General features: G+C 55.6%; 39 protein-coding genes, 1 tRNA gene and 1 pseudogene (2 of these 41 running past the window's edge). 17 read left to right on the top strand and 24 right to left on the bottom strand.

Features of this window, described 5'->3' with window-relative positions; all coding sequences use genetic code 11:
- From FEK66_RS02360 to cueR, 6 genes are all read left to right on the top strand, one after another.
- A protein-coding gene (locus FEK66_RS02360) for an APC family permease (protein ID WP_130206329.1) crosses the window boundary here: on the top strand, window positions 1–296 show its 3' portion. 997 nt of this gene lie to the left of the window's left edge; 296 of the gene's 1,293 nt are visible here — the last part of the coding sequence; its start codon lies off the left edge, out of view; the stop codon is at window positions 294–296.
- Between the two features lie 342 nt (window positions 297–638).
- A complete protein-coding gene (locus tag FEK66_RS02365; RefSeq protein WP_135490905.1) occupies window positions 639–1,994 on the top strand; it encodes a TolC family outer membrane protein in 1,356 nt (451 codons plus the stop codon).
- A 108-nt stretch (window positions 1,995–2,102) separates the two neighbouring features.
- Window positions 2,103–23,771 (top strand): Ig-like domain-containing protein, encoded by a 21,669-nt coding sequence (locus FEK66_RS02370; RefSeq protein WP_135494274.1) that lies wholly within the window; start codon window positions 2,103–2,105, stop codon window positions 23,769–23,771.
- Between the two features lie 3 nt (window positions 23,772–23,774).
- Window positions 23,775–25,937: a type I secretion system permease/ATPase gene (locus FEK66_RS02375; RefSeq protein ID WP_138211401.1), complete on the top strand. Its 2,163-nt coding sequence runs from the start codon at window positions 23,775–23,777 to the stop codon at window positions 25,935–25,937.
- The gene (locus tag FEK66_RS02380; protein ID WP_130206337.1) at window positions 25,934–27,109 is read left to right on the top strand and encodes an HlyD family type I secretion periplasmic adaptor subunit; all 1,176 of its coding nucleotides are present in this window, start codon (window positions 25,934–25,936) and stop codon (window positions 27,107–27,109) included. Before FEK66_RS02375 ends, FEK66_RS02380 begins: the two co-directional genes overlap by 4 nt.
- Complete coding sequence (cueR, locus tag FEK66_RS02385) at window positions 27,106–27,513, top strand: Cu(I)-responsive transcriptional regulator (RefSeq protein WP_001026744.1); 408 nt, start codon at window positions 27,106–27,108, stop codon at window positions 27,511–27,513. The genes FEK66_RS02380 and cueR overlap by 4 nt, the downstream gene beginning before the upstream one ends.
- Here cueR and FEK66_RS02390 read toward each other — a convergent pair whose 3' ends face one another.
- The 3 genes from FEK66_RS02390 to FEK66_RS02400 form a co-directional block, all read right to left on the bottom strand.
- Window positions 27,514–28,737 carry a hypothetical protein gene (locus FEK66_RS02390; protein ID WP_135494272.1) on the bottom strand — a complete coding sequence of 408 codons (1,224 nt, stop codon included), beginning with the start codon at window positions 28,735–28,737 and terminating at the stop codon, window positions 27,514–27,516. It abuts the gene before it with no gap.
- Window positions 28,738–28,866: 129 nt separating this feature from the next.
- Window positions 28,867–29,325, bottom strand: a complete 459-nt coding sequence (locus tag FEK66_RS02395) for an NfeD family protein (protein WP_130206345.1) — start codon at window positions 29,323–29,325, stop codon at window positions 28,867–28,869.
- On the bottom strand, window positions 29,322–30,239 hold the full coding sequence (locus FEK66_RS02400; RefSeq protein ID WP_000904498.1) for an SPFH domain-containing protein: 918 nt from the start codon (window positions 30,237–30,239) through the stop codon (window positions 29,322–29,324). The genes FEK66_RS02395 and FEK66_RS02400 overlap by 4 nt, the downstream gene beginning before the upstream one ends.
- Before the next feature lie 145 nt (window positions 30,240–30,384).
- Here FEK66_RS02400 and fetA point away from each other — a divergent pair, with 145 nt between their 5' ends.
- The gene (fetA, locus tag FEK66_RS02405) at window positions 30,385–31,062 is read left to right on the top strand and encodes an iron ABC transporter ATP-binding protein FetA (RefSeq protein WP_135406163.1); all 678 of its coding nucleotides are present in this window, start codon (window positions 30,385–30,387) and stop codon (window positions 31,060–31,062) included.
- Window positions 31,049–31,828: an iron export ABC transporter permease subunit FetB gene (fetB, locus tag FEK66_RS02410; protein WP_130206349.1), complete on the top strand. Its 780-nt coding sequence runs from the start codon at window positions 31,049–31,051 to the stop codon at window positions 31,826–31,828. The genes fetA and fetB overlap by 14 nt, the downstream gene beginning before the upstream one ends.
- Window positions 31,829–31,890: 62 nt before the next feature.
- On the opposite strand, the gene cnoX is transcribed toward fetB, so the two are convergent.
- From cnoX to tesA, 3 genes are read right to left on the bottom strand one after another with little or no spacing between them, the layout of a single operon-like run.
- The gene (cnoX, locus tag FEK66_RS02415) at window positions 31,891–32,745 is read right to left on the bottom strand and encodes a chaperedoxin (RefSeq protein WP_001295322.1); all 855 of its coding nucleotides are present in this window, start codon (window positions 32,743–32,745) and stop codon (window positions 31,891–31,893) included.
- Window positions 32,746–32,805: 60 nt separating this feature from the next.
- Complete coding sequence (gene ybbO / locus FEK66_RS02420) at window positions 32,806–33,615, bottom strand: NADP(+)-dependent aldehyde reductase (RefSeq protein WP_130206351.1); 810 nt, start codon at window positions 33,613–33,615, stop codon at window positions 32,806–32,808.
- A complete protein-coding gene (tesA, locus tag FEK66_RS02425) occupies window positions 33,605–34,228 on the bottom strand; it encodes a multifunctional acyl-CoA thioesterase I/protease I/lysophospholipase L1 (RefSeq protein ID WP_167854234.1) in 624 nt (207 codons plus the stop codon). Before tesA ends, ybbO begins: the two co-directional genes overlap by 11 nt.
- Between tesA and ybbA the strand changes: the two genes are divergently transcribed.
- Window positions 34,199–34,885, top strand: a complete 687-nt coding sequence (gene ybbA, locus FEK66_RS02430; RefSeq protein ID WP_032237096.1) for a putative ABC transporter ATP-binding protein YbbA — start codon at window positions 34,199–34,201, stop codon at window positions 34,883–34,885. The genes tesA and ybbA overlap by 30 nt on opposite strands.
- Window positions 34,882–37,296: a putative ABC transporter permease subunit YbbP gene (ybbP, locus tag FEK66_RS02435; RefSeq protein ID WP_135494268.1), complete on the top strand. Its 2,415-nt coding sequence runs from the start codon at window positions 34,882–34,884 to the stop codon at window positions 37,294–37,296. Before ybbA ends, ybbP begins: the two co-directional genes overlap by 4 nt.
- Window positions 37,297–37,639: 343 nt before the next feature.
- Here the strand turns inward: ybbP and mnmH are convergent, their stop codons facing one another.
- Window positions 37,640–38,734: a tRNA 2-selenouridine(34) synthase MnmH gene (gene mnmH / locus FEK66_RS02440; protein ID WP_135494266.1), complete on the bottom strand. Its 1,095-nt coding sequence runs from the start codon at window positions 38,732–38,734 to the stop codon at window positions 37,640–37,642.
- Between the two features lie 68 nt (window positions 38,735–38,802).
- Window positions 38,803–39,729, bottom strand: coding sequence for an HTH-type transcriptional activator AllS (gene allS / locus FEK66_RS02445; protein WP_135494264.1), 927 nt, complete (start codon window positions 39,727–39,729; stop codon window positions 38,803–38,805).
- A gap of 229 nt (window positions 39,730–39,958) precedes the next feature.
- Between allS and allA the strand changes: the two genes are divergently transcribed.
- The 5 genes from allA (at window position 39,959) to FEK66_RS02470 (ending at window position 45,402) form a co-directional block, all read left to right on the top strand.
- Entirely contained in the window at window positions 39,959–40,441 is a 483-nt protein-coding gene (allA, locus tag FEK66_RS02450; RefSeq protein WP_130206359.1) for an ureidoglycolate lyase, read from the top strand.
- Window positions 40,442–40,518: 77 nt separating this feature from the next.
- Complete coding sequence (gene allR, locus FEK66_RS02455) at window positions 40,519–41,334, top strand: HTH-type transcriptional repressor AllR (RefSeq protein ID WP_000141275.1); 816 nt, start codon at window positions 40,519–40,521, stop codon at window positions 41,332–41,334.
- An 89-nt stretch (window positions 41,335–41,423) separates the two neighbouring features.
- Window positions 41,424–43,205 (top strand): glyoxylate carboligase, encoded by a 1,782-nt coding sequence (gcl, locus tag FEK66_RS02460; RefSeq protein ID WP_135494262.1) that lies wholly within the window; start codon window positions 41,424–41,426, stop codon window positions 43,203–43,205.
- A 12-nt stretch (window positions 43,206–43,217) separates the two neighbouring features.
- Window positions 43,218–43,994, top strand: coding sequence for a hydroxypyruvate isomerase (gene hyi / locus FEK66_RS02465; RefSeq protein ID WP_135494260.1), 777 nt, complete (start codon window positions 43,218–43,220; stop codon window positions 43,992–43,994).
- 106 nt (window positions 43,995–44,100) lie between these two features.
- Window positions 44,101–45,402: a uracil/xanthine transporter gene (locus FEK66_RS02470; protein WP_130206365.1), complete on the top strand. Its 1,302-nt coding sequence runs from the start codon at window positions 44,101–44,103 to the stop codon at window positions 45,400–45,402.
- A 36-nt stretch (window positions 45,403–45,438) separates the two neighbouring features.
- Here FEK66_RS02470 and purK read toward each other — a convergent pair whose 3' ends face one another.
- The 5 genes from purK to ppiB form a co-directional block, all read right to left on the bottom strand.
- Complete coding sequence (purK, locus tag FEK66_RS02475; protein ID WP_135494258.1) at window positions 45,439–46,506, bottom strand: 5-(carboxyamino)imidazole ribonucleotide synthase; 1,068 nt, start codon at window positions 46,504–46,506, stop codon at window positions 45,439–45,441.
- Window positions 46,503–47,012, bottom strand: coding sequence for a 5-(carboxyamino)imidazole ribonucleotide mutase (gene purE, locus FEK66_RS02480; protein ID WP_001295318.1), 510 nt, complete (start codon window positions 47,010–47,012; stop codon window positions 46,503–46,505). The genes purK and purE overlap by 4 nt, the downstream gene beginning before the upstream one ends.
- Window positions 47,013–47,107: 95 nt before the next feature.
- Entirely contained in the window at window positions 47,108–47,437 is a 330-nt protein-coding gene (locus tag FEK66_RS02485; RefSeq protein WP_130260270.1) for a hypothetical protein, read from the bottom strand.
- Between the two features lie 111 nt (window positions 47,438–47,548).
- Window positions 47,549–48,271, bottom strand: a complete 723-nt coding sequence (gene lpxH / locus FEK66_RS02490; protein ID WP_130206371.1) for a UDP-2,3-diacylglucosamine diphosphatase — start codon at window positions 48,269–48,271, stop codon at window positions 47,549–47,551.
- Window positions 48,272–48,273: 2 nt separating this feature from the next.
- Window positions 48,274–48,768: a peptidylprolyl isomerase B gene (gene ppiB, locus FEK66_RS02495; RefSeq protein ID WP_000256002.1), complete on the bottom strand. Its 495-nt coding sequence runs from the start codon at window positions 48,766–48,768 to the stop codon at window positions 48,274–48,276.
- A 173-nt stretch (window positions 48,769–48,941) separates the two neighbouring features.
- Between ppiB and cysS the strand changes: the two genes are divergently transcribed.
- Window positions 48,942–50,327 (top strand): cysteine--tRNA ligase, encoded by a 1,386-nt coding sequence (gene cysS / locus FEK66_RS02500; protein ID WP_000912345.1) that lies wholly within the window; start codon window positions 48,942–48,944, stop codon window positions 50,325–50,327.
- A 35-nt stretch (window positions 50,328–50,362) separates the two neighbouring features.
- Here the strand turns inward: cysS and FEK66_RS02505 are convergent, their stop codons facing one another.
- The 4 genes from FEK66_RS02505 to FEK66_RS02520 form a co-directional block, all read right to left on the bottom strand.
- Window positions 50,363–50,884: a metal-dependent hydrolase gene (locus FEK66_RS02505; protein WP_112036600.1), complete on the bottom strand. Its 522-nt coding sequence runs from the start codon at window positions 50,882–50,884 to the stop codon at window positions 50,363–50,365.
- A 107-nt stretch (window positions 50,885–50,991) separates the two neighbouring features.
- On the bottom strand, window positions 50,992–51,204 hold the full coding sequence (gene ybcJ / locus FEK66_RS02510; RefSeq protein WP_000190288.1) for a ribosome-associated protein YbcJ: 213 nt from the start codon (window positions 51,202–51,204) through the stop codon (window positions 50,992–50,994).
- A gap of 1 nt (window position 51,205) precedes the next feature.
- Window positions 51,206–52,072: a bifunctional methylenetetrahydrofolate dehydrogenase/methenyltetrahydrofolate cyclohydrolase FolD gene (gene folD, locus FEK66_RS02515; protein ID WP_064529024.1), complete on the bottom strand. Its 867-nt coding sequence runs from the start codon at window positions 52,070–52,072 to the stop codon at window positions 51,206–51,208.
- A 71-nt stretch (window positions 52,073–52,143) separates the two neighbouring features.
- On the bottom strand, window positions 52,144–52,386 hold the full coding sequence (locus FEK66_RS02520) for a hypothetical protein (protein ID WP_130206377.1): 243 nt from the start codon (window positions 52,384–52,386) through the stop codon (window positions 52,144–52,146).
- A gap of 57 nt (window positions 52,387–52,443) precedes the next feature.
- Here FEK66_RS02520 and FEK66_RS02525 point away from each other — a divergent pair.
- Window positions 52,444–52,520: transfer RNA gene (locus FEK66_RS02525), tRNA-Arg, on the top strand.
- A gap of 15 nt (window positions 52,521–52,535) precedes the next feature.
- On the opposite strand, the gene FEK66_RS02530 is transcribed toward FEK66_RS02525, so the two are convergent.
- From FEK66_RS02530 to FEK66_RS02560, 7 genes and pseudogenes are all read right to left on the bottom strand, one after another.
- On the bottom strand, window positions 52,536–53,693 hold the full coding sequence (locus FEK66_RS02530; protein ID WP_240782931.1) for a site-specific integrase: 1,158 nt from the start codon (window positions 53,691–53,693) through the stop codon (window positions 52,536–52,538).
- Window positions 53,576–53,914 (bottom strand): helix-turn-helix domain-containing protein, encoded by a 339-nt coding sequence (locus FEK66_RS25850; RefSeq protein ID WP_135494254.1) that lies wholly within the window; start codon window positions 53,912–53,914, stop codon window positions 53,576–53,578. The genes FEK66_RS02530 and FEK66_RS25850 overlap by 118 nt, the downstream gene beginning before the upstream one ends.
- Window positions 53,901–54,155 carry a DUF4060 family protein gene (locus FEK66_RS02540; protein ID WP_135494252.1) on the bottom strand — a complete coding sequence of 85 codons (255 nt, stop codon included), beginning with the start codon at window positions 54,153–54,155 and terminating at the stop codon, window positions 53,901–53,903. Before FEK66_RS02540 ends, FEK66_RS25850 begins: the two co-directional genes overlap by 14 nt.
- On the bottom strand, window positions 54,142–54,789 hold the full coding sequence (locus FEK66_RS02545) for a hypothetical protein (RefSeq protein ID WP_135494250.1): 648 nt from the start codon (window positions 54,787–54,789) through the stop codon (window positions 54,142–54,144). Before FEK66_RS02545 ends, FEK66_RS02540 begins: the two co-directional genes overlap by 14 nt.
- Window positions 54,782–55,126: a hypothetical protein gene (locus FEK66_RS02550; RefSeq protein ID WP_135494248.1), complete on the bottom strand. Its 345-nt coding sequence runs from the start codon at window positions 55,124–55,126 to the stop codon at window positions 54,782–54,784. Before FEK66_RS02550 ends, FEK66_RS02545 begins: the two co-directional genes overlap by 8 nt.
- A gap of 34 nt (window positions 55,127–55,160) precedes the next feature.
- Window positions 55,161–56,346, bottom strand: a pseudogene (locus FEK66_RS02555) (RecT family recombinase).
- On the bottom strand, window positions 56,282–57,671 hold the 3' end of the coding sequence (locus tag FEK66_RS02560; protein ID WP_135494246.1) for a RecE family exodeoxyribonuclease. It continues 1,493 nt past the right edge of the window; 1,390 of the gene's 2,883 nt are visible here — the last part of the coding sequence; the start codon falls outside the window, past its right edge — the gene reads right to left on this strand; its stop codon occupies window positions 56,282–56,284. Before FEK66_RS02560 ends, FEK66_RS02555 begins: the two are co-directional and overlap by 65 nt.

Below are 57,671 nucleotides of genomic sequence, written 5' to 3' on the forward strand. Positions count from 1 at the left end.
TGGTGTTGATCATGCTGATGACGGCGGCGTTGAATTTAGGCTCGCTCGCCAGCGTCGCCAGTGCCACTTTTTTGGTCTGTTACCTGGCGGTGTTTATGGTCGCTATCCGCCTGCGTCATGATATCCACGCCTCGTTGCCAATCCTCATCGTTGGCACGCTGGTTATGTTGTTGGTGATCATCGGTTTTATTTACAGCCTGTGGTCCCAGGGCAGCAGTGCGCTGATGTGGATTATAGGCGCACTATTACTAAGCCTTATTGTGGCAATGGTAATGAAACGGAATAAAACGGTATAAACCTTCTTGTGCGCAGTGCTTTCTGCACTGCGCTTTTATTTTTTATCCTTAATTTAATCCCTTGCTTATGCTTTTAATAAATAATTCACACCAAAAAGATATATAGACGATAAAACTGTGATTTCTATCACTTCTTATCGTGGATTATTCTTAACGAGGATGATGGTAAACTAAAAGTCGTAGTGTATTCTTAATAAATAACGTATAAGCTTTTTCACTGCATTTCTTTTAATGGGGGAAGTAAAAACAAAAGAGATGCACAAGTTATTACCCTTCTTAAATAAAATGATGCTGGTTATAAAGATCAGTTAAAATAATGACCTGGAAGGAAGTGACTTATCTATGGCGCGATTACAATTAAAAAACCGTAAAAATAAAGGTCTGATATTTTTAATCAGTTTTATTGTGATGGGTGGAGACGCGCTTGCTGCGCCATTACCGCAATGGGCCAATGCTCCTGCGGTTACGCCGGTTGCCAGTTTATCGTTACAGGAAAGCATATTGCGTGCCTTTGCGCGAAACCCCGACGTCACCCAACAGGCGGCGCAGATAGGTATTGGTGAAGCGCAAATCGATGAAGCCAAAAGCGCCTGGTATCCGCACATCGGTTTAACGGGTAATGCGGGGCCTTCCCGGCAAACGGACTCCAGCGGCAGGCTGGATAACAACGTTTCTTATGGCATAACCCTGACGCAGCTGGTGTATGACTTTGGTAAAACCAGTAACGATATCAAACTGCAAACTGCCGCTCGTGACAGCTACCGCTTTAAATTGATGGCAACCTTAACCGACGTAGCCGAAAAGACGGCGACGACCTATATGGAAGTCAGTCGTTATCAGGCTTTGTGCGACGCAGCGCAACGTAACATTCACTCTCTGGAAAACGTCTACAACATGGCCGCACTACGCGCCAACGCTGGGCTTAATTCATCATCCGATGAGTTACAGGCGCAAACGCGTATAGCGGGAATGCGCTCGACGCTGGAACAATATCAGGCACAGATGACAAGCGCCAAAGCACAGCTGGCGGTGCTCACAGGCGTACAGCCGGAGGCGATAGCTTCGCCGCCAGCCGCATTAGCCGAACAGCCAGTGTCGCTAAAAAATATCGACTATCAGTCCATCCCGCTGGTACTGGCGGCAGAAAACTTACGCCAGTCTGCCCAGTACGGCGTGGAGAAAACCAAATCGCAATACTGGCCTACGCTCAGTATTCAGGGCGGCAAAACGCGCTACCAGACCAGCGACCGCTCGTATTGGGATGATCAGTTACAACTGAACGTCAACGCGCCGCTGTATCAGGGCGGCGCGGTTTCAGCCCAGGTGCAACAGGCCGAAGGGCAACAAAAAATCTCTGCTTCGCAGGTTGAGCAGGCAAAACTAGACGTGCTTCAACGAGCGTCGGTGGCGTATGCCAACTGGACTGGCGCACGGGGTCGTGAAGAGGCTGGGTTAGCGCAATCTGAAAGTGCGCACAAAACGAGAGATGTGTACCAAAATGAATATAAATTGGGTAAACGCAGCCTGAATGATCTATTAACCGTCGAGCAAGATGTCTTTCAGGCGCAATCGGCTGAAATAAATGCCAATTATGATGGCTGGGTCGCCGCAGTGAATTATGCCGCTGCGGTTAATAACCTTATTCCATTAGCGGGAATTAAACAGGGCTTATACAACGACTTACCCGAATTGAAATAATCCTGCCATTATTAATATCAGGTATGCATCGTTGTTGAGTGATTACCTTTGTCTTATTTAGATAAATGGACTCGCTAAGGATGTGCGCCATTTATCAGGAATGCCATTATGAGCCTGATTATTGATGTTATTTCGCGAAAAACATCCGTCAAACAAACGCTGATCAATCCTGGCGACGTTACGGTTGTCATTTATGAGCCCTCTGTGGTGCAGGTTCATGCTCAGGCATCTGCCGTTGCGCGTTATGTTCGTGACGGAAATGACTTGTTGATCTATATGCAGGACGGCACGGTGATCCGCTGCAACGGTTATTTCCTGCAAGCGGCAAATACCAGCGAACAATCCGAACTGGTGTTTGCCGATGGTCAACAGCTGACTCATGTCACCTTTGCCGATACCGCGGCAGGTGGATTAGCGCCTGTGGAGCTGACCGCTCAGACCACCGCAATTGAAAGCATTGCGCCGTACCTTGATATTGTCGGTCAGACGACGGCTTTCCCGTGGGGATGGCTGGCGGGGGCGGCGGTAGGTGGCGGCGCGCTTGGCGCTTTACTGGCAAGCGGTGGCGATGATGGCTCAAAAACTGAAGTGGTTAACAACCCACCGCCAGCCGAACCCGGCAACGCCACGCCATCGTTTTTGGTAACCGATAATCAGGGCGATCAACGCGGTATTCTTTCCGCCAACGATACCACCGATGACACTACGCCAACCTTTAGCGGCAGCGGGCAGGCGGGGGCGACCATCCAGATTAAAGACAGCAATGGTGACACCATCGCCAGTACTCAGGTCGGTAGCGATGGACGCTGGAGCGTCGATTTGCCCACGCAAAGCGCGGGTGAACATACCTGGTCAGTGGTGCAAATCGTCGGTAGCACCATTACCAACGCCGGGTCGATAACGTTAACCATCGACAATAGTCAGGCCGCCATACAGCTCGCCACCACCGCAGGCGATAACATTATTAACGCCAGCGAACAGGCCGCTGGATTTACGCTTTCTGGCACCAGTAGCCATCTGGCACAGGGAACAGAACTCACCGTCACGCTAAACGGCAAAACCTACACCACCACCGTTGGGGCTAACGGTGCCTGGAGCGTACAAGTGCCGACCGCCGATGCGCAAGCGTTAGGCGAAGGGAATCAGGCGGTGCTGGTCAGTGGGAAAGATGCCACGGGCAATACGGTCACTGGCGCGCAACTGTTAACGGTCGATACCCAACCGCCGACACTTGCTATCAACACCATCGCCCAGGACAACATTGTCAGTGCCGCGGAACATAACGCCGCGCTGGTGTTAAGCGGTACATCGAATGCGGAAGCGGGGCAAACCGTAACCCTGAACCTGAACGGCGTCACCCACACAGCAACCGTCGGTAGCGACGGAACCTGGCAAGTGACGCTGCCTGCCGCAGAAGTGCAGGCGCTGGCCGATGGCAACTACGCCGTAAATGCCAGCGTCAGCGACCGGGCAGGAAATACCACCAGCAACAGTGCGAATTTCGCGGTAGACACCAGTGCGCCAGTGGTCAGCGTTAACACCGTTGCGGGCGACGATATTCTTAACACCGCTGAACAGATTGTGGCGCAGATTATTTCCGGTCAGGTCAGTGGGGCTTCTCCGGGGGATATCGTCACCGTGAAGTTAGGTGCCACAGTTCTGACAGGCGTGGTACAGGCAGACGGCAGCTGGAACGTAGCGCTTGATCCGGCGGTGACCCGTACTCTGGCGCGTGGCCCTAACGACATCATCGTCACGGTTACTGATTCCGCTGGAAATACCGGTACAGCGACCCATAACATCACGCTGGCAGGCGTCGCGCCGCAGGTGTCGATAGATGCTATCAGCGGTGATAACGTACTGAATGCGCTGGAATCTCAGCAGCCGCTCACGTTAAGTGGCACCAGCAATTTACCTGACGGCGGCACGGTTAACGTGACGCTGAATAATGTCACGTATAGCGCTCAGGTCAGCGGCGGCGTCTGGTCGCTGAATGTTCCGGTGAGCGATGTCCTGAATCTGGCAAACACCAATTACACCGTTACCGCCAGCGCCACCGATGTGACCGGCAACACCGGCACCGCGCAGAGCAATTTGCTGGTCGATACGGTGCTGCCGCAGGTGATCATCAACACCTTTGCGGGCGACAACATTGTTAACAACGCCGAAGCAGCGGCAGATCAAACCCTCAGTGGGCGCGTCGTGGGTGCGGTGCAGGGTGATACCGTCACTATTGAATTGGGCGGTCATACCTACACGGCGACGGTGGGCAGCAACCTTACCTGGAGCGTGAACGTACCGACGGCGGATTTACAGGCGCTGGGCGATGGGGCGTTAACGATAAATGCCTCTGTGACGAACGGGCATGGCAACACTGGTAATGGTGAGCGTGATATCACCATCAGCGCCACGCTGCCGGGACTGCGTATCAATACTGTCTCCGGCGATGACGTTATTAACGCTCTCGAACAGCAGCAGGATTTGGTCATTTCTGGCAGCAGTAGCCATTTACCTGCGGGCACTACCGTGACGGTAACACTCGGCAACGAAAGCTATCAGGGCGTGACCGACAGCAACGGCAACTGGCAGGTGGGTGTTCCAGCTGCGGACTTGCAGGCGCTCACTGCGGGCACGGTTATTGTTACCGCCAGTGCGGAAGATCCGGCAGGTAACCCGGTTTCTATCAACCATAATGTGCTGGTTGATGCGGGTAGCGTGGCGATTGTTATCAATACCGTCTCCGGCGATGACATTATCAATGCCGCAGAAAAAGGTGCGCCGCTGACGCTGACCGGTACCACTCAAGGAGTAGAGGCCGGGCAAACGGTAGTCGTGAAATTTGCCGGGCAAACCCTGACGACCACTGTTCAGAATGACGGTTCCTGGAGCCTGACCGTTCCCGCCAGCGCGGTAAGCAGTCTGCCCGATGGCGCAGCGGAAATCACCGCGACCGTCACCAACATCAGCGGTAACACTGGCGACACCTCCCGCACCATTACCGTCGACAGTCAGGCGCCAGCCTTAAGTATCGATTCGCTGACCGCCGATAACGTCATCAACGCCGCCGAAAGTGGTCAGGATCTGCAAATCACTGGCACCACTGACGCCCAGCCGGGGCAGACGGTGACCGTCACGCTGAATGGGCAGACGTATCAGGGCGTCGTGCAGGCAGACGGCACCTGGAGTGTGACCGTACCTGCCGCCAACGTTGGCGCACTGGCTGACGGCAACGCCACGGTCACCGCCAGCGTGAACGATGTCGCAGGTAACCCGACCAGCGTCTCACGTGTGGCGCTGGTGGATGCCACGCCGCCCGTGGTGACCATTAATCCGGTGGCGAGCGATAACGTCATCAACACGCCGGAACACACCCAGGCGCAAATCATCAGCGGCACGGTCGCTGGCGCGCAGGCGGGCGATATTGTCACCGTGACGCTGAATAATGTGAATTACACCACGGTGGTGGATGCTTCCGGCAACTGGAGTCTGGGCGTTCCGGCCTCGGTGGTCAGTGGGCTGGCGGACGGCAGTTATCCTGTCAACGTTTCAGTGACTGACCGCGCCGGAAACACGGGCAGCCAGTCACTGACCGTCACGGTCGATACCGCCGCGCCAGTAATTGGTATTAACACCATTGCTGGCGATGATGTGATAAACGCCAGCGAAAAAGGGGCCGATGTCCAGATTACCGGTACCAGCGATCAGCCAGCCAATACCGCCATCACCGTGACGCTGAACGGGCAAAATTACACCACCACGACCGACGCCTCCGGCAACTGGAGCGTAACGGTTCCGGCATCGGCGGTAACCGCACTGGGCCAGGCCAACTACACGGTAACGGCGGCGGTGACCAGCGGTATCGGCAACAGCACCACCGCCAGCCATAACGTGCTGGTCGACAGCGCGCTGCCCGGTGTGACCATTAACCCGGTGGCAACCGACGATATTATTAACGCCGCCGAAGCGGGCGTAGCGCAAACCATCAGCGGGCAGGTTACCGGAGCCGCCGTTGGCGACACGGTAACGATTACGCTGGGCGGCAATACTTACACCACCACCGTCCAGCCGGGATTAAGCTGGAGCGTGAGCGTTCCGGCGGCAGATATTCAGGCGCTGGGTAATGGCGATTTGACGGTGAGCGCCTCGGTCACCAATCAAAACGGCAACACCGGCAGCGGCACGCGGGATATCACCATCGACGCTAATCTGCCCGGTCTGCGGGTCGATACGGTGGCGGGCGATGATGTGGTCAATATCATCGAACACGGGCAGGCGCTGGTTGTCACCGGCAGCAGCTCGGGGCTGGCAGAAGGCACGCCGCTTACCGTTACGATTAATAATGTGGACTACACCACTGCGGTGCAGGCCGATGGTAGCTGGAGCGTGGGCGTCACGGCGGCGCAGGTTAGCGCCTGGCCTGCGGGGACGGTTAATATTGCCGTTTCCGGGGAAAGTAGCGCCGGAAATCCGATAAGCATTACGCATCCGGTAACGGTGGATCTCACTCCGGCGGCTATCACCATCAACACTATCGCCACGGACGATGTGATTAACGCCGCAGAAAAAGGCGCTGATTTAACGCTTTCCGGCACCACCACGAATGTAGAAGCCGGGCAAACGGTCACCGTGACCTTTGGCGGTAAAAACTACACCGCTACCGTGGCGAGCGATGGTAGCTGGACCGCCACCGTTCCCGCCGCCGATCTGGCGTCATTAACCGATGGCAGCGCCTCCGCGCAGGCCAGCGTCAGCAATATCAATGGCAATAGCGCCTCGGCGGTGCATAACTACAGCGTCGACAGCAGCGCGCCGACCATCATTATCAATACCGTTGCCAGCGACAATATCGTTAACGCCAGCGAAGCTGACGCGGGCGTGACGGTGAGCGGCACCACCACTGCCGAGGCAGGGCAGATCGTTACGATAACGCTCAATAGCCCGACCGTGCAGACGTATCAGGCAACGGTACAGGCCGACGGCAGCTGGAGTATTAATATTCCGGCGGCAGATCTTGAGGCATTGACGGATGGCAGCCACACCCTGACGGCGACGGTCAATGACAAAGCGGGCAACCCGGCGAGCACCACGCATAACCTGGCGGTGGATCTCACCGTTCCGGTACTCACCATCAACACCATTGCGGGCGACGATATTATTAACGCCACCGAGCACGGGCAGGCGCTGGTGATTTCCGGTTCCAGCACAGGCGGAGAGGCGGGAGATGTCGTCAGCGTCACGCTAAACAATAAAACTTACACCACCACCCTGGATGCCTCCGGCAACTGGAGCGTCGGCGTTCCGGCGGCGGATGTCACCGCGCTGGGCAGTGGCCCGCAAACCGTGACGGCGACCGTTACCGATGCGGCGGGTAACAGCGACAACGAGACGCACACGGTTACCATTAACCTTACCGCGCCGACCATTGACATCAACACCATTGCCACCGATGACGTGATTAACGCCACCGAAAAAGGCGCGGACCTGCAAATTTCCGGCACCAGCAATCAGCCCGCAGGCACCACAATTACGCTGACGCTTAACGGGCAAAATTACTCCGCCACGACGGACGCCGCAGGCAACTGGATCACCACGGTGCCAGCCTCCGCCGTCGGTGCGCTGGGCGAAGCCAGTTACACGGTGACGGCGAACGTCACCGACATCGCAGGCAACAGCAATTCCGCCAGCCATAACGTGCAGGTTAATACCGCGTTGCCGGGTGTCACCATTAATCCGGTAGCGACTGACGATATTATTAACGCCGCCGAATTGGGCGTGGCGCAGACCATCAGCGGTCAGGTGACGGGCGCGGCGGCGGGCGATACGGTTACCGTGACGCTTGGCGGGAAAACCTACACCGCTACCGTGCAGGGGAATTTAAGCTGGAGCGTGGACGTTCCGGCAGCGGATATTCAGGCCATCGGTAATGGCGACCTCACGGTTAACGCCTCGGTGACCAACGGCGTTGGCAATACCGGCAGCGGTTCGCGCGATATAACTATCGATGCCAACCTGCCAGGTCTGCGCGTTGATACCGTGGCGGGCGATGATGTGGTCAATAGCATCGAGCATGGTCAGGCGCTGGTGATTACTGGTAGCAGCAGCGGGCTGGCGGCGGGCGCGGCACTGACGGTGGTGATTAACACGGTCACTTACGCTGCGACGGTATTAGCCGATGGCACGTGGAGCGTTGGTGTTCCGGCGGCAGATGTGGGCAACTGGCCTGCGGGGACGGTGAATATCACGGTTTCAGGCGCCAGTAGCGCCGGAAACCCGGTCACTATCACCCATCCGGTCACCGTCGATCTGGCGGCGGTGGCGATTTCCATTAACGCCGTTTCCGGCGACGATGTGATTAACGCCGCCGAAAAAGGGGCAGATTTAACCCTTTCCGGCAGCACTTCCGGCGTGGAAGCGGGGCAAACGGTCACTGTTACCTTTGGCGGTAAAACCTACACCGCCACCGTAGCGGGCGATGGTAGCTGGACAACCACCGTACCCGCCGCCGATCTCAGCGCGTTACGCGACGGCGACGCCACCGTGCAGGCCAGCGTCAGCACTATTAACGGCAACACGGCTTCGGCAACTCACGCTTACAGCGTCGATGCCACAGCCCCGACGCTTGCCATTAACACCATCGCCACCGACGATATTCTGAACGCCGCCGAGGCGGGCAATCCGCTAACCATCAGCGGCAGCAGTACCGCCGAAGCGGGGCAGACGGTAACCGTCACGCTTAATGGCGTGACTTACAGCGGCACCGTCCAGGCGGACGGCAGCTGGAGCGTCAGCGTACCGACGGCGGATCTCAGCAATCTGACCGCCAGCCAGTACACGGTCAGCGCCTCGGTAAGCGATAAAGCAGGTAACCCGGCGACCGCGACTCACGGTCTGGCGGTAGATCTCAGCGTTCCAGTGCTGACCATCAACACCGTCTCCGGCGATGACATTATTAACGCCGCCGAACACGGGCAGGCGCTGGTGATCTCCGGTTCCAGCACTGGCGGCGAAGCGGGCGATGTCATCACCGTCACGTTAAACAGTAAAACCTACACCACCACGCTGGACGCTTCCGGCAACTGGAGCGTCGGCGTTCCGGCGGCAGATGTCACTGCGCTGGGCAGCGGCCCGCAAACCATCACCGCCACTATTACCGATGTAGCAGGTAATAGCGATGACGCCAGCCGCACGATCACTGTGAATCTCACCTCGCCAACCATTGGCATCAACACTATCGCCAGCGATGACGTCATTAACGCCACGGAAAAAGGCGCGGATCTGCAAATTACCGGTACCAGTAATCAGCCCGCAGGCACCACCATTACGGTGACGCTGAACGGGCAAAATTACACCGCCACTACAGATGCTTCCGGCAACTGGAGCGCCACGGTGCCAGCCTCAGCGGTTAGCGCGCTGGGTGAGGCCAACTACACGGTAACAGCAAACGTCACCGACACGGCAGGCAACAGCAATTCCGCCAGCCATAACGTGCTGGTCAACAGCGCCTTGCCTGCCGTCACCATTAACGCGGTGGCGACCGATGACATTATCAACGCTGCCGAAGCGGGCAATGCGCAAACCATCAGTGGTCAGGTGACGGGCGCGGCGCAGGGAAATACGGTCACCGTTACGCTGGGTGGCAACACCTACACCGCCACGGTGCAGGCTAATTTAAGCTGGAGTGTCAGCGTTCCGGCGGCGGATATTCAGGCGCTGGGCAACGGTTCTCTGACGGTTAACGCCTCGGTCACCAATGGCGTTGGCAACACGGGCAGCGGCTCGCGAGACATCACTATCGACGCCAATCTGCCTGGCCTGCGTGTCGATACCGTAGCGGGTGATGATGTTATTAACAGCATTGAGCACAGTCAGGCGCTGGTGATTACCGGGAGTAGCACTGGACTGACGGCAGGAACGGCGTTAACGGTTGTGATCAACAACGTCACTTACGCTGCCACGGTTTTAGCCGATGGCACATGGAATCTCGGCGTTCCGGCGGCCGACGTCAGCAACTGGCCTGCGGGTACGGTGGATATTACGGTAAGCGGCACTAACAGCGCCGGAACAACCTCCACCATTACCCATTCGGTTACCGTCGATCTGGCGGCAGTCGCCATCACCATTAACACTCTCTCCGGCGATGATGTGATCAACGCCGTAGAGAAAGGCGAAACGCTGGTCGTAAGCGGCAGCACCAGCGGCGTGGAAGCCGGACAGACGGTGACCGTCACCTTTGGCGGTAAAAATTACACCACCACCGTGGAAGCCAACGGTAGCTGGACGGTGAATGTACCGCCTGCCGATCTCGCTGCGTTGCCAGACGGCGCGGGCAACGTGCAGGCGAACGTCAGCAATATTAACGGCAATAGCGCCCAGGCGACTCATGCTTTCAGCGTCGATGGCACCGCGCCGATCATTACCATCAACACCATCGCCAGCGACGATATTCTTAATGTGAGCGAAGCGGGCGCGGGGATCACCATCAGCGGCACCACCACGGCGCAGGCCGGGCAGACGCTGACCGTCACGCTCAATAACAACACGTACCAGACCACCGTCCAGGCCGATGGCACCTGGAGCGTGAATGTTCCGGCAACGGATTTAAGCGGACTGACCGCCAGCAGTTATACCGTGACCGCGACGGTGAGCGATAAAGCGGGCAACCCGGCAAGCGCCGATCATGCGCTGGCGGTGGACGTTACCGCGCCGGATCTCACCATTAACACCGTTTCGGGCGATGACATTATCAACGCTATCGAACACGGGCAGGCGCTGGTGGTGAGCGGCACTAGCACGGGCGCGGAACCCGGCGATGTGGTCACCGTCACGCTCAACGGCAAAAACTACACCACCACGCTGGACGCTTCCGGTAACTGGAGCGTCGGTATTCCGGCGGCGGATGTCACGGCGCTGGCGACCGGTAGCCAGACCATTACCGCCAGCCTGAGCGATCGCGCGGGCAACAGCGACAGCACGACTCACGATGTGACCGTTGATCTCAGCGGCCCGACGCTGACCATCAACACCGTCTCCGGTGATGACATTATTAATAATGCAGAGAAAACCCAGGATCTAATCATCAGCGGCGGCTCCAGCGGCCTGGCGACGGGCTCCACGGTCACCGTGATGTTGAACGGCCTGGCTTACAGCGCCACCACCGACGGTTCCGGCAACTGGAGCGTTACCGTGCCAGCTTCGGCAGTCGGTGCCTTGGGCGAGGCAGTGTATCAAATTAGCGCCAGCGCCACCGACAGCGCAGGCAACAGCGGCAGTACCACCCATACGGTGAATGTCGAATCACTCCTGCCTGGGGTAATCATTAACACCGTAGCTGGTGATGACATTATCAACGCCGCTGAAATTGCCGTTAACCAGACCATCAGCGGTCAGGTTACGGGGACGGCAGCAGCAGGGGACACGGTCACTATCACGCTCGGCGGTAATCAATACACAGCCACCGTGCAGCCAGATTTAAGCTGGAGCGTCAGCGTACCGACGGCTGATTTGCAGGCGTTAGGTAACGGTGAGCTGACCATCACCGCCTCGGTCACCAACACCACAGGCAATACCGGCACCGCCACACACGACATCGTGATAGACGCCAACCTGCCAGGTCTGCGCGTCGATACCGTAGCAGGCGATGATGTGGTCAATATTATCGAGCACGGTCAGGCGCTGGTGGTAACCGGCAGCAGTACCGGACTGGCGGTGGGAACGCCACTGACAGTGGAAATCAACAACGTCACCTACGGCGCAACGGTACTCGCCGATGGCAGCTGGAGCGTCGGCGTTCCGGCGGGAGATGTCGCAAACTGGCCTGCGGGGACGGTTAATATTGCCGTCTCTGGCACTAATACTGCTGGAACCACAACCAGCATCAGCCATCCAGTTACGGTCGATCTCGCTGCCGTCGCTATCACCATCAATACCCTTTCCGGCGACGATGTAATTAACGCCACCGAGAAAGACAGCGATTTGCAGCTCTCCGGCACCACCTCCGGCGTGGAAGCGGGGCAGACCATCACCGTTATTTTCGGCGGCAAAAGCTACACCACCACGGTTGCCGCGGATAATACCTGGGGGCTGACGATCCCAGCCGCCGATCTCGCAACCTTGCCGGACGGCGCAGCAAACGTACAAGCCAGCGTCAGCAACGTAGCTGGCAACATCGCCCAGGCAACACATGCTTACAGCGTTGATGCCACCGCGCCATCCGTTACTATCAACACCATCGCCTCGGACGATATTCTTAATGCCGCTGAAGCCGGAACGGCGCTGACCATCAGCGGCACCAGTACGGCAGAAGCCGGGCAGACGGTGACCGTGACGCTAAACGGCGTCAGTTACAGCGGGAACGTACAGGCTGACGGTAGCTGGAGCGTCAGCGTACCAACTGGCGATTTAGCCAACCTCACCGCAAGCCCCTATACGGTGAGCGCGGCGGTCAGCGACAAAGCCGGAAATCCGGCCTCGGCAACGCATAATCTGACGGTAGATCTCGTTGCCCCAGTCGTCACCATTAACACGGTGGCGGGCGATGACATCATCAACGCCACGGAACATGCCCAGGCGCAGATTATCAGCGGCTCGGCAACGGGCGCGACGACGGGTAACACGGTTTCCGTGACGATTGGCACGACCACCTACACCACCGTGCTGGACGCCAACGGCAACTGGAGCATCGGTGTGCCTGCCAGCGTGATTTCCGCGCTGGCGCAAGGCGATGTGACCATTACCGCCACGGTTACCGACTCCGCCGGCAACAGCGGCACAGCCTCGCACACTGTCAGCGTGGCGCTCGGCGCACCCGTGCTCGGCATCAACACCATTGCCGTCGATGACATTATCAACGCCACGGAGAAAGGCGCGGATCTGGCGATTTCCGGCAGCAGCAACCAGCCTGCGGGTACGCAGGTAACCGTTACGCTCAACGGGCAAAATTACACCACTACTGCCGATGCCTCAGGTAACTGGAGCGTGACCGTTCCGGCATCCGCCGTGAGCGCGCTCGGTGAAGCGACTTACACGGTAACCGCCGCCGCTACTGACGTTGATGGCAACAGTGGTTCCGCTAGCCATAACGTGCAGGTCAATACTGCGCTGCCGGGCGTCACCATTAACGTTGTGGCGAGCGACGATATCATTAACGCCGCCGAAGCAGGCGCGGGCCAGACCATCAGCGGTCAGGTGATGGGTGCTGCGGCAGGCGACACGGTAACCGTCACGCTCGGCGGGGCGACTTACACCGCCACGGTGCAGGCGAATTTAAGCTGGAGCGTCAATGTTCCGGCCTCCGCGTTACAGGCGCTGGGCAACGGCGAGCTGACCATTTCGGCTTCGGTGACGAACAGCGTAGGCAATACTGGAAATGGCACGCGGGAAATCACCATCGACGCGAATCTTCCCGGTCTGCGGGTCGATACTGTCGCTGGCGATGACGTGGTCAACATTATCGAGCACGGGCAGGCGCTGGTGATTTCTGGCAGCAGCTCCGGTCTGGCGGCGGGCAGCAACGTTACGCTGACCATCAACGGGCAAACCTATGTTGCGGCGGTGCTGGCGGATGGCTCATGGAGCGTCGGCGTTCCGGCGGTGGATGTCAGCGCCTGGCCTGCGGGGACGGTCACAATTACGGCGAGCGGCAACACCACCGCCGGAAACCCGGTCAGCGTTACGCATCCGGTGACTGTCGATCTCTCGGCGATTGCCGTCAGCATCAACGCCATTACCGCCGATGATGTGATTAACACCGCTGAAAAAGGCGCGGCGTTAACGCTCTCCGGCAGCACTTCCGGCGTGGAGGCTGGTCAAACGGTTACCGTCACCTTTGGCGGCAAAACCTACACAGCAAGTGTCGCGGCGAATGGTTCCTGGAGTACCACGGTTCCGGCGGTGGATATGGCAGCCCTGCGTGATGGCGATGCCAGCGCACAGGCCAGCGTCAGCAATGTTAACGGCAACAGCGCCACCACGACCCACGCTTACAGCGTCGATGCCAGCGCGCCAACGGTGACCATCAACACTATCGCGAGCGACGATATTCTTAACGCTACCGAAGCGGGTACGGCGCTGACCATCAACGGCAGCAGCACGGCGGAAGCGGGGCAGACGGTGACCGTCACGCTCAATGGCGCAAACTATACCGGCACTGTACAGACGGACGGCAGCTGGAGCGTCAGCGTGCCGCCAGCCGACTTAAGCGCGCTGACCGCCAGCAACTACACCGTCAGCGCGGCAGTGAGCGACAAGGCCGGAAACCCGGCCTCGGTTAATCACAACCTGACGGTGGATACTTCCGTTCCGGTCGTCACCATCAACACGGTGGCGGGCGATGATGTGATCAACGCGACGGAACACGCCCAGGCGCAGATTATCAGCGGCTCCGCTACTGGCGCGGCAACCGGTAGCACCGTGACGGTGACTATCGGCACAAACACCTTTACCACCGTGCTGGATGCCAGCGGTAACTGGAGCGTCGGTGTCCCGGCCAGCGTCGTCTCGGCACTGGCGAACGGCACGGTGACCATTAACGCCAGCGTCACCGATGCCGCCGGAAACAGCGGCAGCGCCACGCATCAGGTGACGGTCAATACTGGCCTGCCGTCAATTACCTTTAACGCCATCAGCGGCGATAACGTCCTGAACGCCGATGAAAAAGGCCAGCCGTTGACCATTAGCGGTAGCAGTACGGGGCTGGCGACAGGCGCACAGGTTACCGTCACGCTCAACGGTCATAACTACAGCGCCACCACCGACGCAGCAGGCAACTGGACCTTAACCGTTCCGGTCAGCGATCTGGCGGCCTTAGGTCAGGCCAACTATACCGTCAGCGCCAGTGCCACCAGTGCTGCGGGTAACACCGCCAGCAGCCAGGCGAACTTGCTGGTCGACAGCGGCCTGCCGGGCGTCACCATCAATACTGTGGCGGGTGACGATATTATCAACGCCGCCGAAGCAGGGGCCGATCAAACCATCAGCGGAGTGGTGACCCGCGCCGCCGCTGGCGATACGGTCACCGTGACGCTGGGCGGCAACACTTACACCGCTACGGTACAGGGCAACTTAAGCTGGAGCGTCAGCGTTCCGGCAGCCGATCTCCAGGCGCTGGGCAATGGCGATTTGACCATTACCGCCTCGGTGACCAACGCGAATGGCAACACCGGCAGCGGCACGCGGGATATCACCATTGACGCCAACCTGCCGGGGCTGCGCGTGGATACGGTAGCGGGCGATGATATCGTCAACAGTATCGAACACGGGCAGGCGCTGGTAATCACTGGTGGCAGTAGCGGCCTGAATGCAGGCGCAGCGCTGACGGTCACCATCAACGGTGTGGCCTATGCCGCCACGGTACAGGCGGATGGGAGCTGGAGTGTCGGCATTCCGGCGGCAAACGTCAGCGCCTGGCCTGCGGGGCCGTTAACCGTTGACGTGGCAGGACAGAGCAGCGCCGGAAACCCGGTCAGCGTCAGCCATCCGTTCACCGTCGATTTAACGGCGGTGGCAATCAGCATCAATACGGTCGCCAGCGACGACGTGATTAACGCCGCCGAAAAAGGTGCCGACCTGACCCTTTCAGGCAGCACTAGCGGAATTGAAAGCGGGCAAACCGTTACCGTCACCTTTGGCGGCAAAACCTACACCGCAAGCGTCGCCGCTAACGGGAGCTGGAGTGTAACGGTTCCGGCGGCGGATCTGGCATCTCTGCCAGACGGCGCGGCGAACGTGCAGGCCAGCGTCAGCAGCGCGAGCGGCAACAGTGCCTCGGCGACCCATGCGTATAACGTTGACGCCAGTGCGCCGACGCTCACCATTAATACCATCGCCAGCGACGATATTCTTAACGCCACGGAGGCCGGAAGCCCGCTCACCATCAGCGGCACCAGCACCGCCGAAACCGGGCAGACGGTCACCGTCACCCTTAATGGCGCAACCTACAGCGGCAATGTACAGGCGGACGGTAGCTGGAGCGTCAGTGTTCCCACTTCAGCCTTAGGCGCGCTGACCGCAAGCAATTACACCGTCAGCGCTACGGTCAATGACAAAGCGGGTAACCCCGGCAGCGCCAGCCATAATCTGGCGGTAGACACCACCGCGCCCGTTCTCACCATTAACACCGTGGCGGGCGATGACATCATCAACGACGCCGAACACGGGCAGGCGCTGGTGATTTCCGGCACCAGCACGGGCGGGGAAGCGGGCGATGTGGTGAGCGTTGTGCTCAACGGCAAAACCTACACCACCACCCTGGATGCCTCCGGCAACTGGAGCGTCGGCGTCCCGGCGGCGGATGTTACGGCACTCGGTAGCGGTGCGCAGACGATCACCGCCAGCGTCAGCGATCGGGCGGGCAACAGCGATGATGCCAGCCGCACCGTGACCGTCAGTCTCACCGCGCCAGTGATTAGCATCAATACCATCGCGGGTGATGACGTGATCAACGCCACTGAAAAAGGATCGAATCTGGCGCTTTCCGGCACCAGCGATCAACCTGCGGGCACGGCGATCACCGTGACGCTGAACGGACAAAACTACAGCACTACCACCGACGCTTCCGGCAACTGGAGCGTTACCGTGCCCGCCTCGGCGGTCAGTGCGCTGGGCGAAGCCACCTACAGCGTCACGGCGAGCGTCACCAACGCCCAGGGCAACAGCAGCACCGCCAGCCATAACGTGCAGGTCAATACCGCGCTGCCGGGCGTCACCATTAATCCGGTAGCGACGGACGATATTATCAATGCCGCCGAAGCAGGCAGCGCGCAAACTATCAGCGGTCAGGTCACCGGTGCTGCGGCGGGGAGCACCGTCACCGTTGCGCTGGGCGGCAAAACCTACAGCGCCACCGTGCAGCCAGATTTAAGCTGGAGCGTGAGCGTGCCTGCCGCCGACTGGCAGGCGCTGGGTAACGGTGAGTTAACCGTTAACGCCTCGGTCACCAACGCCGTTGGCAACACCGGCAGCGGCACGCGCGATATCACCATTGACGCCAGTCTGCCAGGTCTGCGAGTCGATACCGTTGCAGGCGATGATGTGGTCAATATCATCGAGCACGGTCAGGCGCAGGTGATTACTGGCAGCAGTTCCGGCTTTGCGGCAGGGACTGCATTGACGGTGGTGATTAATAACCAAACTTACGCCGCCACGGTGCTGGCAAACGGCACCTGGAGCGTCGGCGTTCCGGCTGCGGATGTCAGCAACTGGCCTGCGGGAACGCTGAATATTAGCGTTAGCGGCGCGAACAGTGCCGGAACGCAAACCAGCATTACCCATCCGGTCACGGTTGATCTCACCGCCGTCGCCATCAGCATGAACAGCATCACCAGCGATGATGTGATTAACGCCGCCGAAAAAGGTGCGGCGCTAACGCTCTCCGGCAGTACGTCCGGCGTCGAAGCGGGGCAAACCGTTACTGTGACCTTTGGTGGCAAAACCTACACCACCACGGTGGCAGCAAACGGTAGCTGGAGCACCACCGTTCCGGCTGCGGATATGGCGACGTTGCGTGACGGTGATGCCAGCGCTCAGGTGCGGGTGACCAACGTTAATGGCAACAGCGCCACGGCAACACATGAATACAGCGTCGATAGCGCCGCGCCGATCGTCACCATCAACACGATAGCCAGCGATAACATCATCAACGCCAGCGAAGCCGCGGCGGGCGTAACGGTGTCTGGCACCAGTACGGCGGAAACGGGGCAGACGCTGACCGTCACGCTTAACGGCAGTAACTACCAGACCACGGTGCAGGCGGACGGTAGCTGGAGCTTAACGCTGCCTGCCAGCGCCTTAACCACGCTTGCTAATAACGGCTACACCCTGGCCGCCACGGTCAGCGATCTGGCGGGTAACCCCGGCAGCGCCAGCAAAGGCGTGACCGTCGATACCACCGCGCCCGTCATCAGCTTTAACACCGTGGCGGGCGATGATGTGATTAACAACGTCGAACACACTCAGGCGCAGATTATCAGCGGCACCGCCACGGGCGCGGTAGCGGGCGACCGCCTGGTGGTGACCATCGCCGGGCAGCAGTATGTCACCAGCACCGATGCCAGCGGCAACTGGAGCGTCGGCGTGCCTGCCAGCGTGATTTCCGGCCTTGCGGACGGCACGGTGACCATCAGCGCCACCATCACCGATAGCGCAGGTAACAGCAGCACTCAGACGCACAACGTGCAGGTCAATACGGCGGCAGTGTCACTTTCGGTCAGCACCATCAGCGGCGATAACCTTATTAATGCCGCCGAAGCAGGCAGTGCGCTGACCCTGAGCGGCACTGGCACTAATTTTGCGACAGGCACAGTGGTGACCGTGTTGCTTAACGGCAAAGGCTACAGCGCCACTATTCAAAGCAACGGGAGCTGGAGCGTGAACGTGCCAGCGGCAGACGTCGCGGCGCTGGCGGATGGTACCAGCTACACGGTCAGCGCTTCCGCTCAGGACAGCGCCGGAAACAGCGCCACGGCCTCGCGCAGCGTAGCGGTGGATCTCACCGCACCGATTATCAGTATTAACACCGTTTCGACGGACGACCGACTCAATGCCGCAGAACAACAGCAGCCGTTAACCCTTAACGGCTCGACCAGCGCAGAAGTGGGGCAGACGGTCACCGTCACCTTTGGCGGCAAAACCTACACCGCCACGGTTGCTGCCAATGGCACCTGGGCGCTGAACGTGCCTGCGGCGGATCTGGCAGCGCTCGGTCAGGGCGCGCAGACTATTACCGCCAGCGTGAACGATCGCGCCGGTAACCCCGGACAGGCCACGCACGCTCTGACCGTTGACACCGTTGCGCCAACGGTGACCATCGCCACCGTGGCGGGTGACGATATTATCAACAACGCCGAGCAGCTTGCCGGGCAGACCATCAGCGGCACCACCACCGCCGAAGTGGGTCAGACGGTGACCGTCACCTTTAACGGTCAGAGCTGGACCGCCACGGTCGGCAGCGGCGGAAGCTGGTCGGTCTTTATTCCGGCGCAGCAGTTTGCCGGATTAAGCGACGGCAGCTACACCATCAGCGCGACGGTCAGCGATCAGGCCGGAAACCCCGGTAGCGCCAGCCGTGGCGTCACGTTGAACGGCGATGTGCCTACCGTCACCATCAACACTTTTGCGGGCGACGATGTAGTGAACGCGGCGGAACATGGCTCGTCGCTGGTGATCAGCGGCACCACCACCGCCCCAGTTGGGCAGACGCTGACCCTGACCTTAAACGGCAAAACCTACACCACCACCGTGCAGACGGGCGGTAACTGGAGCTACACGCTCGGCAGCGCCGATGTCACTGCGCTGGCGGACGGCAACGCCTACGTGATTAACGCCTCGGTGAGCAACGCCATTGGCAACACCGGTAACAGTAATCACACCATTACCGTCGATCTCAGCGCCCCGGCGATGGGCATTAATATCGATTCCCTGCAAGCCGACACCGGGCTTAGCGCCAGCGACTTTATCACCAGCGTCAGTCCGGTGGTGGTCAACGGCTCGCTCACCGCCGCGCTTGCCAGTAACGAGACGGCGCAAATCAGTATCGACGGCGGCGCAACCTGGACCACGCTTACCGTCACTGGCACGACCTGGCGCTATAACGACAGCCGCACGCTGACCGATGGCAACTATCTCTATCAGGTGCGGGTGATTGACGCAGCGGGCAACGTTGGCGCGACCGACAGCCAGAACGTGGTGATCGACTCCATCGCGCCAGATCCAGCAGTAAAAACCATCGCCATCAGCGCGATCACCACCGATACCGGATTGATCACTAACGATTTTATCACCAGCGACACGACGCTTGCGGTAAGCGGCACGCTGGGGGCGACGCTGGCTGCCGGTGAGTTCGCGCAAATCAGCATCGACGGCGGCACCACCTGGCAGAATCTGTCGGTAAGCGGATTAACCTGGACGTACCTTGACGGACGCACGCTGGCTGACGGTAACTACAACTATCAGGTGCGGGTGATCGACACCGCCGGAAATATCGGTGCGACCGCCAGCCAGATTGTCACCGTGGACACCACCGCACCGCTGGCGAGCAAAACCATCGCCATTGCGGGCATCAGCGATGACACCGGGTTAAGCAGCAGCGATTTTGTTACCCGCGATACCACGCTGACCGTGCGCGGTACGCTCGGTGCGGCGCTGGCCGCTGATGAACGGGCGCAAATCAGCCTCGACGGCGGTGTCACCTGGACAACCTTAACCGTTATCGGCACCAGCTGGAGCTATGCCGACGGTCGCACACTGACCGACGGCACCTGGAACTACACGGTGCGGGTGGTGGATCTGGCGGGGAATGTTGGGCAGACCGCAACGCAAAACGTGGTGGTCGACACCACCAGCCCGGAAGCGGCGAAAAGCATCACCATTACCGGCATCAGCGATGACACCGGAGCCAGCAGCAGCGATTTTATTACCAGCGATACCTCGCTTACCGTGCGCGGCGTACTGGGCGCGGCGCTCGGCACTAATGAATTCGCGCAAATCAGCACCGACAACGGTGCAACCTGGGTGAACGTAACGCTGGCGGCAGACGGCCTGAACTGGAGTTACGTTGACGGACGCACGCTAACGAATGGCACGACGACCTGGCAGGTACGAGTGGTCGATCTGGCGGGCAACGTTGGCGCAACCGGCAGCCAGTCGGCGCAGATCGACACCGTTAACCCGGCGCAGGTGTTGACCATCGCCAGCATCAGCACCGACACGGGGAGTTCGTCCACCGACTTTATCACCAGTGATACCTCGCTCACGCTGACCGGTTCGCTGGGGGCGGGGCTTGCCAGCGGCGAAGTGGCGCAGATTAGCCTTGATGGCGGTGCGACCTGGACCACGCTCACTACCAACGGCACGCAGTGGACTTACACCGACAGCCGCACGCTGACCGATGGCAGCTATGTTTATCAGGTGCGGGTGCTGGATCTGGCGGGGAACACCGGCCCGGTGGTGTCGAAAACGGTGGTGGTCGATACGATTAACCCCACCGCCACGCCGACCATTGTGTCGTATACCGATGATGTCGGGCAGCGGCAGGGGACGTTAAGCAGTTCGCAGGCCACCGACGATACCACGCCACTGCTGAACGGTGTGCTCTCCGGCCCGCTGGCCAGTGGTGAAGTGGTTTACCTCTACCGCAACGGCCTGCTGTTAGGCGCGGTGACGATGGTAGGTGCGCTGAACTGGACCTACAGCGACAGCGGGCTGGTCAGCGGCGCGTACACCTACAGCGCGCGGGTAGTGGATCTGGCAGGAAATATCACCTCCTCCAGTGATTTTATCCTGACGGTCGATACCTCTATTCCGACCACGCTGGCGCAAATCACCAGCCAGACCACGCGCGATACCACGCCGATTATCAGCGGGGTGATCACTGCCGCGCTCGCCAGCGGGCAGTATGTCGAAGTGGTCATCAATGGCAAAACCTACACCTCGCAGCCGGGCGGTGCGGTGGTAGTCGATCCGGCGCATAACACCTGGTATGTGCAGTTACCGGATACCGATGTGCTGGCGGCGTCCGCGACCGCCTATAACGTCACCGCGCAGGTAAAAAGCTCGGCGGGCAACGGCAACACCGCCAACGTCAGCAACGGCACGGTGACAGTCAACGCGGCGATTGATTACACGCCCGCCTGGACAACTGCCAATAAAACGACCGCCTGGGGGCTGACCTACGGCCTCGACAACCACGGGATGTGGACGGTGCTGGCTAACCAGCAAATTATGCAATCAACCGATCCGCTCACCTGGTCGAAGACCGCACTGACGCTGGTGCAAAGCGGCAACAACTACGCCACCAGTTCAATTGCCGATTATGACCGTAACGGCACGGGCGATCTGTTTATCACCCGTGATGACTACGGTACGGGCTATATCAACGGCTTTACCAATAACGGCGACGGCACCTTTTCCAGCGCGATTCAGGTGAACGTCGGCACGCTGACGTGGTATGGCTCGATTGTGGCGTTTGATAAAGAGGGCGACGGCTATCTCGATTTCTGGATTGGCGACGCGGGCGGACCGGACTCTAATACCTTCCTGTGGAATAACGCAGGCACCCTGGTAGGCAACTCCACCACCGCCAACAACGGAGGGAGCGCCACGGTCGGCGGGGTGGTGAACGGCTACCTTTCCCTTAACGAAGGTTCCGGCGTCGATCTCAACAATGACGGCAGGGTAGACCTGGTTCAGCACACCTTCAACCTGAATAACTACTACACCCTTTCATCGCTCATCAGCCAGGGCAACGGCACCTTTGTCTGGGGACAAAACACCATCAACACCTTCCTCAGCGTTGCAGGCAGCGGTGGTAACTCGACGTCTGTCTCCATGACCTGGGCCGATTTTGACGGTGACGGTGATATGGACCTCTTCCTGCCCGCCAGCCAGGGAAGAGCTAACTACGGCTCGCTGTTATTCAATACCAACGGCGTGTTGGGGAATCCGGTGGCGGTGGGGGCTACGGGTACAACCTATGCCAGCCAGTTCAGCGTGGCAGTGGACTGGGATCATGACGGGTTAATGGATATCGCGCGTATTGCTCAGACCGGGCAGTCGTACCTCTATACTAACGTCAGTAATGCCAGTAACTGGACACAATCTACCCTCGGCGGCAGCCAGAGCGGCATCACCAGCGGCGTGGCGGCAATGGATTACGACTGGGACGGCGCGGTGGATGTGCTGGTGACCAAACAGTCGGGCAGCGTGTTCCTCATCCGTAACACCAACACGGTGAGCTACGGTACCTCGCTGCACCTGCGTATCACCGATCCCAACGGCATTAACGTCTATTACGGCAATACCGTAAAACTCTACAACTCGGCGGGAGTGCTGGTCGCTACGCAAATCATCAACCCGCAGTCGGGGATGGGCGTCAACGACACCTCGGCGCTGGTCAATTTCTACGGACTGAATGCCGGAGAAACCTACAACGCGGTGCTGATCAAATCCACCGGCACCACTGCCAGCAATATCGACCAGACGGTGAATACCAGTTGGGGCGGTTTACATGCCACTGATGCTACCCACGCTTACGATCTCAGCGCCGAAGCAGGCACGGCGAGCAACAACGGTAAGTTCGTCGGCACGGGCTATAACGACACCTTCTTCGCTACTGCTGGCACCGACACCTACGACGGTTCCGGCGGCTGGGTGTACAGCTCCGGCACCGGAACCTGGCTGGCGAACGGCGGGATGGACGTGGTCGATTTCCGCCTTTCCACAGTGGGGATCACCGCCAACTTAAGCACCACTACTGCCCAGTCGACCGGTTTTAACACCTCGACATTTACCAATATCGAAGGCATTTCCGGCTCCAACTTTAACGACACCCTGACGGGCAGCAGCGGCGATAACCAACTGGAAGGGCGCGGCGGTAACGACACCATCAACATCGGCAACGGGGGCCATGACACCTTGCTCTATAAACTGCTCAACGCCAGCGATGCCACTGGCGGCAATGGCTCGGACGTGGTGAATGGCTTTACGGTAGGGACATGGGAAGGTACCGCCGACACCGATCGCATTGATATTCGTGAACTGTTGCAGGGCAGCGGCTACACCGGAAACGGCAAAGCCAGCTACGTCAACGGCGTGGCAACGCTGGATGCGCAGGCCGGAAACATCAGTGATTTTGTCAAAGTTACCCAGAGCGGCAGCGACACCATCGTGCAGATCGACCGCGACGGCACGGGCGGCACTTTTGCGGCAACTAACGTGGTCACGCTGACGGGCGTGCATACCGACCTCGCCACTTTGCTGGCGAATCATCAGTTGATGGTGGTGTAGATAATGAAAAAAAATGCCCAGTCCGTGGAAGCCTGGCTGGAGGCGATGATCGTCGTGGCGCGTTATTACCGCCTCGATTTTTCTCAGGAGAACGTGCGCGCAACCGTCAACTGGGAGCGCGACAGTAAGCGGGAAGAGTTGCTCACCGACATGGCGCGGCAACTGGGGATGGGGTTACGGCTGGTGGAGTTTTCCGCCGATTCGCTTAACCCGTGGCGGCTGCCGTTGATTGCGGTGTTTGATAATCAACAGATTGGCGTAATCACCCGCCGCGACAATCACGACAATATCAGCGTTCAGTTCAGCGGTGACGAAGGGCTGGAAACCACGCTGAACGTCGCGGATATTGAAGATAAAATCGTCGAACTGGCACTACTGCGCCCGCTTAGCGCCATCCCTGATGCGCGGGTGGATGACTACATTCGCCCGTATCAGGTGAACTGGTTCTGGAGTCTGTCGCTGAAAGACTGGCGGCGCTACGGCGATATTATGCTGGCCTCACTGGTGGCGAACGTGCTGGCGCTGGCGGCGATGATTTTCTCGATGCAGGTTTACGACCGCGTCGTTCCGGCGCAATCGTACCCGACGCTGTGGGTGCTGTTCGCCGGGGTGATGATGGCGATTCTGTTTGAGTTCTGTATGCGCATGGTGCGCACGCACCTCTCGGATATGATTGGCAAGCGGGCGGATCTGCGCATTTCGGATCGCGTTTTTGGTCACGCATTACGGCTGAAAAACAACGTGCGATCGAAATCCACCGGATCGTTTATCTCGCAGATCCGCGAACTGGAATCGGTGCGGGAACTGATCACTTCCACCACCATTGGCGCGGTGGCGGATCTGCCGTTCTTCCTGCTGTTTGTCTTTATTCTGTGGATGATCGGCGGCTGGCTGGTGCTGGTGGTTTTGCTGGCGCTGCCATTACTGGTGATCCCCGGTCTGCTGATTCAACGCCCGCTGGCGCGGCTGGCGAACGAAGGGATGCGCGAGTCAGCGGTACGCAACGCTACGCTTGTGGAAGCCGTGCAGTCGATTGAAGACATTAAACTGCTGCGCGCCGAACAACGTTTTCAGAATCAGTGGAACCACACCAACGACGTGGCCTCGTCCATCAGCATGAGGCAACGTTTTCTCACCGGGCTGCTGCTCACCTGGACCCAGGAAGTGCAGTCCATCGTTTACGTGGTGGTGCTGTTGGTGGGCTGCTTTATGGTGATGAACGGCGACATGACCACCGGTGCGCTGGTCGGGACGACGATTCTGGCTTCGCGCACCATCGCGCCGCTGTCGCAGATATCCGGCGTGCTCTCGCGCTGGCAGCAGGCGAAAGTAGCGCGTAACGGGCTTGATGAACTGATGAAGCGCCCGGTGGATCAGCCGGAACACGGCAAACTGGTGCATAAAGCGGTGCTGCACGGTAATTATCAGTTCAGCAACGCGGTGTTTTATTACGACGAAGAAGAGAAAATTGCCGATGTGGCGATTGGCAAACTCAACATTCAGGCCGGAGAGAAAATCGCCATTCTCGGGCGCAACGGCGCGGGTAAATCAACGCTGCTGCAAATGCTCGCCGGAATGCGTATCGCCCAGCAGGGGCAGGTGTTGCTGGATAACATCAGTATTGGGCAGCTTGATCCGGCGGATCTGCGCCGCGACATGGGGTTGCTCAGCCAGACCGGACGACTGTTCTTCGGCTCGCTGCGGGAAAACCTGACGATGGGGATGCCGGAAGCCAGCGATGAAGATATCGAACGCGCGTTAACCCTCAGCGGGGCGCTGCCCTTTGTGCAGAAGCAGAAAAACGGCCTCAACTACATGATTCAGGAAGGGGGATTTGGCCTCTCTGGCGGTCAGCGGCAAACGCTGCTGCTGGCGCGGCTCCTCATCTCTCAACCGAATATCGTCCTGCTCGACGAACCCAGCGCTTCGCTGGACGAAATGGCGGAAGCGCACTTAATCGAACAACTGAAACAGTGGATTGGACATCGCACGCTGGTCATCGCCACTCACCGCACGGCGATGCTGCAACTGGTGGACCGCATTATCGTGATGGATCAGGGGCGGATTGTGATGGATGGCGCGAAAGAGGCCATTTTGCGTGAACAGGGCGAACCCACGGCGCGACGGGTGGTGTTGCAGGAGAAGAATAAGGGGTCTGCCGCATGAACGGACAACTGCAATATAACCGTGGCCTGACTGAACCCCGCCTGCCGCGCTCGGCGCTGGCGGTACGTGTGACCGTCGTCATGCTGCTCTGTTTTCTCGGCTGGGCGTGGTATTTCCAGCTTGATGAAGTCACTACCGGTAGCGGCACCGTAGAACCTTCCGGGCGTGAACAGGTGGTGCAGTCGCTGGAAGGCGGGATTTTGTATCATCTCGACGTGAAAGTGGGCGATATTGTTGAGCAAGGCCAGCCGCTGGCGCAGCTTAACCGCACCAAAACCGAATCCGACGTGCAGGAAGCAATGTCGCGGCTGTACGCGGCGCTGGCAACCTCGGCACGGCTGCGGGCGGAAGTCAGCAATAAACCGCTGGTGTTCCCCGACGAACTGAATAAATTCCCCGAGCTTATCGAGTCGGAAACGGCGTTGTACAACACTCGCCGCGACGGGCTGAACAAAGCCACCACCGGGCTGACACAAGGAATTAGCCTGGTCAATCGCGAACTGGCGATGACCCAGCCGCTGGTGAAACAGGGGGCGGCGAGCAGCGTCGAAGTGCTGCGTTTGCAACGACAGGCCAATGAACTGGAAAACAAACTCAGCGACGTGCGCACGCAATATTACGTTCAGGCACGGGAAGAGTTAGCAAAAGCCAACGAAGAAGTCGAAACCCAGCGTTCGGTGATCCGCGGGCGGGAAGACTCTCTCACCAGGCTGGACTTTACCGCGCCGGTGCGTGGCATTGTCAAAGACATTGACGTCACTACGGTTGGCGGCGTCATCGCCCCAGGTGGTAAACTCATGACCATTGTGCCGCTGGATGAGCAACTGCTGATTGAGGCGAAAATCTCCCCGCGCGATGTGGCGTTTATCCATCCGGGGCAAAAATCACTGGTGAAAATAACCGCTTACGATTATTCCATCTATGGCGGCTTACCAGGAGAAGTTGCGGTGATTTCACCGGACACCATTCAGGATGAAGTACGGCGCGATGTTTATTACTATCGGGTGTACATTCGCACCTTCAGCAACCATCTGGAAAATAAACATAAACAGCAGTTTCCGATATTTCCCGGTATGGTGGCGACGGTCGATATCCGCACGGGTAAAAAAAGCGTGCTGGATTATCTGTTGAAACCCTTTAACAAAGCACAGGAGGCGTTGCGCGAACGATGAACATTAGCGATGTGGCAAAAATTACCGGCCTGACCAGCAAAGCCATTCGCTTCTATGAAGAGAAGGGACTGGTGACACCGCCGATGCGCAGCGAAAACGGTTATCGCACCTACACGCAGCAGCATCTCAACGAACTGACCTTACTGCGCCAGGCACGCCAGGTGGGCTTTAACCTGGAAGAGAGCGGCGAACTGGTGAATCTGTTTAACGACCCGCAGCGTCATAGCGCCGATGTAAAACGGCGCACGCTGGAGAAGGTGGCGGAGATCGAGCGACATATTGAAGAGCTGCAAGCCATGCGCGACCAGCTACTGGCATTGGCGAATGCCTGCCCCGGCGATGACAGCGCCGACTGCCCGATTATCGAAAATCTCTCCGGCTGCTGTCATCATCGGGCGGGGTGATTAAGGCTTGCGGAAATAGTCGTCCATTATTTTCGTCAGCTCCGGACGTTCGCCGTCATCGTTGATGGCAAAATCCAGAAAAAAGGCATCTGCTTGCGGGCTTCGGTTTTGCGCCATCAACCGGAAGGTGAGGGGGCGATAAATGGCGTATGCCGGATGGCTGATAACGAATCGGGCAAAGTCAATAAAAAGCGGCGAGTGCGTGAAAAACAGCGCCTGCAAAATTACATCAGCCTTTTCATCCTCCCCCAAACCTTGTTGGATCATGTGCTTAATACAAGTTTCGCTCAAATTCCCGGCCTCAACAATTTGCCAGGCTTGATCCAGTGAAGGGTACCGACTGACGCTCTGCTGCAACTCTTCTGACCAGGTTTCGGATGGGCTGATGTGCTTATCAGGGCCGAAACTCTCCCATGCGCCGGGCGGTAATGTTTTCCACGCTGTGAGTTTTGGTATGCGGAATTGCAGCTCTGATTTGTGCAGACATTCCCCGCCAGGAAATACCAGGGTTTGTTGCTCATCATTAAAATGGGTTGCCGTGCTGAGCACCAGTGTTTTGAGCGGTCGCCCTTCCAGCGCGGCGGCTGTTGCTTTATGGTGTCCGTCAAGCAGAACGCAGAGATAGGAATCAGGGAGATACCAGGCCAGAGCGCGGGCGTCCGGTTTATCGCGATAAAACGTCGCACGCTCAGGATTAAAATGTGATGGCGGCTGTCCAGGAAGAAGAAAACAGGGGGCGGTATCACAGAAATAGCAATATTCAGGATCCCAGACGGCAACGGTTGCCGGATTACTGGCGCTATGGTCCGTTGCCGCCCAAAAGAAATGCCCATTGCCATCCGTTGGATAAAGTTCACGATCTTCCAGCAAATAATAGCCATCAGCCAGGCATGAGAACAGCGGTGTCAGCGCGGCAAAAGCGTCCGTCATGCCAGACCACGGGCGATTCCAGTTTTCGAGAGCAGACAAAAAACGGGCGGCTCCCTGTTCATCATCCGCAAAACCGCTGTAGACAAATTCCGCGCAGGTGGGGCAGCCAGCCTCGGACCAGAAACGTATTAACGGGACATCCTGCCAGCAGAGCGAACGAATAAGCCCGCAAGGGTGCGGATCGTAAATCACACAATGGCGCAGAAATCCTTTCCCGGACTTCACCGAAAAAATGACGCCCGCAGCGGTATTTTTCAGCAGACGTACTTCAGGTTTTCGAAAGGGAAAAAGCATGGCCACTCCTTAGCCGAAAATTCAATTAACACCATGTAGGGGGCTACATGCCGGATGCGGCGCGAGCGCCTTATCCGGCATGGGTTTTGGTACAGTTTTCCAGGCATGATAAGACGCGTCAGCGTCGCATCAGGCGATGACCGCACGGATGATCAGCGTTATCCCTTCAATCGCAATAACCTCAACATGCGTACCTGCACCGAGATCCTCGCTGGCGCTGACGGGCCATGAACTGTCGCCGACGCGCATATGACCGCGCCCGTTGACTAACGGTGATTCCAGCACAAATCGTCTGCCGATCAATTGCTGTCCGCGCTGGTTTAAATGACTGTCACTGTGCTTTTGTTCGCGCACGCCTCGTGCCAGCCATTTCCACCACAGCCAGGCGGCAAGTAGCGTCAGGACGGCAAACATCACCCCTTGCCACTCCCAACCCAGCGGCAGCAACCAGACCACCAGGCCAGTAATCACCGCCGCGACACCGCTCCACAACAGATAACCATTGCCGCCCAACATCTCGGCTGCCAGCAGCAGACCGCCGAGACTCAGCCAAAAAATATGCGGATGGATAGCTATCATCTCGATCATGATTTATTTCGCTCGTTCGCGCTGTCTTTCACCAGTTCAGCAATCCCGGCAATCGATCCCATCAGGCTACTGGCGTCTAATGGCATCATCACCACTTTGCTGTTGCTGGAGGAACCAATCTGCTGTAACGCTTCGGTGTATTTCTGCGCCACGAAGTAATTCACCGCCTGAATGTCACCAGAAGCAATGGCTTCAGACACCATTTGGGTCGCGCGGGCTTCCGCTTCGGCAGAACGTTCACGTGCTTCGGCCTGTAAGAATGCCGACTGACGTTCACCTTCCGCTTTCAGGATTTGTGACTGTTTTTCACCTTCGGCTTTGAGAATTTCCGCCTGACGAATCCCTTCTGCTTCAAGGATGTAAGCGCGTTTGGTACGTTCCGCTTTCATCTGCGCGTTCATTGAAGAGATAAGTTCAGCCGGTGGGCGCACATCGCGAATTTCAATACGGGTGACTTTTATCCCCCACGGATTAGTGGCTTCATCGACAATATGCAGCAGACGCGAGTTAATGCTGTCGCGCTGAGAGAGCATTTCATCAAGTTCCATCGAACCCAGAACGGTACGGATGTTGGTCATGGTCAGGTTGATGATTGCCAGTTCCAGATTGCTAACTTCATAAGCCGCGCGCGGGGCATCAATCACCTGAATAAAGCAAACGGCGTCGATAGTGACGTTGGCGTTATCTTTCGAGATAACTTCCTGGGATGGGATGTCGAGCACTTGCTCCATCATATTGATCTTACGACCAATGCGGTCCATAAACGGCACCACCAGACTTAGCCCCGGCTGTAATGTTTTGGTATAACGACCAAATCGTTCTACCGTCCACTGATAGCCCTGCGGCACGATTTTGACGCCCGCGCCAACAATCACCAGCGCGACAAAAATGAGAATCGGGATAAAAATAAGCATCGGAAAAACCTCCTGTTGTACCGTCCATAAAGAGCAAAATTGCTGCTTGATTAAACAAATTATACCTGATTACTGAAAGAGAGTTCCCCCTTATTCTTGCGGAGGATAAACTGTTTTTAGTAAAAATCAGAAAAAGGGATGGGCAATGCAGGAAAATAGTCTTTTGCTCCAACTGCAAAATGTTGGATATCGGGCGGGCGATACGAACATTCTCAATAACATCAATTTTTCGCTGCGTGCTGGCGAATTTAAGTTAATTACCGGCCCTTCTGGCTGCGGTAAAAGTACGCTACTAAAAATAGTTGCTTCATTAATCAGCCCGACCTGCGGAACGTTACTGTTTGAAGGTGAGGATGTCAGCACACTAAAGCCAGAAACCTATCGCCAACAAGTTTCTTACTGCGCCCAAACGCCGGCTCTGTTTGGCGACACGGTCTACGATAACCTGATCTTTCCCTGGCAGATCCGTAACCAGCAGCCTGATCCGGCCATTTTTCTCGATTTTCTCGAACGTTTTTCCTTGCCGGACACCATTTTGACGAAAAATATCGCCGAGCTATCTGGTGGTGAAAAACAACGCATCTCATTGATTCGTAACCTACAATTTATGCCGAAGGTTTTATTGCTCGACGAAATCACCAGTGCGCTGGATGAAAGCAACAAACGCAACGTCAATGAGATGATCCACCGCTATGTACGTGAGCAAAATATTGCTGTGTTGTGGGTGACGCACGATAAAGACGAAATTAATCATGCGGATAAAGTGATTACACTGCAACCGCATGCCGGAGAAATGCAGGAAGCACGCTATGAACACGCATAATATTACCAACGAGTCACTGGCACTGGCATTAATGCTGGTGGTTGTCGCAATCTTAATTAGCCATAAAGAAAAACTGGCGCTGGAGAAAGATATTCTCTGGAGTGTGGGGCGCGCGATAATTCAGCTGATTATTGTCGGCTATGTATTGAAATATATTTTCAGCGTTGATGATGCCAGCCTGACATTATTGATGGTGTTATTTATCTGCTTTAATGCGGCGTGGAATGCGCAAAAACGCAGTAAATATATTGCTAAAGCGTTTATCTCATCGTTTATTGCCATTACGGTCGGGGCGGGAATTACCCTGGCGGTGCTGATTCTCTCAGGGTCGATTGAATTTATCCCGATGCAGGTGATCCCTATTGCCGGGATGATAGCCGGTAACGCGATGGTGGCAGTCGGGCTGTGTTATAACAATCTCGGGCAGCGGTTTATCAGCGAACAGCAACAGATTCAGGAGAAACTGAGTCTTGGGGCGACGCCGAAACAGGCTTCAGCGATATTGATTCGCGACAGTATTCGCGCGGCTTTAATTCCGACGGTCGATTCAGCAAAAACGGTTGGCTTAGTGAGTTTACCGGGAATGATGTCCGGGCTGATATTTGCCGGGATTGATCCAGTGAAGGCGATTAAATATCAGATTATGGTGACCTTTATGTTGCTCTCAACCGCCAGCCTGTCGACCATTATTGCCTGTTATTTAACCTATCGTAAATTTTACAATTCGCGCCACCAGTTGGTGGTGACGCAATTGAAGAAGAAATAATGTGATGCCGGATGCGCAGCATCGCATCCGGCGTTGTGGTTCATGCGCCGATCAACGGAAAATCAATACAACAACGCATACAGCTGGCGGCGATACTTCGACGCCAGTGCATCCCCCGTACCCAGCGCAGCGAGGATCTCCTGGAACGTTTTACGCGTCTGACCGTCTGCGGCGGTGAGATCTTTACGCAGATGCCCAAACAGTAACTCCAGCGCCTCTTCATTGCGCCCAACTTGATGCAGTTGCAGTGCCAGTTGCGTCGCCAGTGCGGCATCTTCTGGGTTCTCCGCCACCTGCTGTTGCAGCTGTTGAATTTCCGGCGTATCTGCCGCCTGCTTCAGCAGTTCGATTTGCGCCACCAGCCCCTGATAGCGGGTGTCCTGATCCTGCAACGGAATGGTTTTCAGCACGGCTTCTGCATCTTCAGAACGGTTCAGCGCAATCAGCGTTTCTGCCAGCAGCAGACCGATTTCCCCGTTCTGATTCGACAACTGCCAGGCGTCTTTCAGCAATGGCAGGGCGTCGGTGTAATTGCCTTCCTGCATCAGTTGCATCGCCTGCTGGGCTTTCAGCTCTTCTTCACGCGGCAGCACTTTATCCAGCAGGGCGCGGATCGCTTCTTCCGGTTGCGGTCCCTGGAAGCCGTCTACCGGTTGCCCGTTCTGGAACAGATACACGGTCGGAATCGCGCGCAGACCAAACTGGGCGGCAATCATCTGCTCCGCGTCGCAGTCCAGCTTCGCCAGAATAAATTGCCCGTTGTACTGCGCCGCGAGGCTTTCCAGAATTGGGGTTAACTGCAAACAGTGCTGGCTACGTTCAGACCAAAAATAGAACAGCACAGGTGTGGTCATTGACTGTTCAAGAACCTGTTGCAGGTTAGATTCGTTAATGTTGACAATATTTTCTACGGACATGGAGTCGCTCTCTGTTGTCGATATTTTCTTTGACATGGGGGCTTAAGCGCGCGCTTCAACTCACCCCTGCAATATTTTGTCCATCGCGCACCCCGGCAGCAGGCGCTTAAGCACCATGACTGCCCAGGTCACCAGCGTCACCGGATAGCGCATCTTCGGCTTCTCGCTGATAAAAGCATGGCGCACTTTGGCAACCACCGCTTCCGGCCCCAACGTAAAGCGGGCGGCGATGCCGGGGTTTTCGACCGGTTTATCGCTTTGCGTCTGGTTGACGTTGTCGGTGAAACGAGTACGAATGGGTCCTGGCTCAACCAGGCTGACCTTGATTCCGCTGTGGCGCAGTTCCATGCGCAGTGCGTCTGACCACGCCTCCAGCGCATATTTACTGGCCGCGTAAGCGCCGCGGCCCGGCGTGGAGATTAATCCCATCACCGATGAGGTCATCACAATACGCCCTTCACCGTGCGGCAACATAGCCGGTAACAGGCGCATGGTGAGCTGGTGTGCGCCGAAAAAGTTGGCGGAAAACTGCTGTTCCATCTGCGCACGGCTGATGGTGGAAAGGGGGCCATACATGCCGAATCCGGCATTGTTAAAGATCCCATACAGACAATTATCGGTCAGGGCGATCACTTCGTCGGCTGCGCGATCAACACTTTCTGGCGAATCCAGATCGATCAACACGCCGGTGAATCCCATATTGTTCATGCGCTCAACATCATCCGGTTTCCGGCAACCTGCCAGCACATGAAAACCCTGGCGTTTTAATTCGAGCGCGCTTTCCAGGCCAATTCCACTGGAACATCCGGTAATTAAGACCGATTTTTGCATAACTTTACCTGTCAGGATCTCCGTTGCTTTATGAGTCATGATTTACTAAAGGCTGCAACTGCTTCGCCATCCAGTCGGCAATAAACGGCTGGGCGTCGCGGTTGGGATGAATACCGTCATCCTGCATCCATTGTGGCTTGAGGTAGACCTCTTCCATAAAAAAGGGCAGCAGCGGAACATCAAACTCTTTGGCGAGTTTGGGGTAAATGGCGCTAAAGGCTTCATTATAACGGCGACCATAGTTTGCAGGCAGACGTATTTGCATTAACAATGGTTCAGCGTTGGCGGCTTTGACATCCTGCAAAATCTGGCGCAGCGTGTGCTCGGTTTGTTGTGGCTGAAAACCACGCAAACCGTCATTGCCGCCCAGTTCAACCAGCACCCAGCGCGGCTGATGCTGTTTCAGCAGAGCCGGAAGGCGCGCCAGCCCTTGTTGCGAGGTGTCGCCGCTGATGCTGGCATTGACTACCGACGTTTTGCTCTGCCACTTATCATTCAACAAGGCAGGCCAGGCCGCGCTGGCAGACATTCGATACCCGGCGCTCAGGCTATCACCCAGAATTAATAACGTGTCCGCTGCGGCGGCACGGAAAGTTAACAGGACCAGGAACAGGAAGGGCAAATGCCAGCGGAAAACATTGTTGAAGTTCATCATCTTAAGAAGTCCGTCGGTCAGGGGGAGCATGAACTCTCCATCCTCACCGGAGTTGAGCTGGTTGTCAAACGTGGCGAAACCATCGCGCTGGTGGGCGAGTCGGGATCGGGTAAGTCAACCTTGCTGGCGATCCTCGCCGGGCTGGATGACGGTAGCAGTGGCGAAGTGAATCTGGTAGGACAACCGCTACATAATATGGACGAAGAAGCGCGGGCAAAGTTGCGCGCGAAGCATGTAGGCTTTGTTTTTCAGTCATTTATGTTAATTCCGACCCTTAACGCGCTGGAAAACGTCGAGCTTCCGGCGCTGCTGCGCGGTGAGAGTAGCGCGGAAAGTCGTAACGGGGCGAAAGCATTGCTCGAACAGTTAGGGCTGGGCAAACGTCTTGATCATCTTCCGGCACAGCTTTCCGGCGGCGAACAGCAACGTGTCGCGCTGGCGCGTGCCTTTAACGGTCGGCCAGATGTGCTATTTGCTGATGAACCTACCGGCAATCTTGACCGCCAGACGGGCGATAAAATTGCCGACCTGCTGTTTTCCCTTAACCGTGAGCATGGCACCACGTTGATTATGGTGACCCACGACCTGCAACTGGCGGCACGCTGCGACCGCTGCTTACGGCTGGTGAACGGGCAGTTGCAGGAGGAAGCATGATTGCACGTTGGTTCTGGCGCGAATGGCGCTCGCCGTCGCTATTAATTGTCTGGCTGGCGCTAAGCCTGGCGGTGGCCTGCGTGCTGGCGCTGGGCAATATCAGCGATCGCATGGAGAAAGGTTTAAGCCAGCAAAGCCGGGAGTTTATGGCGGGCGATCGGGCGTTGCGCAGTTCGCGCGAAGTGCCGCAAGCGTGGCTGGAGGAAGCGCAAAAGCGCGGCCTGAAAGTCGGCAAGCAGCTGACTTTCGCCACGATGACATTTGCAGGCGACACACCGCAGCTGGCGAACGTCAAAGCGGTGGATGAGATCTACCCGATGTATGGCGATCTGCAAACTAATCCCCCTGGCCTGAAACCGCAGGCGGGCAGCGTGTTGCTGGCCCCACGCCTGATGGCACTGCTTAACCTGAAAATCGGCGATACCATCGACGTGGGCGATGCCACGCTGCGGATCGCCGGAGAAGTGATTCAGGAACCGGATTCCGGTTTTAACCCCTTCCAGATAGCCCCACGCCTGATGATGAATCTGGCGGATGTCGATAAAACCGGAGCCGTGCAGCCGGGGAGTCGGGTCACCTGGCGCTATAAATTTGGTGGCAGCGAGAATCAGCTCGACGGCTATGAGAAATGGCTGTTACCCCAGCTTAAACCCGAACAACGCTGGTACGGTCTGGAACAGGACGAAGGCGCGCTGGGGCGCTCGATGGAACGCTCGCAACAGTTCCTGCTGCTTTCGGCGCTTCTGACCTTGCTGCTGGCAGTGGCTGCGGTGGCGGTGGCGATGAATCATTACTGTCGCAGTCGCTACGATCTGGTGGCGATCCTCAAAACGCTGGGGGCAGGGCGAGCGCAACTGCGTAAGTTAATCGTCGGTCAGTGGTTGATGATTCTGGTGCTTTCAGCCGTTACCGGCGGGGCGATTGGCCTGTTGTTCGAAAGCGTATTGATGGTACTGCTCAAGCCCGTTCTGCCTGCCGCACTACCGCCTGCCAGCCTCTGGCCGTGGCTGTGGGCGCTCGGCACCATGACAGTCATCTCGCTGCTGGTGGGGCTACGACCGTACCGCCTGTTGCTGGCAACGCAGCCTTTACGCGTACTACGTAATGATGTGGTAGCGAACGTCTGGCCGCTGAAGTTTTATCTGCCGGTTGTCACTGTGGTGGTTGTGCTGCTGCTCGTCGGGCTGATGGGCGGCAGTATGCTGCTGTGGGCGGTGCTGGCGGGCGCGGTGGTGCTGGCTTTGCTGTGCGGTGTGCTGGGCTGGATGCTGCTGAATGTACTTCGCCGCATGACGCTGAAATCGCTGCCTCTGCGCCTGGCGGTCAGCCGCCTGTTACGTCAGCCGTGGTCAACGTTAAGCCAGCTTTCGGCATTTTCGCTCTCCTTTATGCTGCTGGCGCTGCTGCTGGTGTTGCGTGGCGATCTGCTTGACCGCTGGCAGCAGCAGCTACCGCCAGAAAGCCCGAACTACTTTTTAATCAACATCGCCACAGAACAGGTTACGCCGCTAAAAGCGTTCCTCGCGGAACATCAGATAGTCCCGGAATCATTTTATCCAGTGGTGCGTGCGCGGCTGACGGCGATTAACGACAAGCCGACAGAAGGTAATGACGATGAGGCGCTTAATCGCGAACTCAATCTTACCTGGCAAAATACGCGGCCCGATCATAATCCGATTGTCGCCGGTAACTGGCCGCCAAAAGCCGATGAAGTGTCGATGGAAGAGGGGCTGGCGAAACGCTTAAACGTTGCCCTCGGCGATACCGTGACTTTTATGGGCGATACCCAGGAGTTCCGCGCTAAAGTGACCAGCCTGCGCAAAGTGGACTGGGAAAGTCTGCGGCCTAATTTCTATTTTATTTTCCCTGAAGGGGCGCTGGATGGACAGCCGCAAAGCTGGCTCACCAGTTTCCGCTGGGAGAATGGCAACGGCATGTTGACGCAACTCAACCGTCAGTTCCCGACCATTAGCCTGTTAGACATTGGCGCGATTTTAAAACAGGTCGGTCAGGTGCTGGAGCAGGTAAGTCGGGCGCTGGAAGTGATGGTAGTGCTGGTCACCGCCTGCGGTATGTTGCTGTTGCTGGCACAGGTGCAGGTGGGAATGCGTCAGCGTCATCAGGAGCTGGTGGTGTGGCGCACCCTAGGCGCGGGCAAAAAACTGCTGCGCACAACATTGTGGAGTGAGTTCGCCATGCTCGGGTTTGTTTCTGGTCTGGTGGCCGCAACTGGTGCGGAAACGGCGCTGGCAGTGTTGCAGGCGAAAGTGTTCGACTTCCCGTGGGAACCGGACTGGCGGTTGTGGATTGTGCTGCCGTGCAGCGGTGCACTGCTGCTGTCACTTTGCGGCGGCTGGCTCGGCGCGCGACTGGTTAAGGGTAAGGCGCTGTTCAGGCAGTTTGCGGGGTGATGACAGGCGTTAGATTGCCTGATGCGCTACGCTTATCAGGCCTACGAGGATCGTGCAATATATTGAGTTTTCACGATTTTGTAGGCCGGGTAAGGCGTTTACGCCGCATCCGGCAGTCTTGCTACTAGCGTCGGGATTGTATCGCCAACATAGCTGTTTGAATATGTAGGCATCCTGACTTATAATTCACTTGCTAGATGAGGACTGTTTCATTTCTGCCCGGAACCACCAAGTCTTGGGCGGAAAAAATAAAAAAACCGACTGTCATGTCGGTTTTCTTATATCTGTATTCTGGTGCAACCATTCTGTTTTCACGACAATCGCCGTTTCAGAATACCGCCCATCACCGCGCCTTAACCCATTCAGCCACTTCCGCCCACTCACCGCGAAAGACAACTTTTTCCGCTTTTTTCTCAAGCTGATAGCGATACATCGGGTCGTAATACTCTTCAAGCAGCGGCACCAGCCAGGCCAGATGACCGTCGGTGCTGCCGGTGGTGAGTTGCGTTGTCAGCGCCGCATCCAGCCTTGCAGCCAGTTCGTTATAGCGCTGTAACCCCAGCCGACGCTTAATCGCTGAAAGCCCATGATGCAGGTATTCGCAATACTCCTGCCAGCCCTGTTCGTCGCCGTACGCGTGGGTAAAATCATGATGCATACGCAAGAAATACTCTTCGTTCAGGCGTTCAAGACGGATCTCAAACGGATCTTCTACCACCGCAATCGCCGCCTGAGTCATTCGCTCGCGCAGGCATTCCGGCAGGTGATTCGAACCGATCATCCGGCTTTCATCTTCCAGCACCCACAGGCGCAGCTCCTGACGGGCGTCGGTTTTTAGCATTTCGGCAGCCAGCAGGTTTTCAAAACTCGCCTGACTAAGTTGCGGCTGCAATGTGCGACCAAAAGCAGAACCGCGATGGCGCGCCAGCCCTTCCAGATCAACACCGTTCGGCTGTTGTTGCACTAACAGCGTTTTACCGCTGCCAGTACAACCGCCAATCAGCACTATCGGTTTTTGTGCCAGTTCAATGGTCGCCTGAATCGCAGTCTGGCGCAGTACCTTATAACCGCCTTCCACCAGCGGATAATCAATCCCCGCTTCATGCAGCCAGCGTTGCACAATATGTGAACGTTGACCGCCACGGGCGCAGCAGAGAATACCTTGCGGATTTTGCAGACACGCTGCCCGCCAGGCATCCATGCGCTGCTGACGAATTTCACCCGCCACCAGTTTATGCCCCAGCGCCAGCGCCGCGTCAGACCCTTGCTGTTTATAGCAGGTGCCAACGGCGGCGCGTTCATCATTATTCATTAACGGCAGATTGATAGCGGCGGGCATTGCGCCTTGCTCAAACTCGATGGGGGCGCGAACATCAATAATGGGCGTATCAGCAATCAGCAGGGCACGATAGTCCTGTTCCGTGTGTCTCTCTTGCATAGTAAAAAGTGAACCTCAAATCAGCTTGCGCGCTATTTTACGCGCCAACGCGCAAGGAAACTTGATTTTTAACTGTGTGAGTTGCCGAAAATTTCTAAAAATCCACTGATTTCCGGCCTGCGCTGGGTAAACAAGGCCACAATATCTTCCACCGCTTTGCCGCTGCCAAATTTACGCCATGCCAGACTCAATGGCGAAGGCGGGCGCATTGTTGGGATTACCCGGCTGACCAGTTGTTGATTATCAATCATCGACTGGCAAAGTGATTTTGGCAAAAAACCAATGCCAACGCCCGCCAGATGGGCGGCGATTTTCGTTTCCATATCAGGAACAATAATCTCTTTTTGTCCCGGCAAACGCCAGGCGACGCGTTTGGTTAAGGTGCGGGCGCTGTCTTCAATATTGACCGCCGGAAAGGGCCGCAATTGCGCTTCTGTTAGCGGCTCTTCAACCTTTGCCAGTGGATGATCTGCCGCCATGACAAAGCGCCATTGCACCGAACCTAAGGGATCAAGGCTAAAAGTATTTGCCAGTGCTTCTGTTCCCGTGACGCCGATAGCCAGTGAAAAACCTTCGTACAATAGCGAGTCCCAGACGCCCATATAGATTTGTCGGGAGATGTGAAACTGGGTAAAGGGGTAACGTTCATTCAACCACGCCAGCAGTTGGGCGACGGCCTCGGAATTATAGAGCAGGTTGTTGATGACGATATTCACCTGGCGTTCCACGCCATCATTCACCTGTTGCAGCTCGCTCGGCATGCTTTCCAGCCAACTCAGCCAGTCTCTGGCCTGACAAAGCAGATGCTCGCCAGCCGCTGTCAACGTCACGCTGCGAGTCGTGCGGAAAAACAGCGCTACTCCGGTATTCTCTTCCAGAAGCTTAATGCGATAACTGATGGTCGCCGTCGTTTTACATAATCGTTCTGCCGCTTTTGAAAAACTTCCCGTTTCGGCAACAGCAATGAAAGTCCGCAAAGTTTCTGGATCAAACATCTTCAGGTATCCCCTTTTAAATCCGCAGGTTGCGTGATTTTCCTGTTCGTTGATTTACCTGTATTTTCACATGATAACCCTGCGTGATTTGTGGGCTAAATCTAGTTTTGGAAAAATATTCCAACTTTTGTATTGATGTTGTTCTCTTAAGGTTTTAGATTGCCTGTTATTGAAACCTGGCTGACCGGTCGGCGGTGGTTGAACGGAATTATGTTACAAGGACAAAAAGATGAAACTTCAGGTATTACCGTTAAGTCAGGAAGCCTTCTGTGCTTATGGCGACGTTATCGAAACGCAGCAACGGGATTTTTTCCATATTAACAATGGCCTGGTGGAGCGCTATCACGATTTGGCGCTGGTTGAGATTCTTGAGCAAGACCGTACGCTTATCAGCATTAACCGCGCGCAACCGGCGAATCTGCCGCTGACCATCCACGAACTCGAACGTCACCCGCTGGGTACTCAGGCATTTATCCCGATGAAAGGTGAAGTGTTTGTAGTGGTCGTGGCGTCAGGTGACGATAAACCAGACCTGTCAACGCTGCGGGCGTTTATCACCAACGGTGAGCAGGGGGTGAATTATCATCGTAACGTCTGGCATCACCCGCTTTTCGCCTGGCAGCGCGTCACCGATTTTCTGACTATCGATCGCGGCGGCAGTGACAACTGTGATGTTGAAAGTATTCCTGAACAGGAACTCTGTTTTGCGTGACGCCTGCAACCGACTTGCATAAGATAAACTAATTGTTCATTGTTTATGCTCACTTGTAGGTCGGAGTTAACGTAGGTATGACGGAAGTTAGACGGCGCGGCAGGCCAGGACAGGCGGAGCCTGTGGCACAGAAGGGCGCACAGGCGTTAGAGCGGGGAATTGCGATTCTGCAATATCTGGAAAAAAGTGGAGGAAGTTCGTCGGTTAGCGATATTTCTCTCAATCTGGATTTGCCGCTCTCGACGACCTTTCGCCTGTTAAAGGTTTTACAGGCAGCGGATTTTGTCTATCAGGACAGTCAGTTAGGTTGGTGGCATATAGGATTAGGTGTCTTTAACGTCGGCGCGGCGTACATCCATAACCGTGATGTCCTCTCCGTCGCCGGGCCGTTTATGCGCCGCCTGATGCTGCTTTCCGGCGAGACGGTCAATGTCGCGATTCGTAACGGCAATGAAGCGGTATTAATTGGTCAGTTAGAGTGTAAATCGATGGTCAGGATGTGTGCGCCGCTGGGCAGTCGTCTGCCGCTGCATGCTTCCGGTGCGGGCAAGGCGCTGCTTTATCCGCTGGCGGAAGAGGAGTTGATGAGCATCATTCTGCAAACCGGTTTGCAGCAGTTTACGCCAACTACGCTTGTGGATATGCCTACCTTGCTGAAGGACCTGGAACAAGCGCGTGAACTGGGCTATACCGTAGATAAAGAAGAGCATGTTGTAGGCCTGAATTGCATAGCTTCAGCAATTTACGATGATGTAGGTAGTGTTGTTGCCGCTATCTCCATCTCCGGGCCTTCATCAAGACTGACAGAAGATCGTTTTGTCAGTCAGGGTGAGCTGGTCAGAGACACCGCCCGCGATATCAGCACGGCGTTGGGACTGAAAGCACATCCATAGTGTCTGTCGCATCCCGCTCTGCGGAGCGGGTTTTTTTGACAAAATTTGAAAGTTGGAAAATTTTTCCAATTAATAGAGGTAGGAATAAAATGGCAAAAATGAGAGCCGTTGACGCGGCAATGTATGTGCTGGAGAAAGAAGGTATCACCACTGCCTTCGGCGTTCCGGGAGCTGCAATCAATCCGTTCTACTCAGCGATGCGTAAGCACGGCGGTATTCGTCACATTCTGGCGCGTCACGTGGAAGGTGCGTCGCACATGGCGGAAGGCTATACCCGCGCAACGGCTGGGAATATCGGCGTTTGTTTGGGAACTTCGGGACCAGCAGGCACTGACATGATCACCGCGCTCTATTCTGCTTCTGCTGATTCCATTCCTATTTTGTGCATCACCGGCCAGGCACCGAGAGCCCGTCTGCATAAAGAAGATTTTCAGGCCGTAGATATTGAAGCAATTGCTAAACCGGTCAGCAAAATGGCGGTTACAGTTCGTGAAGCGGCGCTGGTGCCTCGTGTGCTGCAACAGGCATTTCACCTGATGCGTTCTGGGCGTCCGGGTCCGGTACTGGTGGATTTACCGTTCGACGTTCAGGTTGCGGAAATCGAGTTTGATCCTGATATGTACGAGCCGCTGCCAGTCTACAAGCCTGCAGCCAGCCGTATGCAGATCGAAAAAGCCGTAGAAATGTTAATCCAGGCCGAGCGTCCGGTGATTGTTGCCGGGGGCGGGGTGATCAACGCCGATGCTGCCGCACTGTTACAACAGTTTGCCGAACTGACCAGCGTTCCGGTGATCCCAACGCTGATGGGCTGGGGCTGTATTCCGGACGATCACGAACTGATGGCCGGGATGGTGGGTCTGCAAACCGCGCATCGCTACGGTAACGCAACGCTGCTGGCGTCGGACATGGTGTTTGGTATCGGTAACCGTTTTGCTAACCGTCATACCGGTTCGGTAGAGAAATACACCGAAGGGCGCAAAATCGTTCATATCGATATTGAACCGACGCAAATTGGCCGCGTGCTGTGTCCGGATCTCGGCATTGTCTCCGACGCCAAAGCGGCGCTGACGCTGCTGGTTGAAGTGGCGCAGGAGATGCAAAAAGCAGGACGTCTGCCATGCCGTAAAGAGTGGGTTGCTGAGTGCCAGCAGCGCAAACGCACTTTGCTGCGCAAAACCCACTTCGACAACGTGCCAGTGAAACCGCAGCGCGTGTATGAAGAGATGAACAAAGCCTTTGGACGTGATGTTTGCTATGTCACCACCATCGGCCTGTCACAAATCGCTGCGGCGCAAATGCTGCATGTCTTTAAAGACCGCCACTGGATCAACTGTGGTCAGGCAGGCCCGCTGGGCTGGACCATTCCTGCGGCGCTGGGCGTGTGTGCTGCTGATCCAGAACGTAATGTGGTAGCGATTTCCGGTGACTTCGACTTCCAGTTCCTGATTGAAGAATTAGCCGTTGGCGCACAGTTCAACATTCCGTACATCCATGTGCTGGTGAATAACGCCTATCTCGGCCTGATTCGTCAGTCACAACGCGCATTTGATATGGATTACTGCGTACAGCTCGCGTTCGAAAATATTAACTCCAGTGATGTGAACGGTTATGGCGTTGACCACGTAAAAGTAGCGGAAGGTTTAGGCTGTAAAGCGATTCGCGTTTTCAAACCGGAAGATATTGCTCCAGCCTTTGAACAGGCGAAAGCCTTAATGGCGCAGTACCGTGTCCCGGTGGTGGTGGAAATTATGCTGGAACGTGTAACCAATATTTCGATGGGTAGTGAACTGGATAACGTCATGGAATTTGAAGATATCGCCGATAACGCAGCGGACGCACCGACTGAAACCTGCTTCATGCACTATGAATAAGGGAGATAAATAATGTTACGTTTCTCTGCTAATTTATCGATGTTATTTGGTGAATATGATTTTCTCGCCCGTTTTGAGAAAGCTGCACAGTGTGGTTTTCGTGGCGTTGAATTTATGTTCCCTTATGACTACGACATTGAAGAATTAAAACAGGTGCTGGCGAGTAATAAACTCGAACATACGCTGCACAATTTACCGGCAGGTGACTGGGCGGCGGGCGAGCGGGGTATTGCCTGTATTCCTGGCCGTGAAGAAGAGTTTCGGGATGGCGTAGCAGCAGCGATTCGTTATGCTCGTGCACTGGGTAATAAAAAAATTAACTGTCTGGTCGGTAAAACGCCGGCTGGTTTCAGCAGTGAACAGATTCACGCAACGCTTGTAGCAAACCTGCGTTATGCCGCGAATATGCTGATGAAAGAAGATATTTTATTACTGATTGAACCTATTAACCATTTTGATATTCCTGGTTTCCATCTCACCGGAACTCGGCAGGCGCTGAAATTGATTGATGATGTTGGTTGCTGCAATTTTAAAATTCAGTATGACATTTATCACATGCAGCGGATGGAAGGTGAATTAACCAATACCATGACTCAGTGGGCCGATAAAATTGGTCACCTGCAAATTGCCGATAATCCACATCGCGGCGAACCAGGGACCGGAGAAATTAATTACGAATATCTCTTTACGGTAATTGCGCAATCAAACTACGATGGGTGGGTAGGATGTGAATATAAACCGAAGACCACTACGGAAGAGGGATTAGCGTGGATTACCCCTTACTGCTAAATTAAAATATGCTGCAGACAAGGTTTTTAATACCTGGCTGGTGGGGAATGAAGTTATCTGTATTCGATAAATGATAGCAGTTGGCGCGATTTTAACAGGTGTTCCTATGTTTAATATTTCATTTAACCGCGAAAATATGTTGTCTGGTTTTCAGTGGTTTTTCTTCATTTTTTGTAACACCGTAGTGGTTCCGCCAACGTTGCTTTCGGCATTTCAGCTACCGCAAAGCTGTTTGCTGACACTGACGCAATATGCATTTCTGGCAACCGCATTAGCCTGTATCGCTCAGGCATTTTTCGGTCATCGCCGCGCTATTATGGAAGGGCCTGGAGGTTTATGGTGGGGAACGATCCTCACCATCACGTTGGGTGAATCATCGCGAGGTACACCGCTCAATGATATTGCCAATAGTCTGGTAGCAGGAATTGCGATTTCCGGCGTACTGACTATTTTAATTGGTATTAGTGGGTTAGGTCACCGTCTGGCACGCTTGTTCACCCCAACCGTGATGGTCGTTTTTATGTTGATGCTGGGCGCGCAGCTTACCACTATCTTCTTTAAGGGAATGTTAGGTTTGCCGTTTGGTATTGCCGACCCAAATTTTAAAATTCAGTTTCCAGCGTTTGCTCTGTCGGTAGCGGTAATGTGTCTGGTGCTGGCGATGATTATTTTTCTTCCCCAGCGTTTGGCACGTTATGGGGTATTGGTGGGGACAATACTAGGTTGGCTACTTTGGCGTTTCTGCTTTCCTTCATCGCCAATCATTCATTCTGAACTGCACTGGCAATGGTTTCCCTTGGGGAGCGGAGGCAAGTTATCCCCAGGGATTATTGTGACGGCGGTAATTACCGGTCTGGTTAATATCAGCAATACTTATGGCGCAGTCCGGGGTACTGATATTTTTTACCCACAACAAGGGGCGGGAAACAGACGTTATCGTCGAAGTTTCGTGGTCACAGGGGTGATGACGCTGGTGACGGTGCCGATGGCTATTATTCCCTTTTCGCCGTTCGTTTCGTCTATTGGTTTATTAACGCAAACTGGCGATGCGACACGTCGTTCATTTCTCTACGGTAGTGCGATTTGTTTGTTGGTAGCGATGACTCCGCCACTGACGCGCTTATTCAGCAGTATTCCGCTGCCGGTAACGAGTGCGGTAATGTTAGTGTCTTATTTGCCATTACTCTTTTCTGCGCTACTTTTTAGCCAACAAATTAACTTTACGGCGCGTAATGTTTATCGACTCGCACTACCGTTATTTGTTGGGATCTTTTTAATGGGATTACCGCCTGTCTATTTACAGGATCTGCCATTAACGCTTCGCCCATTATTAAGTAACGGATTGCTGGTTAGTATTTTGTTGGCGGTGTTAATGGATAATCTGATTCCGTGGCATCGGCTGAAATGAGGTGACGGGTGACGAGAATTAGCCACCCGATATGGCTCAACTGAACTTACTCTGCGCCCACATCACGCCGCTGGCATACTCCGGCGGCAGTAATGGGATCAGCGCTTCCAGCGTCGCGGTCAGACGCGATGTGTCGCTGTCGGTCAAATTCAGATGCCCCACTTTACGCCCCGGACGGACTTCTTTGTCGTACCAGTGCAGATGCACCAGCGGCAGTTTCAGCCAGTCATAATTCACATCGCTACCAATCAGGTTGATCATCACCGACGGACTATTCACTACCGGTTGCGGTAACGGCAGATTGGTAATCGCCCGCAGATGCAGCTCAAACTGGCTGATGCTGGCACCGTTTTGCGTCCAGTGACCGCTGTTATGCACACGCGGTGCCAGTTCGTTGATCAACAGACCTTGCGAGGTGACAAAACACTCCATCGCCATCACGCCCACATAGCCCAGCTCCTGCATAATCGCCGACAACATCTCTTCAGCTTGCGCCTGCTGCTGCGCGTTGGCCTGCGGGAAAGCGACGCTGGTGCGCAAAATACCGTCCTGATGCAGGTTATGCGTTAGCGGATAAAACACCGTGCTGCCGTCAAAGCCGCGTGCGCCAACCAGCGACACTTCACCAGAGAAGTTAATGCCCTGCTCGACAATACATTCGCCGTAACACTCTGCCGGTAACTGTTCGGTTTCATCGGCGCGTAAACGCCATTGACCGCGACCGTCATAGCCACCAGTGCGACGCTTAACAATCGCCAGCTCACCTAAACGATCAAACACCGCAGGCCACTCGCTACGATCGGCAAGTAACTGCCACGGCGCGGTCGGCAGGTGGAGCTTATCGAAAAGCTGCTTCTGAGTCAGACGGTCGGCAATAATCGGGAACACATCGCGGTTTACAAATGCCGGATGGCGCGCCAGCTCGCGGGTTAATGCGGTTTCCGGCCAGCGTTCGATCTCAGCGGTAATCACGCTTTGTTGAAAAGGCACCGCCGCCGGTTCAGCGTCCAGCCCGACCGGCCAGACAGCAATGCCTAACGGTTCGCCAGCCTGGCGCAGCATACGGCCTAACTGCCCGTTCCCGAGGACGCAAACCTGTTTCATGCCGCACCTCGCGGGTCCGGGTTTTCCAGCACTTCGTCGGTTTGGGCTTTGCGCCAGTCATTCAGACGCTGGTGCAGTTCTTTATCATGAGTCGCAAGAATTTGTGCTGCCAGTAACGCCGCGTTTGCCGCGCCTGCTTTACCAATCGCCAGCGTACCTACAGGAATGCCGCGCGGCATTTGTACGATGGAGTAGAGGCTATCGACACCGCTCAGTGCGGCGCTCTGTACGGGCACGCCCAGCACTGGCACCAGCGTTTTGGCGGCAATCATGCCCGGCAGGTGTGCAGCGCCGCCTGCGCCCGCAATAATCACCTGATAACCGTTCTCTTCGGCGCTTTCGGCGAAGCTGAACAGTTTATCGGGGGTACGGTGAGCAGAAACCACTTCAACGTGGTGCGGGACATTCAGGATTTCGAAGATTTCGGCGGCGAACTGCATGGTAGCCCAGTCGCTTTTGGACCCCATCACGATGGCGACACGCGCCGGATTATTGCGGGAAGACATGCGTCTTAAAACTCCTGTGGTGCACAACTCTCGGCTTTAGAGGGCACAGAGAATAGCACGGAAAGAGAGCAAGGAAAACGGTTGCGTAGGCGGAATTAACCGTCAGTTGTTGAGTTTTTAGTCTGCTCTGCGTGTTGATTATGCGCTCTGGCTGAACTGGCAAAGAATGCCCATATCAGCACAATGCTCCACGGAAAAAAGCAAATACCAACAATCAATATAAATCTTTCTACAAAGCGTTGGTTGTGAGGGCGGGTGAGTACTAAATAAATGAGCCAGAAATAGACTATCCACGAAATGACCGCCGCAGCTACCAGCGACAATGCGCCAAAATAGAAGCCGACAAGACCGAACCAGCTAATACACAGAGGTGCACCTGCCGTAAGGGCGATGCCAGAAATCAAAAATCCGTTGCAGCGTTGCATAATAATATTCCCTGTTGTTATTTCACTCGGGGATTTATTACCTTGCTGGCTCAGAAAAAGATATACAGGTTGCGTTAGTCCGGCGCTTTTTCAGAATCTATTCATTCGTGTTCAGAAGGGAAAATGAATTAATTCAACGTCATCTGCCGTGACTTTCACCATTGAACCTTTCGTATGCCAGGCACCGAGTACCACGCGAAAAGCCGGTTGCGCATTGGCGATGAGCTCATGCACTGCCGGGCGATGGGTATGCCCGTGAATCAGCCATTGCACCTGATGTTTTTCCATCGCACTGACCACCGCGTTTTGGTTAACGTCCATGATCGCCAGCGATTTACTGCTGTTGGCTTCTTTACTGTTTGCTCGCATTCGCGCGGCAATACGTTTGCGCACAAACAACGGCAGGGCGAGGAATAGCGTTTGCAACCAGGGTTTGTGGACTTTAGCGCGAAAAGCCTGATAACCCACATCGTCAGTGCACAGCGTGTCACCATGCATAATCAATACCCGACGACCATAAAGTTCGAGTACCTTTTCTTCCGGCAATAACGTCATGCCGCTTTCACGGGCAAAGCGTTTGCCGAGCAGAAAATCACGGTTGCCATGAATGAAATAACAGGGAACGCCGGAATCGGATACCGCTTTGATCGCAGCCGCCATCTGGCGATGAAACGGGCTGGGATCGTCGTCGCCAATCCAGGCTTCAAACAGATCGCCAAGAATATACAGCGCGTCGGCCTTGCGGGCTTCTCCCGCTAAAAAACGCAGAAAACCGGCGGTGATCGCCGGTTCTTCCACGCAGAGATGAAGATCTGCAATAAAGAGTGTCGCCACGATTACTCGCTAACGGTCACGCTTTCAATGATAACGTCTTCTTTTGGCACGTCCTGGTGCATACCGCTACGACCGGTAGCGACACCTTTGATTTTGTCGACTACGTCCATGCCTTCAACCACTTCAGCAAACACGCAGTAACCCCAACCTTGCAGGCTCTCGCCGGAGAAGTTCAGGAAGTCGTTATCAACCACGTTGATGAAGAACTGGGCAGTTGCAGAGTGCGGTGCCTGAGTACGGGCCATTGCCAGCGTACCACGGGTGTTTTTCAGACCGTTGTTGGCTTCGTTTTTGATCGGCTCTTTGGTGGCTTTTTGTTTCATGCCCGGCTCAAAACCGCCGCCCTGAATCATAAAACCGTTGATAACACGGTGGAAAATGGTGTTGTTGTAAAAACCTTCGCGGCAGTAGTCCAGGAAGTTTTTAACTGTTTCAGGTGCTTTATCGTCAAAAGTTTTGATGACAATATCGCCGTGATTGGTGTGGAAAGTAACCATTTTTGCATCCTGTTCCGTTTGATTGGTGCTTCAACCCGGTTCGGGTCATATATAGGGTGGTGTTATAGCATAACCGCACGATCGGATCATCTCGCAATGTATGCTGATTCGCGCGGGAAATATGGGTATTATACGCAACTCAATTACCCACACATGTCTAAACGGAATCTTCGATGCTAAAAATCTTCAATACTCTGACACGCCAAAAAGAGGAATTTAAGCCTATTCACGCCGGGGAAGTCGGCATGTACGTGTGTGGAATCACCGTTTACGATCTCTGTCATATCGGTCACGGGCGTACCTTTGTTGCCTTTGACGTGGTTGCGCGTTACCTGCGTTTCCTCGGCTATAAGTTGAAGTATGTGCGTAACATTACCGATATCGACGACAAAATCATCAAGCGCGCCAATGAAAATGGCGAAAGCTTTGTGGCGCTGGTGGATCGCATGATCGCCGAAATGCACAAAGATTTTGATGCTTTGAACATTCTGCGCCCGGATATGGAGCCGCGTGCGACGCACCATATCGCAGAAATTATTGAACTCACTGAACAACTGATCGCCAAAGGTCACGCTTATGTGGCGGACAACGGCGACGTGATGTTCGACGTCCCGACCGATCCGACTTATGGCGTGCTGTCGCGTCAGGATCTCGACCAGTTGCAGGCAGGCGCGCGCGTTGACGTGGTCGACGACAAACGCAACCCGATGGACTTCGTACTGTGGAAGATGTCGAAAGAGGGCGAACCGAGCTGGCCGTCTCCGTGGGGCGCGGGCCGTCCTGGCTGGCACATTGAATGTTCGGCAATGAACTGCAAGCAGCTGGGTAACCACTTTGATATCCACGGCGGCGGTTCTGACCTGATGTTCCCACACCACGAAAACGAAATCGCGCAGTCCACCTGTGCCCATGATGGTCAGTATGTGAATTACTGGATGCACTCCGGGATGGTGATGGTTGACCGCGAGAAGATGTCCAAATCGCTGGGTAACTTCTTTACCGTGCGCGATGTGCTGAAATACTACGACGCGGAAACCGTGCGTTACTTCCTGATGTCGGGCCACTATCGCAGCCAGCTGAACTACAGCGAAGAGAACCTGAAGCAGGCGCGTGCGGCGCTGGAGCGTCTCTACACTGCGCTGCGCGGTACAGACAAAACCGTTGCTCCTGCTGGTGGCGAAGCGTTTGAAGCGCGCTTTATTGAAGCGATGGACGATGATTTCAACACCCCGGAAGCCTATTCCGTGCTGTTTGATATGGCGCGTGAAGTGAACCGTCTGAAAGCAGAAGATATGGCAGCGGCGAACGCAATGGCATCTCACCTGCGTAAACTTTCCGCTGTATTGGGCCTGCTGGAGCAAGAACCGGAAGCGTTCCTGCAAAGCGGTGCGCAGGCAGACGACAGCGAAGTGGCTGAGATTGAAGCGTTAATTCAACAGCGTCTGGATGCCCGTAAAGCGAAAGACTGGGCGGCGGCAGATGCGGCGCGTGACCGTCTTAACGAGATGGGGATCGTGCTGGAAGATGGCCCGCAAGGGACCACCTGGCGTCGTAAGTAATTGCGCTATTGCCGGATGCGAGTTCTCGCATCCGGTTATCGCCTGCGCCACCACAACATTCCCATCAGCACCATCCCCGGCAACCACACCCACATCAATTCAGAAATTATCACCTGATGTCCGTACGGCGTGGTGTAACGAGACAACGCAAACGGCGCGACTTTAATCACCTGCCAGGGAGCGAAAAAGCGTTCATCTGACCACGGCCACAGCCAGCCAACGCCCTTACCGCCAGTGGTTACCGAATCCAGCAAGCTGTGCGATAACAATGAGACGGTTAAAAACAGCCAGCAGCGAATCAGCCCAGCCCTGAACCATCGACGTCCAATCAGCACACATAACAGCGGGACAACAAACGCAAACACCAGCGAATGGGTAAACCCGCGATGACCAAAAACATTGCCGTAAGCAACGCCAAATTTAAACGACAATACATCGGCATCGGGCAGCATCGCCAGGACGATTCCGGCAAATAACAGACGCGGAGGGATGACTTTCGAACCCAACCCTAAACCAATGCATAGGGGAACGGCTGCGTGGGTAATAACGGTTGGCATGATGGTCGCTTCGGCAAAATGTCGATGCTATCAGCATGGATGAACGGGGCGTAGAGGGCAAAAGTCTGAAAAGAGAACCGGCCTGTTGATACAGGCCGGGAAAGGGATCAGGCAACAACCTGTACGCTGTGACCTGCAAAACTCACTGTCTGACCGGCGACGATTTTGCAGCGTTTGCGCGTTTCAACCGCACCGTCGACTTTCACCTGGCCTTCGGCAATCGCGATTTTCGCCTGCGCGCCGCTTTCGCTCCAGCCTTCCAGTTTCAGCAAGTCGCACAGTTCAACGTGCGGATGTTTACCTAAAGAAAATGTCGCCATGTTACTCACCCTGTGGATCATGATATTCAACGCACGCCTGAAGCGTGTTTTCAATCAGCGTGGCAACCGTCATCGGGCCAACGCCGCCCGGAACAGGCGTAATGTATGAGGCGCGTTTAGCCGCGTCTTCAAACACGACGTCGCCCACAACTTTGCCATTTTCCAGACGGTTGATGCCGACATCAATCACAATTGCGCCTTCTTTGATCCAGTCACCGGGAATAAAGCCCGGCTTACCGACGGCAACGATCAACAGATCGGCGTTTTCTACGTGATGACGCAGATTTTTAGTGAAGCGGTGAGTCACGGTGGTGGTGCAACCTGCTAACAGCAGTTCCATGCTCATCGGGCGGCCAACGATATTCGATGCGCCAATCACCACGGCGTTGAGGCCGAAAGTATCAATGTTGTAACGCTCAAGCAGCGTGACGATACCGCGCGGGGTGCAGGGACGTAGACGCGGCGCGCGCTGGCACAGACGACCGACGTTGTAAGGATGGAAACCGTCCACGTCTTTGTCCGGGTGAATACGTTCCAGCACTTTGACGTTATCAATACCTGCCGGTAATGGCAGTTGTACCAGAATGCCATCGATGGTGTTGTCGGCATTCAGTACATCGATAAGCTCCAGCAGCTCTGCTTCGCTGGTGGTTTCCGGAAGGTCGTATGAGCGGGAGATGAATCCCACCTCTTCGCAAGCTTTGCGTTTGCTTGCGACATAAATTTGCGATGCAGGGTTGCTACCCACCAGCACAACGGCCAGTCCCGGCGCCCGCAGTCCGGCTGCAATACGCGCCTGAACTTTTTGAGCAACCTCGGAGCGCACCTGCTGCGCAATCGTTTTACCATCTATAATCTTTGCTGCCATCAGAGAGAGGATTCCATCTGTTACGTAGGTCGAAGGGGATGCGCCTATTTTGTCAGAAGCGGGGCGCGCTGTCAGGTTTCGTTTTCTGGACTATCTGTAATCCGCTGTTTTTTTGGCAACAGAGAGTTGCTGGTTTGATAGTTACCCGGCTCATATAAACGCACAATTTTTCGTAACGTAAGAAAATTGTACTCTTTATCAATGAAAACAGGTTTACCTGTCCCAGACTGAGGGCGGATATGTGTTTCCTTGCTCTCATGGTGAGATAAATAGACACCGCCGTACACTTGTTCAGCAACCGGTTCAAAAGCCATTGACTCAGCAAGGGTTGACCGTATAATTCACGCGATTACAGCATCTCGCGGTGTAATGCGCCCTTAGCTCAGTTGGATAGAGCAACGACCTTCTAAGTCGTGGGCCGCAGGTTCGAATCCTGCAGGGCGCGCCATTATAAATCAATGAATTACGCTATCCTCAATCCTGCCTGACTTATTTCCTGTGTCGTATTTGTGTCGCTGCTTCCAAAAATCAGATCAATTTTCCGTGCGTGCTCCGTTAAATGATTAGGGGCCAGGTGCGCATATCTCTGGACCATTTCAATCGATTCCCATCCACCCATTTCCTGTAAAATGGATAACGGGACACCGGACTGAACCAGCCAGCTTGCCCAGGTATGGCGCAGGTCGTGGAAGCGAAAATTTTCGATTCCGGCTCGCTTCAGACCCGCATCCCATCCTTTATGGTTACCGAGACTCATTTTCCTGACTGCGGGGGTGATTGTTCCATCAGGTCGATGTTTTGCTTTCGTGTAGACAAAAACCCACCTGGAATGTTTTCCAATCTGATCGCGAAGCACTTTGCATGCGGTATCATTCAGGGCTACGCCGATAGCCTTTCCCGCTTTAGCGTCCTCTGGATTTACCCAGGCAATTTTCCTTTGCATATCGACCTGCTGCCATTCCAGGTTGATAATGTTAGAGCGCCGAAGTCCTGTCGCCAGCGCAAAAGTAACGACCGGCTTTAAATCATCAGAAACGCATTCGATTAGCCGTGAGGCCTCATCTTTAGTGAGCCAGCGGATACGCTTGCTCCCTGGCTTTCTCACCTTGATAACAGGTGCATCCTTTATCCAGAGCCAGTCCTTCTCAGCTATACGGAAAAGACCCCGCATAAATGACAGATGCTGTGCCCTTGTCTCCTGGCTAACCAGCTTTGGCTTGTATTCCGGTGGTTCCTTTCCTTTCCTGATTGCAGCGTCCCTGCTGCTAACCCAGTTCTGATAATGTTTTCTGTTGGTCATCCCTTCGACGACGCCGTATACATCATTCGCCGTAATAGACGAAATGTCCCTGCCCGAAAAATGTTGCAGAAAAAACTCTATCTTGGTTTTGTCATCATCAAGAGCACGCTTGTGCTCTTTTTCCCGTATCCAGCGGATGCAACATTCTTCAAAAGATCTGGACGGAAGATCCCCTATCTTATCTACCCGCCACGCCTCTGCCTTCAGTTTGTCGTGCAGTTCCTGCGCTTGCTTTTTGTCCCCCGTACCAAGAGAGCGTCTAACTCTTTTTCCTGACGGCGTAAAGAAATGACAGTGCCACACACCGCCTCTGAGGGTGATTGACATAAATTATCTCCTTTATGATCACCCGCGTTCGCCTGTTTAGTTTCTTGCGGGGAATACAAATATGCAAGGCATGCTGATGCGGTTGTTCGATACTTATTGCCTATCTTCTTACCGGCCAACTGCCCTGAGTTAATCAACTGGTAAATAGTCCTGGTTGAAACATCCAGAATTTCAGCCGCCTTTTTCGCTGGAATTGCCATTTCAGATGTCATCATTATTTCTCCTCTGCCCGCACGAGCGCAGCCGACGCATACCTGTCATCGCCGTGGCCACGTAGCTCGCCTTCCGGTTCACCACCTCAACCCAGACCTTTACACCTTCCACTCTGACGGTGTACGTCTCTTTCATTTTGCTGCGTCCGTAGTCGCCGTAGCGCTCTGCATGTGTCGCCAGTGCTATGTCGCATGCCCGGTGCGCCAGTGGGGACTGTTTGCTGCCGCGGTTAATCAGCTTCATGGTTACCCCCATCGATCCGTCTGAATGCGATTACCCAGACCCAAGGGTTGGCGTCGAAGCTGCCAGAGCCATTAACCTTGTCCCACCACGCTTTGAAGCCATGCATTTCTGGGCACATCCCAACCGAAACGCCAGCGATTGCATAATGTTCGGCATGATTAAAGGCGTGTCCCGCTACGGTGTCGCAGTGTTCAAGCATGTCGCCAAGGTCATTCAGCAAGTCTGATTCATCAGCAGCCTGAAGTCTCTCGACGCGGATTCCGGTTATCTCCAGAGTGATTCGGCTTGCGGCGCGAGGCATTACTGCGCCAGATTGTGGCCGAGTCCAGTCTCCCCATTCTGGATCACCATCGGCCCAATACCAGAAATCTGGAACTTCATGCGGCACTGCAGGGTTGAAAAAGTTAAATGAGGCGAGACGTGAAAATGGTTCTCTGACGCAAAGGCGATCACCCACAGTTCCGAACGGGCACAGATAAATTTGCTCGCTGGTATCAATCCATGGTCCATCGATTAATTTCGCCAGGCCATCTTCGTCAGGTTGCGATTTCATCACTCGGCGAACCTGCGCCATGCTTCCATCAAGCAGGGCGCGCACCTGGTGAACATTGAAAATCATTCCGCGCTCAGTCATTCCAGGCCTCCAGCTCGTTTTGTATTTCTTCGTCGATTTCGTCGGTAGTAGCTTCTTCATCGAGGAAAGTTAGTGCCTCTTTGAGATACTGTTCCCGGCGTTCGTCGTACCAGGCAGAAAACTCTGGCGACCAGCCAATAGTTGTGCCTTCATAGTCAAACTTGGCGTTGTCTTCTGCCATACGCTCAACCATGCAGGAAGCCGTTGTTAGCGCAGCTTCACGGATATAACCCCGGAGGTCACGTTTGCGCCAATACGGGCTGTATTTCGAGTCGCAGCGGCCTTTAAATTCAATAGTCCATCGACGGATGCAACGTGCATTTAATGATTTGCTCATGTCGTTACCGGGAGGGCGAACCCTCCCGCCTCCTTTAGCCCACGTATTCCGGTTTCATATCCGTGAGGGTGATGCTGTACTTGTCGTGCAGCTCGTCGCCGAGATGGCGTTTCGCGGCGGCCAGCGTTCGCTCAGCTTCGGCGAACCGCTCTGCAGCATCAGGTTCACCCGGCTGCGGCAGCGAGTTGATCACTGCGTCAACTTTGTTTTTGGCGTTAACCTGGTGATAGCGGCGTGTCGCCTTATTCTTCAGCTCGGTGAACAGCGCAGTGCCGAGCGTGGCTTTTGCTTCGTTGATGTCGTTACCGACAGCGGAGGCTGATTCCAGTGTCTCTGCTGTTTCGATGCGTGCGCGGAACCCATCGGCGATAGCGTCGATGCTCACTACTGGTTCCTGTGAGCCTGTGGACGCATCGGCTTTTCCATCGGCGATTTCGGTCAGACTCATACGCTGTGGTGCCGGGTTAATTTCGCGCTCTTCACGCTGATCAACTTCATCAGGGCTGTAGACGCCAAGAATGACCTCAGGGCAGTAGAGGCGGGCCCAATACTTCACAGCCAGGTACGCGATCTGTTGTTTCGGGTTCGACACCCAAAGCGGCGAGTTGCGAGTGACAACACCTGACAGGTAGATCGGCTCACCCCAGGTGATTTCAGTCTCACCGCGCAGGGCGGCGCCAACCTCGACGTAAAGGCCGATTTCGTCTTCATCAGTCCATCCGCGCACGCGCTCGGTGACATTGTATTTCCCGTTCTTCCCGTGTTTCTCCCGCGTGACTTCCTGCGTGCGGGTGCAGCGCTCCCACTCTCCGCCATAGCGATAATGGAACCGGCCCTTGATGGCGTTTGAGCTGGCAATCACGGCATTGACCAGTTGAGCCTCATAGCCCAGCACACCGTTAACCAGATGTGTTTTCTGCGCAACGGCGTAGGGGTTCATGCCCCACTGCATCGCCTGCATGACGATCGCCATACAGTCGGCGGGCTTACCCGCCAGGTGCGCAGGAACGGTTACCGCTGATTGCGCCATCAAGTCAGCAAAGGCGGTCAACTGCCCGAGAGCCTGAACGTTGAATACTGCGTTACTGGCAGAAATGGTATTTGGAGCCTGCTCAGTCGTGATGATGTTAGTATTTTGCATGGTCAAATCCTCCATTAAGCCAGTCGCAGCGCTTCAAGGCGGCGCAGGTCGAAGTCGTTAAGTTCGTCGGTGTAATCATCAATGATCGGCGCTGGCCATTCCCCAGTGTCGAAGCCGGTTGCAATAGCGCGCATCATTTTGCGGTACTCAAGCATGCCCAGTTCCAGCAGGTCTGCGGATGCCTCAATAATGGCGATCCAGTGGTAGTTCTCGTCTTTGTTGACGAATATCCAGAAGAACTGATCCAGCGCCGCGGTTTCGCAGTACATAGCCGCGCTCAGGTGATAATCACGTTCAATAATTTCCCGGTGTAGCCTGGCGCGCAGGCTTTCCTGCTTAACACTCCACATACTGATGGTTTTCAGGTCTGCGCCGACACGCACGCCGTCCAGGTCGATTTCCAGATCCGGACGCACACGGACTTCCAGCCCAGTTTCGTCGTCAAACCCGAAGTAGCTCACCTCAACGGCTCGGCTCGGGTGAGTCAGCAGCTTGCCGGCGGTCGGGTGCTGAAGAAGGGCTTTCTGAATGGCTAATGCGGTACTCAGTTGCTGGCGGGTAACCAGTACTTTTTCTTCCGGGTTTTCGCGCCATGCATCGATCAGTTCGTCGGCAAATACGGCTTCCGGGTTGACAGCTTTCACTGCCAGAATCAGATCGGCCTTCGTGCCAGAGACTTTCAGCGGTTGCAGCTTCTGAGCTTCCTGCGCGACCCGGTCAGGATTGATAATCGCAAGTTGTTCGAGTAGCGCGTCGCGGCTGCCGCTGGTTTTAATCTGCGCTGGCAGGGTGGCGTTGTACTCTTTGATGCACGCCTTCATTGCTGTTGCTGTCTTCTTCTGGTCTGCATCGATACGTTGGAATTCAGCTGGCAGCGCCATATAGTTCTGCGCCGTTTCATCCAGGCCAGCGCCCAGCGACACCAGCGCTGGCAGGGTGGCGTTGTACTTTTCCAGCAAAGCTTTGATATCGTCTGCGCTCAGTTGCGCTGGCAGGCTGGCGTTGTACGCATCAATAAACGAGCGGATCGTTGCCGTGGTGGTAAATGCGCCTTCCGGAATTACGGGTTCAACGCTAAATTCTTCATCGAGCTGCTCTGGCTGCAACGCCAGCGCATGTACCAGGTTTCCCATGTCCAGCACTGCGGATCGCTCTTTGACGATGGTTTTCTCAACGTGGCGCGCATTGAAGTACATCAGCGAAACGCGCGCATCTTTTACCTGGGTGGAACTGATGCCGTTGGCGGCGTGGTAAACCTCGTTCGGCAGACCTTCATAGCGACCAGGCTCGAAGTAAGCGGGGTAAACAACCGCTTGTTCGTCAGATTGCGCCTCTGGCTCGGCGTGTGCCAAAACTGGTTCAGTCTGGTTTACAGAATCGCTATTTTGGGCGACAGATTCCGTA

It is taken from the genome of Escherichia sp. E1130 (assembly GCF_005781065.1).
In the GTDB taxonomy this organism is placed as follows: domain Bacteria; phylum Pseudomonadota; class Gammaproteobacteria; order Enterobacterales; family Enterobacteriaceae; genus Escherichia.

Bases quoted from the DNA above. Each gene is read 5' to 3' on its own strand.
- ppiB (WP_000256002.1), bottom strand. From the start codon at position 48,768: ATGGTTACTTTCCACACCAATCACGGCGATATTGTCATCAAAACTTTT.
- fetA (WP_135406163.1), top strand. From the start codon at position 30,385: ATGCAGGAAAATAGTCTTTTGCTCCAACTGCAAAATGTTGGATATCGG.
- gcl (WP_135494262.1), top strand. From the start codon at position 41,424: ATGGCAAAAATGAGAGCCGTTGACGCGGCAATGTATGTGCTGGAGAAA.
- FEK66_RS02370 (WP_135494274.1), top strand. From the start codon at position 2,103: ATGAGCCTGATTATTGATGTTATTTCGCGAAAAACATCCGTCAAACAA.
- purK (WP_135494258.1), bottom strand. From the start codon at position 46,506: ATGAAACAGGTTTGCGTCCTCGGGAACGGGCAGTTAGGCCGTATGCTG.
- FEK66_RS02550 (WP_135494248.1), bottom strand. From the start codon at position 55,126: ATGAGCAAATCATTAAATGCACGTTGCATCCGTCGATGGACTATTGAA.
- FEK66_RS02505 (WP_112036600.1), bottom strand. From the start codon at position 50,884: ATGCCAACCGTTATTACCCACGCAGCCGTTCCCCTATGCATTGGTTTA.
- allA (WP_130206359.1), top strand. From the start codon at position 39,959: ATGAAACTTCAGGTATTACCGTTAAGTCAGGAAGCCTTCTGTGCTTAT.
- allS (WP_135494264.1), bottom strand. From the start codon at position 39,729: ATGTTTGATCCAGAAACTTTGCGGACTTTCATTGCTGTTGCCGAAACG.
- cueR (WP_001026744.1), top strand. From the start codon at position 27,106: ATGAACATTAGCGATGTGGCAAAAATTACCGGCCTGACCAGCAAAGCC.
- FEK66_RS02375 (WP_138211401.1), top strand. From the start codon at position 23,775: ATGAAAAAAAATGCCCAGTCCGTGGAAGCCTGGCTGGAGGCGATGATC.
- ybbA (WP_032237096.1), top strand. From the start codon at position 34,199: ATGCCAGCGGAAAACATTGTTGAAGTTCATCATCTTAAGAAGTCCGTC.
- FEK66_RS02545 (WP_135494250.1), bottom strand. From the start codon at position 54,789: ATGACTGAGCGCGGAATGATTTTCAATGTTCACCAGGTGCGCGCCCTG.
- FEK66_RS02380 (WP_130206337.1), top strand. From the start codon at position 25,934: ATGAACGGACAACTGCAATATAACCGTGGCCTGACTGAACCCCGCCTG.
- allR (WP_000141275.1), top strand. From the start codon at position 40,519: ATGACGGAAGTTAGACGGCGCGGCAGGCCAGGACAGGCGGAGCCTGTG.
- FEK66_RS02520 (WP_130206377.1), bottom strand. From the start codon at position 52,386: ATGGCTTTTGAACCGGTTGCTGAACAAGTGTACGGCGGTGTCTATTTA.
- FEK66_RS02540 (WP_135494252.1), bottom strand. From the start codon at position 54,155: ATGAAGCTGATTAACCGCGGCAGCAAACAGTCCCCACTGGCGCACCGG.
- FEK66_RS02395 (WP_130206345.1), bottom strand. From the start codon at position 29,325: ATGATCGAGATGATAGCTATCCATCCGCATATTTTTTGGCTGAGTCTC.
- ybcJ (WP_000190288.1), bottom strand. From the start codon at position 51,204: ATGGCGACATTTTCTTTAGGTAAACATCCGCACGTTGAACTGTGCGAC.
- fetB (WP_130206349.1), top strand. From the start codon at position 31,049: ATGAACACGCATAATATTACCAACGAGTCACTGGCACTGGCATTAATG.
- tesA (WP_167854234.1), bottom strand. From the start codon at position 34,228: ATGAACTTCAACAATGTTTTCCGCTGGCATTTGCCCTTCCTGTTCCTG.
- FEK66_RS25850 (WP_135494254.1), bottom strand. From the start codon at position 53,914: ATGATGACATCTGAAATGGCAATTCCAGCGAAAAAGGCGGCTGAAATT.
- FEK66_RS02400 (WP_000904498.1), bottom strand. From the start codon at position 30,239: ATGCTTATTTTTATCCCGATTCTCATTTTTGTCGCGCTGGTGATTGTT.
- FEK66_RS02485 (WP_130260270.1), bottom strand. From the start codon at position 47,437: ATGCAACGCTGCAACGGATTTTTGATTTCTGGCATCGCCCTTACGGCA.
- folD (WP_064529024.1), bottom strand. From the start codon at position 52,072: ATGGCAGCAAAGATTATAGATGGTAAAACGATTGCGCAGCAGGTGCGC.
- cnoX (WP_001295322.1), bottom strand. From the start codon at position 32,745: ATGTCCGTAGAAAATATTGTCAACATTAACGAATCTAACCTGCAACAG.
- cysS (WP_000912345.1), top strand. From the start codon at position 48,942: ATGCTAAAAATCTTCAATACTCTGACACGCCAAAAAGAGGAATTTAAG.
- FEK66_RS02390 (WP_135494272.1), bottom strand. From the start codon at position 28,737: ATGCTTTTTCCCTTTCGAAAACCTGAAGTACGTCTGCTGAAAAATACC.
- ybbO (WP_130206351.1), bottom strand. From the start codon at position 33,615: ATGACTCATAAAGCAACGGAGATCCTGACAGGTAAAGTTATGCAAAAA.
- ybbP (WP_135494268.1), top strand. From the start codon at position 34,882: ATGATTGCACGTTGGTTCTGGCGCGAATGGCGCTCGCCGTCGCTATTA.
- purE (WP_001295318.1), bottom strand. From the start codon at position 47,012: ATGTCTTCCCGCAATAATCCGGCGCGTGTCGCCATCGTGATGGGGTCC.
- mnmH (WP_135494266.1), bottom strand. From the start codon at position 38,734: ATGCAAGAGAGACACACGGAACAGGACTATCGTGCCCTGCTGATTGCT.
- hyi (WP_135494260.1), top strand. From the start codon at position 43,218: ATGTTACGTTTCTCTGCTAATTTATCGATGTTATTTGGTGAATATGAT.
- FEK66_RS02365 (WP_135490905.1), top strand. From the start codon at position 639: ATGGCGCGATTACAATTAAAAAACCGTAAAAATAAAGGTCTGATATTT.
- FEK66_RS02470 (WP_130206365.1), top strand. From the start codon at position 44,101: ATGTTTAATATTTCATTTAACCGCGAAAATATGTTGTCTGGTTTTCAG.